This window comes from Microcoleus sp. K5-D4 (genome assembly GCF_036704575.1).
Lineage (GTDB): Bacteria > Cyanobacteriota > Cyanobacteriia > Cyanobacteriales > Microcoleaceae > Microcoleus.
In genome coordinates, this window is record NZ_JAUBSD010000002.1 from 104,125 (window position 1) to 161,795 (window position 57,671).

A 57,671-nucleotide genomic window follows, 5' to 3' on the forward strand; every position below is an offset into this window, starting at 1 on the left:
CAGGTGCAGGCGTCGGCGTCGGTACAGGTGCAGGCGTCGGCGTCGGTGCAGGTGCAGGGGTCGGTGCAGGTGCAGGCGTCGGCGTCGGTACAGGTGGCGGTGGTGGCGGCGTCGGCGTCGGCGGCGGCGTCGGCGTCGGCGTCGGCGCTGGGAAGTTGCCGAAGTTGATGCCGGTGACAATAGCGCCTGAAGTTAGGGCGATGTCGGCGGGTTGGGGTGTGCTTTGGGTGAACCCAGGTTGGTTGACTTCCCTGATGCGGTAGGTTCCCGGCGTTAGGTTCGCGAACAGGTAGTTGCCACTGTTGTCTGTGGTAGTAGTAACAGGATCAGGAGCAGTTCCAGCTACGACATTGGTTAACTGAATTTGGAAATTGGGTAAACCCGCTTCTCCAGCATCCTGAGTGCCATTGTTGTTAGTGTCTTGGAACTTCAGACCTTGGATCGCCCCGGGTTGCGGCAGGAAGTTGCCGAAGTCAATGCCTGTGACGTTATCAGAGGGATTAACCGTAACGGGGGCGGGGTTGGGGGTCGTCTGCGTCCAGCCATTTTGCTGGACTTCCCTTACCTGGTAAGTACCTGCGGGTATATCTCGGAGAGTGTAGTTGCCCGCTGAATCAGTGATGGTAGTCGGTTCGCCCTGCTGAAACAATCCATCCGGAGTGATACTATCGAGGAATATTTGCCAGTTACCTAGCCCCAATTCTCCGGCATCCTTAACGCCGTTGTTGTTGAGGTCATTGAATTTTTGACCGCTAATAGTGCTCGACTGGAAGTTGCCGAAGTTGATATTAGCGATGTCTTGACCGCTGGTGACAGTGATGTCATCCGGGTCGGGGGTAGTTTGCGTCCAAGTAGGCTGCAAGACTTCCCGCACCTTGTAGGTTCCTGCTGACAAATCAAGGAATTGGTAGTTACCGGCGGCATCGGTGAGGGTGTTCGGTTCCCCGGTGTCGAGAGTGCCGTTATCGTTGGTATCGAGGAAGAATTGCCAGTTGGCAAGCCCTAGTTCCCCGGTATCTTGTACCCGGTTGTTGTTGAGGTCATTGAACTTCAGACCACTAATCGAGTTGGGCTTGAAGTTGCCGAAATTGTTGTTTTGGGAGTCGGTGCCACTGGTGACGGCGATCGTAAACGCGCCGGAAAGAGTAGGCGTGGCTGCATTGACGGGGGGCACAGTTTGCGTCCACCCTGTTTGTGGCACTTCCCGCACTGTATAAGTGCCGGCTGGCAAGTTGGTGAACTGGTACTTACCGGCGACATCGGTGACGGCGGCGTTGGTGCCTGTTTCGGCTGGTACTGCGTCTTGCACGCCGTTGTTGTTGGCATCCAAGTAAATTGTCCAGCCTCCTAGAGGTTGTTCTGCTGGCAAATCTTGAGTGCCATTTTTGTTGAGGTCATTAAATTTGATCCCGCCGATTTTGCCTAGTTGGAGGTTGCCGAAGTCTTGAGCCGTAATGGGGGTGCCACTGACCGGGTTAATTGTATAAAAAGCCGGGCCGGCGGTTTGTGAGAATCCCGTCGGCACGTCCTCTCTCACAAAGTGCCGACCCGAGCCGACGTTGGCAAAGCTATACGTCCCAGGAGCCGCTGGCGCTGTTCCGGTACCTTGAAAGGCGATTTCCGCGTCACCGCTATCTAAAGTGCTGTTATCGTTAGTGTCTTTAAACAAGCGAACGATAGTGCCGTTGAGGGGGGTGTCGTCAGCAGAGAAGCCGTTGCCTGTGAGGTCGGTGAATTTGGTGCCACTAACGGTGATGTTTTGGAAAATGCCGAAGTTTTGACCGGTGACGGGAGTACCGCTTTGGGCACTAACTAGAATTGGGGTAGCGGGGAAAGAGATGCTGGAGTTGGCTGGAGCAGTGGCTTGTATCAGGTAATTGCCGGGGCCGATATCCGAGAATGTGTAATCTCCGGCTCCTGCAGTCGTTACCGGCGCGCCCACAACCGTATCTGTGCCGACTTCTAGCGTGTTGTTGTTGTTGGCGTCTTTGTATAAAGTGACCGTGACGCCGTTGAATGTGGTGTCGGTGGCAATGTCTAGGACTTTGTTGCCGGCGACATCGGTGTAGGTTTTGCCCGCGATCGATGTTTTCTGGAAATTACCGAAGTTAGCACCGGTAACATCAGCAGTACCAGTCGTCACCGTTGGTGCCAAAGTCTGCACCCAATCGGTTTGTAACGTTTCTGCGATCGCTGTATTGGCCTTAGTATCCGTGAGAGTGTATTGGCCCAGAGTGGCAGCAACGGCAGATGTTACATTAGTCTTCGTACCTGCGGTAATAGTCCAGCCGCCTAGACCTGGTTCAGTTGCCGCGGCACCTTGCAGGCTATCCCCGTTAAGGTCGTTGAATTTCTGACCCACGACCACGGGCCCGTACTCGTAAGCACCGATGTCAATATTCGGTTTGCTGACAAGAGTATTGTCAATTTTTCGAGGAAAGCCAGTACCGCGTTGGTCAAAAGCTGTCGCGCCCACTGCCGTTATTGTCGGGTCGCCCCCACCAATTGCAGGGTTGCTGCTAGTAGTAACGGGGCTGTTGTCAACTAGGGCAATGGTGAACGGGCCGGTAGTTGCACCGTTGAGTCCGGCAGAGGCGGCTGGAGCTAATACATTTGCCAAAGGAACCGCTAATGCCTGACCTGCGAAACCAGTGCTAGTGCCGAGAACCCCAACCAGGTTGTTATTTCCTGTGAATGTCCCTGTAACATCAGTGTCGGTAGTAGCAACGTTGCCAGCAACGATCGTGTTTTTGACTGTAACTGTACCGCCGTTGTTGTAAATTCCTCCGGCATTAGCAATCAGACTAGCCGGTGTGCCAACTGTGGCGGCTGTTGCAGAGTTATAAGCGATCGTGTTGTTAGTGAGGGTAGCTGTAGCACCTAAGTTGACGAAAATTGCACCACCTGCGGCTGTACCCGCACCTGCTGCAACATCACCAGCATTGCCACCCGTAACAGTGTTGCTATATAAGGTGCTGTTGGTCATGGTCAAAGTGCCACCGCCAACAAAAATCGCGCCGCCTAAACCTGCACCGCCGCCACCAAAGCCAATAGCACCTGCACCGCCAAAATTGCCCCCTGCGCTTGCACCATTGCCACTACCGCCACCGCCGCCGAAGCCGCCAATGCCGCCAGCGCCGATAGCACCAGGCGCCGCACCTGTACCAAAAGTACCGCCAGCACCACCGCCACCACCAAAGGTGCCAGCACCGCCAGCACCGCCATTGCCACCATTACCTTGAGTACCAGTACCAGCAGGACCGCCAACGCCACCGGCACCACCACCACCGCCGCCACTACCGACAACGCTACCAGCACCACCAGCACCACCAATACCACCAGCACCACCGTTTGTGCCGCCAACACCAGTACCGCCAGTGCCGCCAATACCGCCAGTACCGCCAGCATTACCAGTACCGCCAGCCTCGCCATCTTCGCCAACCCCACCGGCAGCGCCATTACTTGCTAGACCATTTCTACCATTTCTACCATTTGTCCCTGCTGTGCCTCCAAAGACAGTAGCCAGATCCGCGCTACCACCCTTGCCACCATTCCCAGCCACACCTGCACCGCCAACGGCAGAGTTATTAGAAAAAGTAACTCTGTCAACTGTGACTGTACCGTTGTTGATAAAAAGTGCGCCACCTAAGCCTGCAGCGCCACCACCACCGGTGGTTCCTGCGTTGCCTACTGCTTTTGCGGAATCAATGGTGAGGTTTGAGATGTTAAATGTTGTGTTATCAACTACGAAGGCACGGTTGTTATTGCCGCTGATCTTGAAACCACCGCCAACAATAGTGGTGGTGTCGGTAATTCTCGGCAATTGCCCTGCGAGGGTAATATCGGCAGTGAGAGTGATCGTGTCAATGCCACTGTTGATGTTGGCAACATTTATGGCATTTACCAGTCCGTTAAAGTCGCCAGTCGTTTGGTTCAAGTCAGCCAGTACGCCACTGTAAGCTTCCCTCGCCTCCGCAGAAAATGCCAAAGGTGTTTCAATATTTCCCGTAGTTACTTCGAGTTCCCAGTCTCCACCCAACGCAGCATTCCCTGTCAAGTTGTCGGAAGCGGCAATATTTGCTCCCGTGAGCTGGCTCAGCCTTTCCACGAAAGCCACACCTGCTTCTGTGGCGGCGACGTTGCAACCGTAAAGCAGAATTTCGGGTTTAGCTGTAATTGGAGAGTTAGAGTTTGCCTCGGCTGCTGGCAAAGCAAACCATGTTTCTAAATAATTGCGGTAGCTTTCAATGTTGCTGAGATTTAGTTCTGTTGCTCCCAGTTGCAAGCTGGCTGCTGCGCCGTGAGACAAAATGTGGACGGCTGCAATGTTTTGCCGCTGTTTAAGTGTTTCGGCGATTTGCTCGATGCCGTCGCGATCGCCTTTCAGAATAACAATTTCTGTATCGGGAGTGACCGTTTCTGTTAAACTTTCGCAATCTTTAACTTGTGAATCTGCAAAAACTATCTGGTGTTTCGGTTCTTTATAGAGTTCCACGTTTAAATTCTCCTGGTACACGCACACATCAAATTCATAGCACAAAGCAACCGCAGCAGCGATCGAGCTTTTTCCGGTGAGTGCGGATGAGAGTCGATCGCCCCTAATTTCACCTAACCTAACTTTGACCTAAATTTAATATTGACAAAAACCTTTTTTTATGCTCCCCTGCCCTAACTGAGTTAGTTTGATTGTTTAGAAGTTTTAAAGGGGGATATTGTTCCGGCTGTTACAACAATGTTGGAGAAGACTTGCGCGCTGTTTATTGATATGCCAGAGATGGAGAAAATACCAGATTTTATAAAAATTGTCAATCGAATAATGAACCGAGGGCGATCAATATTTGTTAGTCAAGAGTCATCAGTCACAGTTATTAGCTGTAAGCTGCTGTTATTTGGTAGTTGTTAGCTGCTGAATTATCGGTATGTGCGATCAAACCACCCCAATCAAATTGCTTGGTAGGGAGGAATGCAAGTCCTCTGAGTTTTATGAAGGCTTGCATTCCTCACTAGAAGCTTGATAACGGTTATTTTACCGGAATAGATATGCTGGCTCATGACTAACATTCCTGGAGACTATTAGACTCAATAAACCGGCTCGAAGAAAGAAAATTTGGCGTCGCAGTCCAGAATATTAAGTCCTCTTCCACTAGGGTGCGTGCAAGACTCACTAATTACCAAGTTTCTTCATCGGGATTATTGGAATTGCTCCAGATTTCCACATCTAAATCATTGAGATAAAGCAGAGCGCTTTCAATCTGTTTACTTGTACCATTAAGTTCCAAATCAAACCAGCCATCATCTAAAGTTTTGACACCTAACAAAGCTGCATTAAAATTCACCGTCAAACCGTATTCAGAAATCAAGTTAGATATCACAGGTTCCTGATGGTACTCTTTAGGAACACGAATGCGAATGCGGGTTTGAGTTGGTCTGCTGTCACCACTATCAGATTTGGGAATATCTGATTCTTGGGTTCTGTGAAAATTGCCGATCGCCTCAAATTCAGATTCGCTAGTGTTGTGAGCTAACATTTGGGCCTCCTAATGTTTGTTTGAGTTTACATTTTGCACCAATATCTTGTAGAGTGCGGATCAGCGAAATTTTCGATGTTCCAAGCAGATTGTCGATAGCCACGCACACTACTAATGACTAACAACTGCGTCTAGCCTACAGCCTAATGACTGATGATTATTCTTCAACCTCCTTAATGCTAGTTTTTCGTTCCAAAATCTCCTTAAGCACGAGGGTAATAACTCCTAAAAAACCTAGAACTACCGCCGCTGAAAATGCGGCTTGCGTCGCGTACTGCTTGTAAGCATCCTCTACAAACAAAGGCAAAGTTTGCGTTTTTTTAGCAATATTTCCCGATACCACAGAGACGGCTCCAAATTCTCCCATTGCTCTAGCATTGGTCAAAATTACTCCGTAAAGCAATCCCCAGCGAATACTGGGAAGCGTGACATTCCAGAAAATTTGCCAGTCATTTGCTCCCAAAGTTTTAGCTGCCTCTTCTTGATCTGTACCGACTTCTTCCAAAACAGGAATTACTTCGCGGGCCACAAAAGGCAAGGTAACAAAAGCAGTAGCCAGCACCATTCCAGGGAAGGCAAAAATAACCTTGATATTGGCCCCCTCCAGCCACGGCCCGAACCATCCCACGCGACCGTAAAGCAGTACAATCATTAAACCTGCAACTACGGGTGATATGGCAAACGGCACGTCTAAAATGCTGATTAATAGCGTGCGCCCGGGAAATTTATTGCGACCAATTACCCAGGCTGCACACAAACCGAAAACTGTATTTACAGGCACAACTATCAGAGAAATTATCAGGGTAAGTTGGGCTGCATGCAGAAAATCGGGCGAGGTTAAGTTAGAAAGAAATGGCTCAAATCCTTTTCGGAAAGCTTGGTAAAAAACGTTGAGCATGGGGATGAATAAGACGAGAGCAAGATAGGCGCTCGCAATTCCGATTAAAGTTGGTTTTACCCAGGCTTTCTCCTGACTCCGACTAGAACCCGCAGGCGGAAATTTGTAATCAGCAGGTGAATTGATATTAGCCGTCATAGCGTCTTCTCCATGCTTGTAATAGATTAATTGCGAACAGCATTGCTAGGGAAATACCTAACAGGATAGTGCCGATAACTGTTGCTCCTGCATAGTCGTACTGTTCTAATCTTTGAAAAATTAATACTGGAGCGATTAAATCTTTGAAGGGTATGTTAGAAGCTACAATTACAGTAGAGCCATACTCGCCAACCGCTCGCGAAAACCCGAGTGCAACTCCGGTTAAAATAGACGGAAATAGCGGTGGCAAAACTACTCGCCAGAAAGTTTGAAATTGAGAAGCACCCAAGCACCAAGCTGCTTCTTCGATGTCTTTTTCCATCTCGTTTAAAACTGGCTGTACAGTCCGCACGATAAAGGGCAAGGAAATAAAGATCATCGCTATTCCTACGCCCAAGCGAGTAAATGATATCTTGATTCCCAAGGGTGCAAACAGCCCGCCGATCCAGCCGTTATCGCTGTAAACTGTGGCGAGAGTTAAACCCGCGACGGAGGTGGGCAGTGCAAAAGGTAAATCGACTGCTGCATCGACAACCCGTTTTAAGGGAAAGTCGTAGCGGACTAATACCCAGGCAATTAATGTGCCGAATACTCCGTTAATTAATGCCGCCATTAAGGCCGTAAAGAAGGTGACATCGTAGGCGGAAAGAGCGATCGGACTGGTGGCAATTGCCCAAAATTCGGCGGGGTTTGCTGTGCTGGCTTTCAGCAGCATTGCTGCAACTGGGAGCAATAGCATTAAGCTGAGGTAGCCTAGGGTGATTCCCCAAGGTAATGTTATTTTGCCGATCGCCTTTTTGATATTGTCGATCGGAGACTCATGGTTGCTGGTTGGAGATGATACAGCCATAGGTGAATAGTTTTGAGTTGCCAAGAATAGTGAATCTTTTAGCTCCCCGACAACTTCGAGGAAGTCGGGGAGCTGAGCCTTCTGTTTTTTTACTGTTTAATTGAACCTTGGATTTTGTCAAAAACAGCTCCGTCATCGAAGAATTTCTGCTGAATATCTCCCCAACCTCCTAAGTCTTGAGCTGTAAATAGGGTTTTGATGGGGGCATATTTTTTGACAAATTCTGGTTCCGCCGCTACTGTCGCATCTACTGGGCGGAAGCCTACTTTGGCAAATTCTCGCTGAGCTTCTGGGGTGTAGAGAAACTTGACAAATGCTTCGGCGACTTCGCGAGTACCGTGTTTATCAACGTTTTTATCGACGATGGCGATCGGATTGTCGATCGAAACATTGACTTCGGGAATAGTATAAGTCGGTTTTTCGCCTTTCTCACCTGCCAGAAGAATCTCGTTTTCGTAGTTAATTAAGGCGTCGCCTTGCCCTTGTTTGAAAAATACATCAGTGGCTTCGCGGGCATCTTTAGTCAGAATCGGGACGTTTTTGTAGACTTTAGTAGTCAAGTCTAATGCTTTGGTTTCGTCTCCTCCGGTTTTAACAACCGAGCCCCAAAGTGCGAGGAAATTCCAACGGGCAACGCCTGATGTTTTGGGATCGGCAGTAATCACTTTTACTCCGTCTTTGCTTAAATCTTCCCAGGTTGTGATGCCTTTGGGATTGCCTTCGCGGGTAACTATTGCTCCTACCGATTTGCTGACTATGCCTTCGTTGGGAACTTCTTTTTCCCACCCAGGTTGAATTAGTCCGGCTTTTTCGATTTTTGCGGTGTCGAGGGCGAGGGCTAGGTGTACGATGTCTGCTTCTAAACCATCAATTACGGCCCGAGTTTGCGAACCGGAACCGCCGTAGCTTTGGTTGAAGGTGACGGTTTGACCTTTTTCTTTTTGCCACTGTTCTACAAATTTGGGAATTATCGCTTCGTGGGCGGCTTTGGTGACGGCGAAGGATACTAGGGTTAATTCTACGTTGCCTTTGTTGGCTGCTGGGCTAGCACCGCCTGCAGTAGTACCTCCTGGAGTGGCGGCGGGGTTGTTGGTGGTTCCCTGGCCGCAGGATGCAACGGCCAGACTTAATGTTATTCCGACTAAAAATAGGGACACAAATCTTTTCAGGGCAGTAAATGATTGATTTGTGCTGGCTGATGACTGTTGTCGCCAGCGAAGGTGTTGATTTAGGCGTTGCCACGGACTCATTATATTTGTTCCTCTAGAGAAAGTACGGTTATTGGGTCGGAATACCGTAATTATGGTTGTGAAGTACGATTATAGACAAGAGCGAGTCAAAAGGCAACAAAAAAAAAGAATTGGAGGAACTCAGGGTCGATCGCATATTCTGATGTCTTTTCCCTCGGTGCTTTCGATCCAGATTTGGGGTAAAATGTAAAGCGTATAAATACTATTATTGAGTTAAGGTGCTCAACTTGCGCGGCTGCACGATACACCCTACGATTACCATCGGCCGATCGCCCAAATGTAATAGCCCTGCCAAGAGTCGCCGCCCCAGCGAGATATGCCTGACTCGCGCGATCGCCCTTAACTAAGAAAAAGTTTTAACTGGTATGTCCTTACCCCGCCCAGTCTCAGACACCCTAATTGAACTGTTGAAGCCTGTAGCCTCTGAATTGGGAGAAAGATTGGGAGCAAGCGCTGTCAACGAACGGTATGCAGAAATTGAGCCGTCTGGTTCTTCAGCTTTGAACCAGCAAATCAAAAAAGACCCGCGCTGGATTAAAGCCCAAGTGCGATATTTGCAGCGGCAGCAGGCCAGAGAACAAGAATTAATCGCCCTCGCCGGCGCAGAAGAAAGGGTAAAGGAAGAACGGGCTAATCGAATTAAGGCACAAGAAGTAAGAGATAAGCGGGCAATTAGCCGGCTTTGCCGCGACTTAATGCGGGAGTTTCAATCAGAAGCAATTCGAGTTAAGCTGAGCGAAATTCAAACTATTTGGGACAGGGACAACTGGTTTTCTAATTTGAGCAGACAGGAAACTGAACAGATTTTGCAGCAGCAGCAGCACCGATTGCTGCTGTTAGTTGCTCCCGCAAAAATTAGCCAAGATTGCCCTGATTCGTTCCGCCACAATCTGAATATCGAGCTGCCGGCTAAGTTAAGAGCTTTTTTGAACCAACACTACCCCCCCCATGGAGAGTTGTGCCCGGTTCAGTTTTACGGAGACTATTTCAAAAAAGCGATTTCTGATATTGATGTGGAGCGGTTGCAGACAGTGTTGTCTCCCGTACCTACAGCTATACTTTACAGTGATATCAGCGATTATGAAGTTAATTTTCATGTGGGTTTTTGGGGAGTCATCAATCAGAGCGTTTCTCTAGTGGCGATGCAGCCTTGGAATTGGGAAGAAGTTTATCACCAATTGGAGGCGGAGGGGAAAGACAAAAAGCTGAGTCTGCGGATTATTAGACAAATAATTGTGACTATTCACAAGTTATTGGCGGCTTTTTTAGCTGATTTGTATTATTTAAATATCGATTTTACTCACGAACCTCAGTTATTTAAATTAGAGGCGGAATTTGCTCAGGAATGGTTTTCTAAAGATTGGGCCCAACCGTATATTGAAACTCTTAAAGAAATTCAGGAGCAGCAGCGAATAGTCTATAAGGGAGAGATGCGGCGGCTGGCGCTTCGAGAGGCGAAAGCTAAGGCGGAACGCCAGCGTTTGGAGGAAGCTGAACTCAAACGCAGACAGGAAGTGGAGGCGGCATCTAAACGGGCAAAGGAATTAGCTCACAAATTAACACATCAGAAATGGCGGTGTGTGTGTACGCTGCCGGGACATTCATCGTTTGTGAATTCTCTGGCTATTAGTCCTGATGGCAAAATTCTGGCTAGCGGTAGTTGGGATAAAACTATTAAGATTTGGAATTTAGAAACAGCGGAATTAATTGGCACTCTGACGGGACATTCCGATCGCGTAAATTCCGTTGCTATTAGCTATGACGGAAAAATGTTGGTCAGCGGCAGTTCAGACGAAACCATTAAGTTTTGGAATTTGCACACCGGTGATTTGCTGTGTACTTTTCCGGGACATTCTATGGAGGTGAATTCGGTGGCGATTAATCCGAAGCGCCTGGTAATTGCTAGCTGCGGCGGGGCTGATAATACGATTAAGCTTTGGAATTTGCGGAGTGGTGAGTTGCTGCGGACTTTGAGGGGTCATTCTGACAATGTGAATGCGGTGGTTTTTAGCCCGGACGGTCAAATATTGGCGAGTGGCAGTTCGGATGCAACGAGCAAGGTTTGGGATGTGGAAAGCGGCAAGTTGCTGCGGACTCTTTCGGGGTTGAATGTTGGGGTGAATTCGGTGGCGATCGCGCCAGACGGTCAGATTCTTGCTAGCGTGAGCAATGATTATACGATTAAGCTGCGGAATTTGCATACGGGCAGTTTGTTGCGGATTTTAAATACTAATTCTGGAAGGGGAAAGGGTGTAACGAATTTAGGAACGAATGAGGCGGTGCATATTTTGCAGAATTATGTGAGTCGGGGCGAGTCGGTTGCTATCAGTCGGGACGGTTTGACTTTGGCTAGCGGGTGCGATGATAATACGATTAATATTTGGAATTTGCAGACGGGGGAGTTGTTGACAAGTCTTAAGGGACATTCGGGTACGGTGTACTCGGTGGCGATCGCACCTTCGGGCAATTTGCTCGCCAGCGGCAGTGCGGATCAGACGATTAAGATTTGGCGCTGCGATTAGTTAATTGGCAGTGGGCAAACAATTTCGGTTTTGCCCTTACGGGGAGCGGTTTTGAGCGAATTAGAAAAAAAAATGGCTGGGGGGGTTGCGCTGATGACTATAAGTTTGCTATATTAAGTTTCACTGCTGGTGTAACTCAGTTGGTAGAGTAGCTGATTTGTAATCAGCCTGTCGCAGGTTCAAATCCTGTCACCAGCTTTATAGCAGTTTTAAATCGGATTAAATACAGTAGGGACATGGCACTGCCGTGTCCCTATCTGATATGTGCTATTTTGTACCTTTGGGGCGGGGTCGCGTGCCCACCCCACAAGAGTTTCCCGAAAAATAGGTGCACAATTTAAATGTGCGACAAATTACAAGGCTTAACCTAACGCAGCGCAGGCTTTTTTCAACCATTCATTTGCTGCTGCATCAAGTACGGGTTCCAGTTTCTCGACTACCGAAGCGTGATAGTTGTTCAGCCATGCGAGTTGAGCCTTTGACAGCCGATCGACATTTATCAATTTGCGCTCAAACGGAATATACGTCAGCGATTCAAATCCGTACCAAACCGAACCGTTTTTTGATGGCATTTCCCTGACAACATAAAGATTTTCGATGCGAATTCCGCCCCATCCCGGTTCGTAATATCCCGGTTCGATGCTAGTTACCATTCCGGCTTCTAGGGGATATTGTACCGATTTGCTGATGCCGTTTGGCCCTTCGTGACCGGCTAAAAACGCGCCGACTCCGTGCCCCGTGCCATGTCCGTAGTCTAGCTGTTCTTGCCATAATACCGCACGGGCGATCGCATCTAATTGCGCTCCCGTTGTTCCTTTGGGGAATTGCTGCATTGCACAGTTGATGTGCGCGATTAAAACTGTGGTGTAGTGTTCTATTTGTAGCGCCGTCGGTTCTCCGATACTTACTGTTCTCGTATCGTCAGTTGTACCTGCTAAATATTGCGCGCCTGAGTCAAGCAGCAGCAATTCTCCGGGTTTTAAGGTGACTTCTGGGCTGGGGGTTCCATAATGTACGATCGAGCTATTGGCTCCCGCACCTGCGATCGTTCTAAAAGTTAAAGTCTGAAAATCAGTTTCTTCCTGGTAAAATCTTTCGATGCTTTCTTTGACATCAAACTCTGTCAACACCTTACCATTTTCTAGCTGTTCATTCAACCACTTTAAAGTCAAAGTTTTCGCTCGACTTGCTTTGAAATTGGCTGATTTCATCTGCTCGATTTCTACGGGATTTTTGCGAGCTTTCATCCCTTCTACCGGATGCGCCTCAAAAACTATTTCGATGTTGTATAACTGCGCTTCTTCCTGGTTTAAGATTAACTGGTACGTGCCTGCTGTGCTGTGTTTGGGATCTAAAAGGACCCGAACTTTATTTGGCAAATTTACGCAAGTTGTTAAGGTATGCGGATAGTCTGCGTAGGGAAGCAAAGTTACATCCGCCCGCAATTCTTGCTTGATTTCTAGTGAAATTCGTTCGGTATTTGTAAACAAAAACGCTGAATCTGTGGTGACAATGGCATAGGATATGAAAATGGGAATGTGGGGAATATCTGAGCCTCGCAGATTGAATAGCCACGCTATTTGATTCAGGTTGGTAATCGGAAGCACATCGATGTTGGCTTTTTGCATCGCTTCCCTGACTCTGGCTAATTTTTCGGCGGCGGTTTCTCCTGTCAGGGATACAGGTAAGCTAAATATGGGCTCTGCATCAATCGCGGGTAAAGTCTCTGCTGTTTGCCAAGGAGTTTGCGATCGCACTTTGTCTGTCAAATTCTCCCGGATGGGTATGAGCTCAATCTCCGCATTCGCGAATTTTTTCACCCAATTTTGATATTGCTCTGTCGCTACTGTAAACGGGTCAAAACCCAGGCGAATTTTAGTTGATTTTTCTGCCGATTCTACCGCCAGTTTTTCTAAAGTTTCAATTAAGGTTAAATTTCCTTCTAAGCCTAGTTTCGATATTTGAATAATTCCAGTATCGACTTGCAATTCGGCTTGTTCGTAGTAGCGGGAATCCACAAACAACCAAGCGGAATTTTTGCCAACCAACAAATCACCAGCAGAACCAGTAAAACCGCACATCCAAGCTCGCCGCTGCTTGGCTGCTGGAACTGATAAATTTAAGTGTTCGTCAACCGCTGGGATGTAATAGCAATCTAAGTCATAATCTGCCATCAAATCGCGCAAGTCTGCCAGTCTTGCAGCGGAGGTATCTTGGATATTTGTATTTGCTTTTAAGTTAGTGGCAACCATGTTAAATTTTCCTATTTTACTTGTTTAAAATTGTCTTCAGACCTTTAACTAATCTCCTAATACCTGCGGTGGCGGTTGCTTTCTCCAAAGCACCGTAAGCAACCCGCAAATAGCAGCCGCTATCCATGCCGAAGGTTGTACCGGGAAGCACTGCTACGTGATATTCGCGAATTAATTTTTCTACTAATTCCATTGTATCGATTTCAGTATCAACTTTCAAGAAAAAGTAAAATGCTCCGCAGGCTGGGGAAATTGTACACAAATTTTGGATGGTATTGAGTTCGTCTAATACGAGTTGTCGCACAGATGCGATCGCCCTTACATAATTATCGCAGTAACCTCTACCAACTTGCAAGGCTCCCAAGGCTGCATACTGAGAAATTACTGGGGGACAAATTAAGATTGTATCTTGAATTTTTCTCACTGAAACGAGCAAATGTTCTGGGATTACCATATACCCGATCCGCCAACTCGCAAAACCGTAGGCTTTGGAAAGGCTAAACAGAGAAATTGTATGTTCGCTGCTATTGGGAAAAGCGGCGGGCGAACAGTGTTTGACGCCGTTATAAGTAAAATATTCATAAGCTTCATCGCTGATGTGATAGATGTTGTGCTGGCGACAAATTTCGTTGACTTCCCGGAGTGCTTCGGAAGGATAAACAACACCAGTGGGATTATTGGGGGAAATCGTAACTATGGCTCGCGTTTTGTCAGTAATGGCTTTTTTTATAGCATCGATATTAAGTTGATATTTGTCGTCTGTTTCTACTATCACGGGTCGGCAATTTGCCATAATTGCCGCCATTTCGTGGTTAAAGTAATAAGGTGATTGGATTATAACTTCGTCCCCCGCCAAAGTGATAGCGAGAAGGGCATTGGTAAATCCCATGTTGCTGCCGGCGGTAACGACAATGCAGTTTTTGCTATTAATATCTATGTCGTTATCTGTTTTGAGTTTAGCTGCGATGGCATCTTGTAATTGTGGAATTCCTTCCACGGCTTTGTATTTGTGATTGTCTGGATTTGAAAAGAATTCGGGAATTTTTTCAAATGATTCTTGTGGCGGATTGTAGTAAACTACGCCTTGTCCTAAAGATATTGTTCCCGGATTTTGGCGGATCAGTTCGCCAACTACTGGAATTATGGGCGACTGCACCGATTGCATTCGAGTGGGGTAATTTTTCATATAATATTTGTTTCTTGGGAGGGTTTGACTAAATTATAGATTGAAAATAGCGATCGTGCTAAAATGAAATATCAGCTCATAACAGGAGAAAGTTCCTATGTCAACGATGACTGTCAAAGATGTTGAGCAAGTTCAAACCGCTTTTTCCGAAGCGGGTTTAGATTACCAAATTGAACTAGAAGACGGGAGACTTTCAATTATGGGCCCATCTGACATCGTATCCAGTGAAATCAGCAGCCGTCTCATTGCCTTTCTTTTCGCTTGGGTAAATCCCCGCCGTCTCGGACGAGTTTTTGACTCCGCAGGCGGCTTTATTATGCCAGATACTAACGTCAAAGCGCCCGATGTTTCCTTTGTGCGCGCCGCACGATTGCGCCAAAGTCCGCGTTATTTTGGACAGTTGGTTCCCGATTTGGTGGTAGAGATTAAGTCTCAAAGCGATCGCACGCAGCCTATCGAAGCCAAGGTTTTGAAGTTTGTTGAGCTCGGAGCGATTGTCGGAATTGCGATCGATCCTGATGCAGAAACAGTGAAGATTTATCGAGCGGCTGGCGAACCACAAATTTTACAAAATGGCGATATCTTAACATTACCAGAACTTTTCCCCGGTTGGGAATTGCCCGTTGCAGAATTGTGGCCTCCTATCTTTACAGAAGAAGAAACACAATTCTAGAAAAACTACAATATATCGCAAAAAGTAGAGACTTAAACTCTTTCAACTTCTATTCTAGAACCTTGCGGAGATTTGGAAACTTTAACTTGTGCGGGCAATCTTTCGCCCAATTCTCGAACGTGGGTAATCACTCCAATCAGCCTGTCTCGCTGCCGCAAAGATTCTAAAATTTGAGTAACGCTTTCGAGAGTTTCGGTATCTAAAGTACCAAATCCTTCATCTAGAAATAAGCTGCCCAAGTGAGTTCCTTGAGACAGCTTTTCTGACAAAGCTAAAGCCATTGATAAGGAAGTGGCAAAGGTTTCGCCACCGGAAAGAGTACGCACTCGTCTAGCTTCGCCGCCGTTCCAATTATCTGCTACCCAGTATTCGCCGTCTTGGTTTATTAGTTTGTAGCGATTTTCGGTTAATTCTTGCAAAATCAAGGTGGCGCTGCCGACTAATTCTGCTTCTAAATGTTCTAAAATGTATGATTGAAATTCGTTGGATTTGAGGTTCTGCGCTAAGGTGTGATAAGTTTGCTCTTGTTCTGTGAAATTTGTGATTTGCTGTGACATTCTGTCGGCTTGTTCGAGATTTTGGGCTGCTACTTGAATCCAAGCTAAAAGTTCGGCGCGGTTGTTGTTGGCTTGTTTGAGGTTTTCTTGGGCGGTATGTTTTGCCGATCGCACTTGTGCTAAAGTATTCTCATCGGTAGTTCTGCCTGCGATCGCCTCGCTCAAATCTTTCGCCCGCGTCTCTAACTGAATTTTTGATTCGCGGTGAGAGCGAATAGCATTTTCCCATTCTGATTGTTCCTTAACTGTGGCAACCGCTGCTAAAAATGTCTCCTCTGTGAAATCAGCCGCTGTTAATTTGGCTGACCAATCTAGGTTTAAATGCTGTTTATGAGCCTGGGCTTTTCCAAAAGCTTCTCCAGCTTGTTGCTCTCTCTCTGCGGCTTGAATAACCTTATTTTGAGCAGTTTGATATGATTTTTCGGCAACTTTCAGCAGATTTGCCAAGTCTTGCTTGTCTTGTTCTAAGACTTTTGCTAAGTTAGCATAAGGTTGATATTCGGTAATTTGATAAAGCACATTTACACAACTTTGCAACTGCTGCTGCCGACGGTCTGATTCGGCGATCGCATCTTGATATTCCTGCTGTTTAGCTGCTTGAGTCGCCACCGCCAAATTAAATCTTTCCTGAAAATTATCATATTCCAATGATGCCAGTTGGAACTGCTGTTCGGTTTGGCGGTATTGGCGATCGCTCTCTTTAAGGATTGCCAACTCCTGCTGCAACCCCAAGCTTTCCCAATGAGGATTTTCCAGCACTTGAGTAATTTGCTGCTGCAATTGAGCAACTTTATTCGCAGTTAATTCCAACATTTGAGCAATTTCAGACTCTTTTTGCCTGCAGGATGAAACTGCACTTTTTCCCTCAGCAGCCAACCTTTGAGCATCTTGAAAAACCTGATTTGCATCCGCCAATTTCCGCCGCAAACCAGCGACATCGACAATATTAGAATCGGGCAAAGGAGGGAGCCGATCGCTCTCAGGATGCACCCCCCCACACACCGGGCAAGTATCGCCAGAATTCAGCGACATTCTGACAGCAGCAACACTCTCTAAACGTGCCGCTTCCGCATTAGCAGTTAGGGCCGCTTCTAACTCGCGATCGCACTCTTTTAGTCGGATTTCGGCTGCTTCTAAATTAGTTGCAACCTCCACATAATTTTGTTGAGCGCTTTCCTTCTCTGCAATAGATTTCTCCAACTGTTCTTGCTGAGTCTTTTGCTGCTTGGTAATTAGCTGCAATTCCATCAATAAGGGTGCAATTTGCTGCAATTGCTCTAAACGCTTTCCTCCCGGCGCATACTGTTCGAGCTGTGCCGCTGCTTGAGTAACTCGAAAACCCGCGCCTTGAATTTTAGTGTTAGCAGCTTGCAGGTCTTTATCTGCTGCCAGAAAAAAGCGGAGTTTTTCCTGTTGAATTTTTTGGGCAAGCGCCACTTCTTTTTCTAATTGAGCGCGCTGTTCTTCATATACTTTAGCAGCAGCTAAAGCATCTTCGCGAGCCTTAATTTGTGGCGCTAGCACCTCTTCTTTCGCTTTTGCCGCGTCAAGTTGCTGCTGCTCTACTGCTAGCTCAGAGCGAGCTTTAATTAACTGCTTTCGCGCTGCCACCGAGGCACTTTCGGCAGTTTCATACTGACTCCGAGCCGATCGCACTAAAGCCCAATCTCCCTGTAAATGATTGGCAGCTTGCGCTCTGTCTAAACGCTGTGCTAAAATTGCAACCTCGGCAGAATTAGCATTTAATTGGGTCAGTTGTTGTTGTAGCTCTTGCCAGCGAGCGATTTGCGAAAATAGCTGTTCCTCTTCATCTAGAGCCTTCTGAGCTTTCATCACAGCGCGATCGAACTGGGGTAACTGCTGCTCTAAAATCACAAGTTGCGATCGTCTTTGAGCCACCTCATCCGCCGTCGGCGCACTCAAATCCGCTAGCTGCCTTTCCACCATTTCCCGTTCCTGTTTCAGCAACTTTGCGAGTTCATTTGTTTCCTTCCGCATCTGCTCAAAAATCTCAAATCCCGCTAGCTGCCGCAAAATTTCCCGGCGTTTTGAAGTATCCCCTTTAATAAACTCATCAAACTTGCCTTGAGGCAGAACAATTGCTCGCGTAAAAGTATCAAAATCCATTCCTAAAATCTGTTCAATCGTATTTTGAACAGCAACGATACTCGTCCCCAAAGTTTCCCATTGACCATTTTGCCAGTTGTCCAAAATCACCTTATTTTCCGGAGATTTCGGACGAAAACGCCACCTTCGCGTCACCCGATACTGTGCCGATCCCACAGCAAAACGCAACTGCACTTTTAAATTTTCGCTACCTTGACTTGCCAAATCACTTACTTGTTTGCCGCTGCGAGTTGTCGTGCCAAAAAGAGCGTAAGTCATGGCATCTAACAGTGAAGATTTGCCGGCACCTGTAGCACCAGTAATTGCAAACAAATCGAGTTGAGAAAAATCTAAACGCTGTTCGCGGTGGAAGCTGGTAAATCCTTCGAGAATAAGTTCGAGTGGACGCATACTGATTTTAGATTTGAGATTTGGGGTTTTAGATTGTTATATTCAGGTCTACTGTCTTCCTTCTACAGTCTTCCCGATCCCCCCTAACCCCCCTTAACAAGGGGGGGACAAGAGTATTATCAAAGTCCCCCGGGAGGGAGATTTAGGGGGATCTAGACTCGACTACAAGCGACATTGAGCGTGGGTTTCAGTCTTAAAACTATTTGAAATTTGAGATTTTGGATTGTGGATTGTATCTTTTTACGCATTTAATTGTTAACTGTTTCCTGAAACTTCTTGTACAAATTTTTAAATTCCTCCAATACTGGCGGTTTTGGTGTCGTTCCCAAGCGGTTTTGATAATAGTTGCAAAACTCTGCTGCCGGATCGAAATTATTGGGATCGATATTAGTTATTTCTGTTGGTTCTAGCGCTGCATCTGGATAGCGCGGTTCAATTAACAGCGCTTGAGAACAAATTTGGCGCACTCGATCGGCAAGTCCGATTTGCGGACTGTCCAGTTCGACAATTACTTTCAAGAAACCCGGATGATACTGATGAGCTTGTAAAGTTTCATCGAGATTGTCGTTATGACATTTAAGCACTTTTAAGGGCTTGTGGCAAGCCACAGGCTTAAATTCCACCTTTGCCTGACTTCCCGGCTCAACTTCTATCAAGCAAAATCCTTTTTCCTGTTCCGCTTCTCCAAAATCTAACTGAATCAAAGAACCGGAATAATAAGCGGGAGAAGTGTCAGAAATCCGCTGGTGAATGTGGATGTGTCCGAGGGCAACATACTGAGCTTCCGGCGGCAGAGTTTGCGATGAAAGCAGGTACTTTTCTCGCGTGTAATAAGCGACTTCTGATTTTGCCAATCGAGCGCCGTCAATGCTCATGTGTCCCATGAGAAAATTGACAGTATTGTCTCTAAAATCGCTGGTTAAATCTTCGAGTAAATATGCTACTATTTCGCGGTAATTTTTTCGGCGATCGGCATCGCCCGACTGCCAGAGAGAATTAGCATCTAACAGTCTTTGTTCGGAAGCAAAAGGCATCGCTCCCACGCAAAGTTTACCGCTTTTTGTATTAAGAGTAATTGTGCCGCCGTCTGCAGAAAGCCTGGGTTTGCCTAAAGCGCGCACACCGGCGAGGGAAAGCAATTGCGCGATGCTGTCGATGCGGGAGGCTGAATCGTGATTACCCGCGATCGCAATTGCGGGAATTCCTGCCGCTTGGAGTTCGCAGAAAAAGTTATAAGCAATGCGTTCGGCGTAAGCGGGCGGGTTGGGCACGTCGAAAATGTCACCGGCAACGAGTACAGCATCGACATCCAAGGCTTTTGCTTGCTTCAAAATCTGTTCGAGGGCGATCGCAATTTCAAAAGTGCGATCGATCCCTCGAAAACGTCGCCCTAAATGCCAGTCAGCAGTATGAATTATTCGCATAGTACGAGGAGTATTTTGTTTATTTTAATACTTTGTGCGATAGCTGCTATACGAATTGATTCCTTCTGCGGCTGTTATACTCGCTCCGACGGCCGATTAACTCGAATCAGTAGACTTCTCAGTGTTTCTAGATTAGAAATAGCTTCATTAATGCGTACAGCCAGCCGTTCCCAGTTTTGGTCGTTTGTGCAGACAATTATGCCCGTATGGTCAGAGTTAAACCTATGCAGTCGAATAAAATCAGGTCTGTTTAATGTCAATACGGCACGATTATTGCTAATAGCAAAATCTAGAACTTCTTCATCCGGAATTTTTTGGTTAGCCTTCCCCGCTTCTTGAACTGTCAGGACATCATGGCCCAAATTACGCAGTAATTTTACAACAGGAAACGGGTATTGTTCATCTGCATAAAGACGCGCCACAGTTTATGCCTCTTCCTGTTCTCGAATTGCTCTTTCAATCTCATCAGGATATGCCTCAGCATAACTAAAAGCATTCACCAAATCTGCGGCACTCAGATCGGGATGACCTTCTAAAATATGAGCATCGGTGGCACTTTGACGGCGATAACTTACCAACAGCCAAACAGGAATCCGAGTTTTTCGGATACAGGCTTCTCCGCCCATGACACCGGGAGTCTTTTGAATTCCCGGCCAAAAGTTGCTTAAACTTTGGGCGAGTAATTGTATAGCTTGAGCCTTTTCTTCGGGAGTTAAAGCCAAGAGTTGCGGTTGCAATTCTTTGAGTGTCATCTTCGTAGTAACTGAAGTCATAAATATCAACTTTTGTCGTCCTAGAGGTATTCTAGCACTATTATACTCACAACTTTTCTTCCACAGGCTTCACATCGTGAAACCGAGTATAATCAACCACCCGCCCTCCCGTCGCCGATTTCAAAAGAATATCTACAAATCGCATATCCCACATAATTTCCGAGGCTACAAAAGAATGTCGCGCGTGAATAGTTTGCGAAACTGTTTCGTCAATTCCTGTTAACGTAATTACAATTTCCGCTTGCTGTTCCATCAAGTCTTGGGCAGTAAGTTGGTACAAAGGACTGCTCTCCTCAATTGCGTGCATAACCGTCCAAGTTAAGGCAAAAACCGGAGAGTGACTTCGCACTAATTGCAAATCGTAAAAACGCCGCATAAATTCTCCTTCCGCTGTTACCTCGTTGCGGATCAAAGTAGCTCGCTGCTGCGCTTCTAAAATTTGGTTAAAACGCTGATTTGCACTGCGGTACATCAGAGTCGGAACACCGTTGAAAGGAGCGATCACAGCTACCCGGCTGAAGATAACTCTAGCTGTTGGTCGAGAAAATCTCGAAAAAGCCAGTCCCGTCACCATCGCCACTCCCCACAAACCAAAAAGCGCTTGAATCGCGACTATAGTATTAGCGTAATCCGTGCGCGGATACATAGAGCCGTAGCCGATCGTCGCCATTGTTTGCACGCTGAAATAAAAGGCATCTGGGAAAGAACCCGGCCGCGCGTTAGCAATGCAATCTCCTCCCGCCAAGTAAGCTAAGGCAAATAAAGAATTTGTGACTGTATAGGAGAGACAAATCAGCAGGAAAAATCGCGGCCAAGAAAGAGTTAGCAGCCTGTGGTAGAGGTCGGCAAAATGCAGGCGCGGTACTCCCAACTTGACAATATTTAAGGGGAATTGTCCTTGGCGGCTGACTAAACGAGCCTGTTGCTGCTGGTTGCGGTTGCTTTTCATTGCGATTTGTAACTGCGGCTGTTTCAATTTGTAACTATTGCTTTGACCGGGAAAACTTATCCTTTAGACTGATGTCTGATTCCAAATATTCGGATAAAAGCGGAGTTTAGAAATGGTTGAGCTTAACTGGCATGACTATCTCGTTATGGTTTCTTTGGTGGCATCTATTGCGGGTCTAGTCCTGCTGGGTGATAATCGCAACTCGCAGCCAACAGACGATCGCACTTTGAGCGAAGAAATCCTAATCAAGATGAGCTTTACTTACTGGATAGTGTACTGCATCTCTTTTTTCGGGCTGAAACTTCACCTACCAGAGGATAGCTGGTTATTGCTCAGTTTGAAGCTGACTACTGTTCTTTCTTACTTGTTGACTGCTTCTAGCATACTCAGCCTGCCGCTGCAACGCATGGCTGTCCGACGAGTTGAAGATTAAAAAAAGTGTTTGTAGTGAGGACTTCAGTTCTTTTGATCGCGGTGAAGAAAAACTAAAGTCCTGACTGCAAAGCTATTTGAGTAATATTACCGGGCCATAAGCTCACAGCTAGCTGTGAGCTTGTTTAATGGTTTATTATCTGAGGGATGCAGACTAACGCGCCCAAAATAAAATGGCTAGGGTCGATCGCACTGGCACTTGAAATTGCCATTCTCTTCCTGCTTTCCCTTGGCTGTGGCAATCTCATCGAGTATCCCTCGGCAAAGCCGGCGCGTTAGCCCATAGCATGAGGTGGAGTTGGCGAGTAGCCTACACTGTATGCGATACCATAGCGTGTAGGAATATGCCACGAACTTAGTTGCTTAGGATTTAAAGCCTTTAGAGCTTTTCTTTTTCTCCTGCGTTTTAGACTTTGACTTATTAACTTCGCCTAAAGCTTCCTGAAATAAGTTGTGCAGGTGCACGGGAACGCTGGCAATTTCCGGGAGTTCGGGTTCTAAAGGTTTTTTAAACTCTTGCAGCAAGGCATCTAAATCGCGATCGATCTGAAAATTAGTCCGCTGCAATACAGTTTGCAAAATTTGTTCTAATTTCGCTGGATTAACTTTAGCTAACCGCTGCCAAATCCAGGCATTAATTGCAGGATCTTCGAGATAGTTACGCACCAGCTTTTCGTAACCGGGAACGGTTGAAAAGTCTTCGGCAGATAGCAGTGCAGTAAATTGAGCGTAAGTAGACAAAAAGGTTTGTCCCCAGCGAGGATGAGAAAGTGCTGTCACCTGTTCGGCTTTCTTGAAGCGATCGGGCAATTCGACTTTCGGCATTACCATTTTTGAACTAGCATTGCTGTCGAGCATTACCTCAACTGCGTTAGCATCGGCACCTGCAGCCGCGATTGCTGCTGCTTTGACTTCTTCTCGATCGACTCCGGCATCCTCAACGATATCCGCCAGAGATTTACTTCCATCAACGCCGATATCCGCTAGGCGTTTTTTAGTGATAAATTCCTGAAATTCAGCCAACTGTTTATTCAGGTGATACCCCGATAGCGTCAATTCATCACTACCAAAAAATTCGGTAAAATCTTCATGGTACTTTTCTACTGACTGCCAAGCTTGCTCTAACAATTCCGGGGCATCGCTGTACAGGTTCTTGTTGTGATTTTGCTTGAAATTGCCGATCGCCACCGCCAACTTCGGCTTACCCAATTTCCCTTTCAAAATGGGAGAGCTCGAAAGTATCCACCAGTCATCGGTAAGGGGAGAAATCCGAGCCAGCAAGATTTCTCCTAACTTAAAGCGAGACATTTCTGCAAGAAAATTAGGACTGTTGGGCTTGACAACGTAGTGCTTAGCCGTCAGCCAGTTCATCAGTTCAAACCTGTCGGGGGAAAGTTGAGTGATTTCAAATAAGCCCGTGAAGCTTCTGTGCTCCCAACTTTCGAGTAAGCTACGCTCGCTCTGGGTTAAATCCGGCTGACTTTCGACAAATAGGTCGATCGGCGTTTTCTCTCCGACTTTACCTTCGATGGTAAAACTGTCAATCACTTGATTTTGCTGAGCAATATCGTAGCGCTCGCCGGTCGATCGAGCTGCAGCATAAGCTTCCAAAGCTACCGCCAACTCTCCCTCAGCATCCAGCACAAAGTCAATTAAATTTTGCTTGAGTGTCCAAGCTCTTTCCAACATTTCATCCACAAGTAATACCAATTTTGAATGAGAGGATTTAGATTAACAATTATCGGACTTGAAGCCACCGACACTTTACGAGCCGGCTGCGATTGAAGAAAGCGCATCGCGAAAAATGACAGAAATATGCGATCGATGCCTCAGTCGTGAATAAGTTTAATTTTAAGGCTAATAGTCAAAAAAAAATGTTAATCTCAAACGGAAGCATCCCGATTTTGTAAAAAGCATTTTTTAGGAGTGCGATCGTCCCGCACAACCAAGCCTCTACGTCTCTAGCGAGTTATCACAGCGAACAGTCCTGTGAAATAAAAATCGTGCTGAAAAATGCGATTTCAAGGGATCATAAAAATACCCTCTCCGATGTAGAGAGGGGCTGAAAATCCCCAAAAACTTCGCTAAACTCGCGTTAAAAACTGTGCCATCTATCAACAACAGTCCAGAACGCAGCAGCCGGGTTTTTTTTGATCAAACACTTCTCTCCATTCCGGTACCCGGCTAAAAATAACCGGAACGCTTGAGTTTGTGTGTCTCCAAGACTGAGAAATACTTGGCGTAAGCCCTTAGCGGCCGTCTTTGTCAATGTCACCAGGAACAGCGCGTTCCACCCGATCCCAAGCGTCCCGCGTGGCGTGCTTAGCTTTTTCCCAAGTCACATTAGACTTACCGCGATTTGTTTCGTAGTCGCGCTGCAAATCCGGTTCAATCTCGTGGTATTTCTTACCAGTAGCGCCATAGCGGCTGTATCCCTCATAACCGGTGCGGTATGCAGGCTGATAGTCTTCATAAGTCGCGCTCGTGTCCACGTAAGGACGAGAACTGTAGTTGCTTTGCCAGTAAGCATCTTCTACCGTGGGGTCGATCGCCTCGGCCACACCTTTGCCCACCAAACCGCCGCTAAACGAACCCACAACAGCGCCGACAACTGCTCCTACAGGCCCGCCGATGGCACCGCCGATCGCAGCACCCGCAGCACCCGCACTCGCCGCACCAATACCGGTTCCTACTGGATGAGCCCCTTTTTCGCCGGAAATCGGGTCTAGGTTAGCATCAGGTTCATGTACCGTTTTTTTGTCATCGCTCATGATATTTTTTTCCTTTTATCTAAATGTAACTATTATTAAATTTACCTTTTAAGTTCATATCTATTCATCTGCCTTAAGGCTGAAGCTGCTAGCTTCAAAAGGAGGGAAAGGATAAAATACTTCTCGACTCACAAACGAGTTTTACACGCTACTTTCAAGCGATAAGGTGCGCCTCGGCGCACCCTAGATAATTATCTTCAACTAAATTCTGACAGCGGCTTCATTGTCTACTCACTGAAGCTGTGTATTTACCAGCAACTTGAGTTAGATATAAATCTCTTGATTTATTAGTTGCCCGTGACTTTTTCGATCAAATCTTCAGCTTTTTGAACTATGCCTTCTTGCGGGTGTTCTCCCTTGTACTCCTTTAAGCTTTCGTCGTAAGCTTTCTCGACCTTTGCAGGATTTTGAGAGGTTTTGACTATTTCTTCGTAAGCTGCTTGGGGATTGAGATCCTCGAAACTTTCTGCGGGGTCAGTAATTCTAGCTTCTGGCTGCGCCTGACTCCTGTCTTGACCTGCGTAAGCAGCCTGACTGGGTACTATCGCTAGACTTAGCAAACCAATGAACGCCAGGGTACAGACCAGCAAAATGCTTTGGCTCAATGTTTGTCCTAGAGCTTTTAAAACCCGCTTCATATCAACTTCTCCTCGTATTTTTCCGCAAAAATTATGGTGTTTGTCGCCCCTTCACTGCGATCGCACATTGACTACCTTGGTTCAAGCGCAATCTTTGTCGCAGCTACCGCATCTAAAGCGAGCCAAAAGGGATGTTTCCCGTGATGTCCCATATCTTAAGCGCCTGCTTGTTACTATTACTTCTACCAAAAGATAGATTAGTTAGACAAGCGGAACTCATCTCGTATGAGAGGGGATCGCAATTCCTGCGAGGAACCCTATCTAAGGGTTTTCCCATCAATTACGAAGCCCCTGACTCTTCTCTTTCGGCGCGTGTTTCGCGTCTTAGCAGTTCGGGCAAAAATCCCATTTCCCAACATTTTAAAGTGCTATCAATAACCTAAGTAACTACAAAACTACCTGCTCTATGTCTAGTTTTCTGTTCTGCATAGCGCGTTCAAATAGCTCAGTAGAAAGAGCTTGTTCGACAGACCAAATGCCAGGTTTTTCCAGTTTACCTTCTAACATTAATTGAGCTATGCTGCCAGTACCGATGCCAGTAGCGGTGGCAGCATTTGGGTGTATCGCTGTCGAGCAAACTTTAGCGGGTTGACCGTTTTTGAGACCGGTCACTTGCGATCGCACTGCCACACCAACCCCACTAAAACTATTAGTAACACTGGTCATCCCATAACTGACGTAGGAGAGAAATTCAATCACGGAGTTATTTTTGAGCCAGCTAGCAGGCCAATACTTGGCAACAAACCAGGTAAGGTGATTGTAAAGGTCGGGAGACGTACCGAATTTAGTCACAACTGATTTGACGGGGAATGTTTCGGGCAAAGTGATTGCTTCCGGCATATCAAACCAGTAAACCCCTGTTTTGCCGTAGGGCGCGGGAAATTCAATTGTTTCGCGATCGCTGTAGGGTTTTACTTGGTGCCACTTGCGCTCTTCCCAAACCTCAAAAGGAGTTTGCAAGCCTAAAAAAGTGGTTCTCATGACGGTAACGCCAGCGCCACCCGAACCTCCGACAACATAACTCAAATGGATGTGCTCTGCTTCATCTAATTGTTCCACATCTCGCCGTACCATGCTATTAGACACACCGGGGAAAATGCCCGTATTAATAATAGCAGTAACCCCAGCATTTTTAGCAGTTTCGCGCAATTCTAAAGCTCTGCGAGTAAAACTGCGGCTGTCGCTGACATCAGTATAATTAACACCTGCTTCTATGCAAGTTTTTAATACACTAGCGTCTCGGTAGTGAAAAGGCCCGGCACAGTGAACGACGAGGTTAGAGGATGAAACCGCTTGGTGCAGGGCTGCACTGTCTGCTAAATCTAAAGCTTGATACTGCACCCTATCCGGTGGCAATTCCGGCGTAATAGAGCCTTCAGGGTTGCGTCCGGTAATAGTAATTTCTGCATCGGTATGGGTAACAAGGTCTTGGGCAACGCTGCTGCCAATTCGTCCCCGCCCACCGACAATCAAAACTCGGTTTGCCATCGCTAAAAAAAGGGTAACGCCACTTCTCAGTTTCTCAACTTGGGGCCAGCGTTTTCATCCGCATAAAGTATGAATTAAGGAGAATGCGAGATGCTGGGGGATCGGCGGCGATCGCCCTGATTCGGAGATGGGGAGCGACTTCTACCAGCGACTCGCCTGTTTTGCTAAATTAGAGGTTTGGCTGCAATACTAAGTTCAAAAATGCTTGCAGTGTTAACTTGTTCTTCTAATATTGAGAATTTTATCGATGGAATATGCTCTATGATCACAAAATATTTTAACAGATTTGATGAAACGCCAACCGTCGCCACCAAGCGCGAAAGATGCACAGGATTTACAAAGGGTATTGAGGGCGATCGCAAATCGTTTGCCCTTCACAGGGCATCAACCAGAAAAAATTATCGCACTCCCCCACTGATCTCAATAAAAAAAAACGCAGATGTGATTCATCTGCGTTTATTTGCGTTCATCTGCGGTTCCTAAAAATCTTACTTCTCATTACTCCGAAATACCGACTTACCCTTCGCTTTCAGAGTATTAGCCGCATCTGCGAAAGTCTGGGCGAAAGGCTGCTGCGAGTGCATGAAAACGCGAGCGGTATTGCGTCCCGGCATACCCGAAATCGAGCCGCCCGGATGCGTTCCCGCCCCCGTCAGAAACAACCCGTCGATCGGCGTTTTGTAATTAGCCAACTCCGGCAGAGGACGGAAAAAGATCATCTGATCCAGGGTCATATCAACGTGATAATAATTCCCCTTCAAAGCCCCCAAACGTTCTCCCAATTCCGCCGGACTTTCCACGCGGCGGCCGATAATTGACTTCTTGATATTCGGTGCATATTCTGCCAATTTGTCAATACAGCGATCGGCAACTTTGTTTTTCAGCTCATCCGTCCACCCCGTACCGTGCTGGCCGGTTCCTTCAGCATTTTCGATCATGTAAGGAGCAAAAAATTCAATCCAAGCTGTATGATGTCCGGGGGGAGCCATTGACGGGTCTCGTACCGTCGGAAACACTACATACATCGATGGGTCAGAGTCGGGGATTCTGCCGATTGAAGGGTCGCTGTGAGAAATTTCAACGTGTCTCACCGAGTCTGCAATTAAAACCGAACCCATTAAATACTCGTCCCGATGATTCCAGCGATCGAACTTGGGCATTTCATTGAGAGCTAAGTCTATTTTGAGAATAGTCTCGTTGTTGTTAACAATTTTGCGCTCCAATCTTTCCCGCAAATCCGGGTCGGCACTGTCAACATCGCTGGAATCCATTAAGTGCAGAAATAAGCGCTTAGCATCAATATTAGAAATGACACCTTTTGTAGCGCGGTATTCCGTGCCGCCGGCAACTCGAACTCCCACAGCGCGACCGTCATCAACTAATATTTTCTCGACGTGCTGGTCGGTAAGTACCACACCTGAATAACTTTTGACTAAATTGAGCAGCGCTTGCACTAATGCACCCGTCCCTCCGCGCGGTCTTGCCATGCCGGGATTGTGCCTCATTGCTAGCATAATTGCGCCTACAGCCAGGGTTTTTTGCGAAGGAGGCGCGCCGAGTTCTGCGGCTAATCTTGCTAGGGGTGCTTTGATAAATTCCTCGTCAAACCACTCGTTGAGAAGGTCTTCAGCGCTGGTGAGCATCGTGCGAATAAAGTCCAGCGTTTTGTCGGGGGAACCGATGACTGACAATAAATCTTTGATCTTTGCAATATCGTAGTTGCCCAGAATATCTATGATGGATTTTGGTGGCGCATTAAACATCGGAACCATTGCACCTAAAGCCCGCTGCCAAAAGTCTGTATATTCGGCATATTTTTTAGCATCGCGCTCGTTGTAGCGGGCAATTTCAGCACAAGTTTTTTCTACGGATTTGTGCGCTAAGAAATATTTGCCATCGGGATGCGGACAAAAGGCCACTGGATCGCAGAAAAGATATTCTAAACCGTATTTTTCCAGTTCTAATTCTTCTACAACTGGTCCTAAATGGATAAACTCGTGGTCGATCGCGCACAAATTGAATTTAAAATCCGGTAATTCGGGAATCGCAGCTTCGGTAGTGGCCGCACCGCCGGGAACCGAACGTTTTTCTAACAATAGGACAGTATATCCAGCTTTGAGGAGATAAGAGGCGCAGACCAGTCCGTTGTGACCCGCGCCTATGATAATGACATCATACGTTTGCATAGATGAAGCTCTAGGGATAGGATATTTTGCTTATTTTACAAATGTTAACAAGTTTGCCGTCTCTACCAATGGAAATAGATTAATTGTCAGTAAGCCATTTTAACATCTTACAAAAGATGGAGCTTTGACAAAATGCTGTTGTGCGATCGCCTTTATTTCTTTTTAAACTTACAGAGCAAGCGCCTTTCTAAAATCGCGCCAATATTGTACTCTATTTAGCCACATTTATCTGCATACAATTAAAAAATCAAGCAAACAAGTAACAAGGAAGAAGAAAGAGGAAAGGGTATAGGGAATAGGTAATAGAAACAGTTTTGAGATGGCTTTTTTCCTGGCAACACTGCGAGTGGAAGGAGTTAAACCCTAGGAAAATCAATTACTCCAAACTCAAAACTGCTACTCAATTACCTATTAGTACATTGAGACATATTACTTTAGTTGCTGGAGCGCCGCCTCAGCTTTTTGTACACCATCATTATTGCCTTGCTGGCGGTAAGTGTCGAGGGCTTGTTTAAAAGCTTCAATTGCTTCGGATTTGCGATCGCGTGCTTTGAGTGCCGTACCCATATTGTAATAAGCTTCCGCCCGGTTTGGGTCAAGCTTAATCACTCGCCGAAAAGTGGTAATAGCTCCTGAAAAATCTTGTTTTTCCAGTTGAATTTTCCCAATTCCTGCGTGTGCTTCCACTAAATTGGGTCGCACCGCAATAGCCCGCTGATAAGCTATAAGCGCTCCGTCAAAATCGTTTTGTGTCTGGAGAAGTTCGCCAATTTCTAGCTGCACTTCTGGATTCCGGGGCTCCAATTTGGCAGCTTCTTCAAAAGCAGCTAGCCCTTCGGAAGTATAGCCGGCACGCAGCAAAGCAGTTCCTAATTTTAACTGGACACCGGCTTGTTTGGGAGCGAGTTCGGCTGCTTGTTGGAGCACGGTGACAGCACTGGCAAAATTTCCCTGCTGGATCAATACTAAACCCATTGAAGAATAAGCTTGCCAATTTTTCGGATCGAGGGCGATCGCCTCTTGATATGCTTTAAAAGAACCGCTGTAATCTTTTTGCTGAAAGAGTACCACTCCGAGACCGATTCGGGCATTGACATTTTTGCGATCGAGCACAGCGGCGCGGCGATAAGCTGTGGCTGCAGCGGGATAGTTTTGTAAATTCGCCATAGCATATCCTAATGCGTATTGGAAGTCCGCATTGTTCGGTTCGAGACCGATCGCTTGTTGGTAAAATTCTACTGAGGCTTGATAGTTGCCCTGACGCGCTTCTAAATAGCCAATACCAGAAAAAATGCGCGGGTTTTCTGTATCTAAACGCGCCGCTTCCTGATAAATGGCGATCGCTTTACTGTAGTCTCCTAAATCTACAAACTCCCGCCCTTGTCGCAGCAGAGCATCTAAATTTGAATCATTTTGAGGGTTGACTTGAACGAATGTTTCTGCTGAGAGCGCTATCTGCGGCGCTGCGACAGCGAATCCTGCTACTAGCAACGTACTGAATACCAAGAGACTTTGTTTGTACACGGCCATTTGTTTCAAAGAGTGTGTGGAATGAAAGAGCGAGGGGCTGTCACCTTGTTAAGCTGACAGCTTAGGGTTTACCAGGAATTTTTGAGCGGCGAGATGTAGTAAATCTACAGAACAAGACCCACTCAAAATTTTCGCGACTGAGGCCAACTGATGATTGTAACAACAACTGATATCATCCAAGGAGCAGAAATTCAATCTTACCTGGGAATAGTAACTGCTGAGGTTGTCTACGGCACCAACGCCCTGCGAGATTTCTTCGCGGGAATTCGCGACATCATCGGCGGGCGCACCGGCAGTTACGAGGAAGTGTTTCTCAAAGGACAGCGAGATGCCCTCGCGGAACTGGAAAAACGAGCGCAGCGCCTGGGCGCCAATGCCGTAATCGGGGTGGAAGTGGACACCGGCACGATTAATGTAGACTCCAGCGGGGCTTTGCTGCTGATTACTGCCGTTGGAACGGCTGTAAGATTGCGTTAAGCTGTATTTTCTGTATACGTCCGCATTTCCTGTATACATCCGGGAACTTTTCTAACGGGATAAAATAGTCATAAGTCATAAGTCATCAGTCATTAGCTAATAGCGGGTGGCTGGCGGCGGATGACTTTTTCGTTTCTTTCTTCAGACATAGATACTGGTTATTTCCCCAGGCAGATATAGTTTTTATCAATCTCAGCCACAATCAATGCTTAGGTGAAAGATTGTTAAAAATTAAAGCAACTCTAAGAGGAAAGAAAAACCTATGTCATACGTAAATAGACCTGTAGATAACGTTGGTACTGAACCCGTGGTAGTAAATTCAGTGATGGAATACCACGATCGAGTACGTTGGGGTCCGATTTTTTCGGGTTTGGTAATTGCGATCGGCACACAACTGGTGTTAAGTGCATTGGGCGCTGCGATCGGGTTGAGCAGCATTGCTGGTTCAGGAGCTCCGCGCAGTATTTCAGGCGACGTGGGTACCGGCGTCGGAATTTGGTCAATTATTAGTTTGTTAATTAGCTTGGCTGTTGGCGGTTGGGTAACTGCTCGCGCTTGCGGCCCGATGAACCGCAACACAGCACTTTTAAACGGAGCAATTTTGTGGGCAACTACCTTAACAATTGGCTCTTGGCTGTTAGCAAATGGCGTGGCCGGTACTTTTGGCGTCATAGCTGCGAATGCGGGAGAAGCAATTAATCAAGCGCAGCAGGGCGGGGTCGATTTGCCGAACCGAGCACCTAACGTATCTGCTCAGGATGCTCGCAATATTGCTGGTAATGCCGCGAAAGCTGGTTGGTCGTTTTTGTTCGGCTCACTATTGGGTTTAGTTGCTTCTATGGTAGGAGCATCTGCCGGTGCGCGCACTCCCCGAAATTACTCATAAAAGTTTCGTCAGATACGGAAATTTCATATTCATGAAAGCACTTTTTTTAAGGTGCTTTTTTGTTGGTTTTTCGTTCCCAGGTTCTACCGGGGAACGCATTTCTTGAGGCTCTGCCTCCAGGTTTTTAAAGTTAGTCAGTTCTAAGTAGGTGTGCAGAATTAATTACACAATATTGATACTGAAACCCTTGCCTAGCAAGGAGTCTTTATGTAATTAATTTTGTGTGGTTACTTAACTGTTTAGCGAGCACGGCGGGCGGGTGTGAGTTTGGACTCTTTGTCATGGTAGCGCTAGGTTAAGACGATTGATTAAGAAAATATTAAAAAATTGAAGACTCTAATTTGATGACTTTATACTCCTCAGAGTAACTACGAAAGCTTGATAGAAATACCGTAGTTAAAGAAAAAGTATCGGTGAATCAACAACAAGTTTGGCAAAATTCAGTGACTTCGATCGTTCAGTCTCTAAAATTTGCGATCGCAGCCAGTTCCCAATTGGTGCGATTCTCAGGGAAATTTCTCAAAAAAGCCCAGCATCTAGGACGCTCAGTCCAAGCGTACATCGTCTTGTTTTTACTAGGTATAATTCTAACTGCGTCAATTGCTGCTTGCTCTGCCGCGAGTGGGGCCAATCAAAGCGAGGTCAAGCTCAACCTAGTTTCCTTCTCAGTGACGAAAGCGGCCCATGACCAAATCGTCCCTAAATTTATTGAAAAGTGGAAGAAAGAGCACAACCAAAACGTCATTTTTGAACGCAGTTATGGCGGGTCTTTAGCGCAAACCGACGATATCATTGCTGGCAAACAAGAAGCCGATGTGGTGCATCTTGCCCTCCCATTGGATGTGGTTCGCATCGAAGAAGCTGGTTTGATTAATTTTGGCTGGGAGGACAGAGTTCCTAGACGGGGAGTAGTTAGTCATTCTGTGGCGGCAATTGTCACCCGAGAAGGCAACCCCAAAGATATTCAAACTTGGGCAGATTTAGCCAAAGAAGATGTAAACGTGATTGCAGCAAATCCTCAAACATCGGGTATTGGCGTTTGGCAATTTTTAGGTCTGTGGGGGTCAGTAACCCAAGAAGGAGGCGAACCTCAACAAGCCCTTGATTTTGTCGGCAAAATCTATAAAAAGATTCCCACCCTAACCAAAGATGCCCGCGAAGCCAGCGACTTATTCTTCCAACAAGGTCAGGGAGATGCCTTAATCACCTATGAAAATGAAGTGATTTTAGCTGGAACGAACGGACCAAAAACCAGTTACTTTGTTCCTCCCCTCAATATCTCTATCGATAATCCCGTGGCAATAGTTGATAAAAACGTTGATAAGCATGGAACGAGAGAAGTGGCAGCAGCCTTTGTAGATTTTCTCTATTCAGACGAAGCTCAGCAAGAATTCGCCAAATTAGGCTACCGTTCGGTCAATCCCTTTATCGCTCAAGGCGGACAGGTGCAATTTCCCCCAATTAAAACTTTGTTCAATGCTCAAGATTTAGGAGGGTGGCCTTTGATCAAAGAGAAGTTTTTTGCAAACGGTGCCATCTTTGACCAAATTAAGGGAAAGTTCTGAACCTAAACGCCTAATTCACTTTCATTTTTCCAAACTTACACTCAAATGCTATGAAATTTTCTCGTTGGTTTTACCTAATCCCTCTCATCGTCACGGGCCACCTGATGACGAGTTGTGGCAATTCAGGAGAGAAGGAACAGCAAATCAGTATCGATGGTGGTGCTGTGGGCTTTAGCGTTTCCCTCGCCGTCGCCGAAGAATACCAAAAACTTTATCCCGATGCCCAAGTCAGCGTCGCTGCCAGTGGCACAGGGGGAGGGTTTAGCAAGTTTTGTGCTGGAAACCTTGAGATTGCGGGGGCTTCTCGCACCATCAGAGAGGAAGAAATCAAAAAATGTGCCGACAAAGGAATCGAATTTATTGAACTGCCGATGGCTCTTGATGGTCTTGCGGTAGTGGTTAATAAGGAAAATAACTTTGCCAAATGTCTAACGATTAAAGAATTAGACATAATGTGGAATGCCAAATCCGAAGGCAAGATTACCAGTTGGAAGCAAATCAATCCCGACTTTCCCGACGAAAAACTGTTGCTGTTTGCCCCTCCTTCCGATACGGGAACCTTTGATTATTTCACCCAAGCCGTAACTGGTAAAAGGAAAAATAGCCGTACCGACTTTACCCCCAGTCGCAACCAAAATACTCTCGTTCAAGGGGTGGTTGGCAATAAATCGGGAGTGGCCTATCTGGGAATTGCCTTCTTGCTCCAAAACCAAGACAAATTGAACGGGGTGGCGATTGAAAATGCGGATGGAAAATGTGTTAAACCAGTTCCCCTTGATAACGTTCTGAGGAATATCTATAGCCCCCTCTCTCGCCCCCTCTTTATCTACGTCAATAAAAAGGCCCTGACAACCAATCCTTCCCTGGAAAGATTCGTGAAATTCTATCTAGAAAATTCTTGGAAATGGGTAGATGGTGTGGGCTATGTGCCGTTACCCGATGAAGCTTATGTGAAAACTAAGCAAAAATTTGAGCGGCGTGAAACCGGAACGAAATTCAAAAAAGCCAAACCCGGTGAACCCATTACTAACTTTATTTAAGGAGGAAATCTCAAGCCCATGACCCTAACTCCTAGTTCCTTTGATGACTCCCTTTTCGCTGCGGATGACCTCTTGCTTAAGAAGGCTTCGGAAGATGTCCCAGAAAAGATTATTGGTACGGTTTTATTTGCCTGTGCCTTCGTGTCCGTTGCCACAACCTTTGGTATTGTCTGGATCATTTTCCAAGAGACTTTGGGTTTTTTCCAAGAAGTTTCTTTAGCCCAGTTTTTTCTGGATACCCGATGGACTCCGCTGTTTGCCGAGGCCCATTTTGGCATCTGGCCGCTGCTGAACGGAACGTTCTTAACCTCTGCGATCGCTATGGCTGTGGCGGTTCCTTTGGGTTTGTCTTCAGCCATTTACCTGAGTGAATATGCCCAACCGAAAGTGGCAGCCGTGTTACGCCCTGCTGTGGAGTTATTGGGGGGAATTCCCACAGTAGTTTATGGTTACTTTGCTTTGCTCTTTGTCACTCCGGTTCTGCGCCATCTTTTCCCCTTAGAGATTTTTAATGCCCTCAGCGCTGGGTTAATGATGGGCATTATGATCACCCCCACCGTCGGTTCCATCAGCTTAGATGCCATTCAATCGGTTCCCCGTTCTCTGCGGGAAGGTTCCTATGCCTTGGGCATTACCAAACTAGAAACCATTTTTAAAGTGGTTCTTCCGGCAGCCTTGTCTGGGATTATGGCTTCGATTATTTTAGGCGTTTCCCGCGCAGTGGGAGAAACCATGACCGTTCTGATTGCGGCTGGATCGCAGCCTCGCCTCACTGTCAATTTCATGGAATCCGTCGCCACCCTCACCGCTTTTATGGCGGAGATTTCGGGAGGAGATAGTCCCAGGGGTAGCCTCAGTTTTAAGACTTTGTATGCGGTGGGAGCAGTTCTTTTCGTGATTACATTGTCTCTCAATATGGCCAGCTTCTGGATTTCTAGTCGCTTTAAGGAAAAATACGATTGATTGCTATGGTTAAATCAACTTCAACAAACAATTCCGTCAAAACTGCCGAATTTACCGATAACCTAGAACGCCGAGAAGCGATCGGTAAAGTCTTTGAGTATCTCTTCTTAATTGGGTTACTCATCGGTTTATTTGTCCTCGCGTTACTGGTTCTTAATATCCTTCATGATGGACTTGGCAGATTGCTAACACCGGGGTTTATCACGGAAACGCCTTCCCGTTTTGCCGAACGCGGAGGTATCCGTCCAGCCATTATTGGGAGTTTCTTTCTGGGACTGATCGTCCTTTTGGTTGCGGTTCCCATTGGGGTAGGGGCTGCTTTGTACCTAGAGGAATATGCCCCTAAAAAGTGGTGGACTGCCGTGATTGAGATAAATATCGGGAATTTAGCGGGGATTCCTTCTATTGTCTATGGCTTACTGGGTTTAGGGGTCTTTAACTATTTACTAGGGTTTGGGCCTACCTTGATTTCGGGGGCATTAACTCTTGCCCTATTGTCTTTACCTGTCATTATCGTCACGGCGAGGGAGGCGATCCGCGCGGTTCCCGATTCCCTGAGAAATGCTTCCTATGGACTGGGAACTACCAAATGGCAAACCATTCAACACCATGTCTTACCCTATGCCATTCCGGGAATTCTTACGGGGGTGATTATTTCTGTCTCCCGCGCCATGGGGGATGCTGCTTCTTTGGTGGTCGTGGGTGCTGTCAGTTTCCTCACGTTTAATCCGGGTTTATTCCAACGATTTATGGCGTTACCCATTCAAATTTTCAGCTATATCACTCGTCCTGAACCGGGGTTTGCCAATGCAGCCGCAGCGACGATTATTGTGCTGATTATCTTGATTTTGGCGCTTAATGGCGTCGCTATCTATCTGCGCCAACGCTATTCCAGCCATTAATTAACTTGAGTTGTCAAGATTAAGGAGACTATTTCAGATGACTGACAGTAATACCAACCTCAAAACGGACGATAGTGCGTTTGATGCAGAAGGCATAAAGGTTTATTACAGTGGCTTTTTAGCCCTGGTCGATGTTTATATCAAAATTCCCCGTCAAAAAATTGTGGCCTTTATCGGCCCTTCAGGCTGTGGCAAAAGTACCTTATTGCGTTGCTTCAATCGCATGAATGATTTAATCCCTGGTGCCAAGGTGGAAGGGAAACTCATTTACCGCAACCGTAATATTTACGATCCGCAAGTGAATCCCGTCAAATTGCGGCGACAGGTGGGAATGGTGTTTCAAAGGCCGAATCCGTTTCCCAAGAGCATTTATGAAAATATTGCCTATGCCCCCCGAACCAACGGATATCAAGGAAATCTGGATGAATTAGTGGAATCTTCCCTTACACAAGCAGCTATCTGGAAAGAGGTTAAGGATAAACTGCAAGAGAAAGGAACGGCGTTATCCGGAGGACAACAACAAAGGCTTTGTATTGCCCGCGCGATCGCTATGAAGCCCGATGTTTTATTGATGGATGAACCTTGCTCTGCTCTCGACCCTATTTCTACGCGACAGGTCGAAGAACTGTGCTTAGAACTTAAGGAACGATACACAATTATTACGGTGACTCACAATATGCAACAAGCGTCAAGAATCGCGGATTGGACGGCTTTTTTCAATACAGAAACGGACGATCAAGGCAAACGACGCGGCAAATTGGTGGAGTTTGGTCCCACTGAACAAATTTTCGGTTCTCCCCAAACCAAAGAAGCCGAAGAGTACATTAGTGGACGCTTTGGTTAAACGGAAGTGTCAGATTTAGGCGTTACGCACTCTCAGCAATGGCATTACCTTCTGGGCCAAGACTCCGGACAGTTTTTGCAACGATACTACAAGGTTTACTGCTGTAAGTGGAGCCAGAGCCTCCGGAGCTGCGTTACCAGGAAGAGCCTGGTAACGAGTATAATTCACCGAGGAATCTGCGCGCTGCGTACCCTAGAAATTAAGCGGTGAAGTATTTGGCTGCTGGGTGATAGGTGATAATTGCGGTTGTTGATTGTTCGGGATAAAGTTGTTCGCTTTCATCCATGTAGAGGTTGATACGATCGCACTTTAACAATTCCAGTTGCTTGTACTGATCCGCCATGTTCGGACAAGCAGGATAGCCGAAACTGTACCGCGAACCGCGATATCTTTGGGCTAGCATATCGCGAATGTTGTCCGGTTCCTCGCTACCAAAGCCCAATTCGCGGCGAATTCGCGCGTGAGTCCATTCTGCTATTGCTTCCGCTGTCTGAACCGCTAATCCGTGAAAGTAGAGATAGTCGGTATATTGATTGTTAGCAAATAACTTTTGCGCGTACTCTGTAGCCATTTCTCCCACTGTGGCTACTTGCATCGGAAATACATCGATTTTACCCGATTCTTTGGGGGCGAAGAAGTCGGCAATGCACAGCCGTCGCGCCGATTTTTGCCGGGGAAATGTGAATGTTGCAGCGGGTGTCGATACCTCTTGCCCGCCATTCATGATTTCGGGCTGATACACATACAAAGAATTGCCTTCAGCTTGACAGGGAAAATACCCGTAAATTGCTTGGGGATGCAACAGCTTCTCAGTAATTATTTTGTGTTTCCATTCCTCCAATTTCGGATAAACTGTCTCAGCTAAGAAAGCATCGTATTCTTCCCGCGATTGGTCTTTTGGCTTGCGGAACTGCCACTGACCGGCAACTAAGGCTTGCAAATCTAAGTGCCAGAAAATCTCCTCAAAGGGGATGTCTTCTCCCTGCAACAGTTTCGTTCCCCAGAAAGGAGGAGTCGGGCGATCGATATCTGCAGCAACTGCTTCTGACCGCCTGGTATCTATCACCACAGGAGTGTCTGCTTTCTTGGCATCTTCTACAGAAGTTTCTGGCGCAGCTTTAGCTTCTTTAACCGCCGCATTATCATCCTCTATTTCATCTAAAAATCCTTGCAAGTCTTCCCATTTACCAGCAGCTTTTGCTGGCATGAGTTTGTCCATAAAGTGCAAGTCGGAAAACGCATCTTTGCCGTAAACGACTTTGCCTTTGTAGGTATTTTGGCAGTCTTCATGTACAAACTTGGGAGTCAAAGCCGCGCCCCCCAAAATTACCGGGACGGTGATTCCTTTCTGGTTGAACACTTCCAGATTCTCTTTCATGAACGCGGTGGATTTTACCAGCAAGCCACTCATGGCAATACAGTCTGCTTTGTGCTTTTCGTAGGCTTCGATGATATTGTCAACCGACTGTTTAATACCCAAGTTAATCACTCGGTAGCCGTTGTTTGATAGGATAATATCAACCAAGTTTTTGCCGATGTCGTGAACGTCGCCTTTGACAGTAGCGATGATGAATGTGCCTTTGGCGTTGTCCCCGGATTCGGACTTTTCCATGTGCGGTTCTAAATAGGCAACTGCCGCTTTCATGGTTTCTGCTGACTGCAAAACAAAGGGCAGTTGCATTTGTCCAGAACCGAACAATTCTCCGACTACTTTCATGCCGTCTAGCAAGAAGGTATTGATAATGTGGAGGGGCGGATAGGTTTCTAATGCTTTGGCGAGTTGGATGTCGAGCCCAATGCGTTCGCCGTCGATGATGTGCTGCTTGAGACGTTCTTCTACGGGAAGGTTTGCGTCTTCTGTCCGATCGCGCTTGGTAGTTTTGCCCGCAAACACCGTTGTCAGGTCGCCCAAGGGGTCGTAAACGCAAATATCGCCGTCAAACTCCCGTTCGTCGTAAATGAGTTTACGGCAGATTTCTTGGTGTTTGGGGTCGATTTTGGCGAGGGGCAAAATCTTATTGGCGCTGACAATGGCCGAGTCCATCCCGGCTTGCATTGCTTCGTGCAAAAACATGGAATTCAAAACTTGCCGCGCCGCCGGATTCAAGCCGAAGGAAATGTTAGAAATCCCTAAAATTACGTGACATCCTGGCAATTCTTGGCGGATGCGGCGGATGGATTCGATGGTAGCTTTGCCGTTTTTTCTGTCTTCTTCAATCCCGGTCGAAATTGGCAATGCTAGGGTGTCAAAAAAGATTTCCTCGGCGGGAATTCCGTAGGCGACGGCGGCGTTATAGGCGCGCTGGGCGATCGCAAATTTTTGGTCAGCAGTTCTGGCCATCCCGTCTTCGTCAATTGTCCCGATAACTATGCCCGCGCCGTATTTTTTCGCCAACTCCAAAACTTGATAAAAACGCGGTTCTCCGTCTTCGTAGTTAGTGGAATTCAGCAAGCATTTGCCGCCCGCAACTTTTAAGCCTGCTTCCATCTTTTCCCATTCGGTGGAATCCAGCATTAAAGGGAGAGTTGCATTAGTCACAACGCGGGAAACTAATTCTTTCATGTCTCGCACGCCGTCGCGGCCGACATAATCAACGTTGACATCAAGAATGTGCGCGCCTTCTCGCACTTGTTCCCTAGCCATTGCTACTAAACCGTCCCAGTCTTCAGCATTTAGCAAATCGCGGCATTTTTTGGAACCGCTGGCGTTGAGTCTTTCGCCGACAATTAAGAAGGAATTTTCTTGTTCGTAGGGTTGGGCGCTATAAATTGAAGCGGCGGAAGGTTCCCAAGTAAATTCGCGGATTTTGGGTTTAAGAGTTTTGCCAATTTCTGATAGTTCGCGGATGTGATCGTAGCGGGTGCCGCAGCAGCCGCCGATGACTTGCACGCCTAAGTCTTCGACAAAGCGCATCAAGGCCATTTTTAATTCTATGGGCGTGAGTTTGTAGTGCGCGTGGCCGCCGATGTTTTCGGGTAAACCGGCGTTGGGAACGCAGGAAACGACGAAGGGTGAATGTTCGGAAAGGTATTTGACGTGTTCGGCCATGCGATCGGGCCCGGTGGCGCAGTTGAGGCCTAAAATGTCGATCGGGTACGGCTGCAAAATAGCTAGGGCGGCGCTGATGTCGGAACCGACTAACATTGTGCCGGTGGCTTCCATTGTGACTGATACCATTAACGGAATTCGCGCGCCTTTTTTCTTAAATACTTCTTCAATGGCATTTAATGCTGATTTAATTTGCAGCACATCTTGACAAGTTTCGACAATAAATAAGTCAACGCCGCCGTCATAAAGTCCTTCTGCTTGTTCGGTAAAAGCGGCGGTGAGTGTGTCGAAATCGATGTGTCCTAATGTGGGCAATTTGGTGCCTGGTCCGATCGATCCTGCGACAAATCGAGGCTTTTCTGGCGTGGAAAATTCGGCGGCGATACCCTTGGCGAGTTCCGCCGCAGTTTTGTTGAGATAATATGCTTTGTCTGCCAAATCGTACTCGGCAAGTACGATGGAAGCGCCGCCAAAGGTGTCTGTTTCGATGACATCTGCCCCTGCTTCGAGGAATCCCCGGTGCACGTTGGCGACGGCTTCCGGTTTGGTGTGGACGAGATATTCGTTGCAGCCTTCGTATTCTTTGCCGCCAAAGTCTTCTGCGGTGAGGTTTTGGACTTGCAGGTTGGTTCCCATCGCGCCGTCGAAGACGATGACGGGGCGTGAGGGGTGGTGGAGTCGATCGAGGAATCTGCTATTCATAAGCGGTCAAAAAAAACGCTGGTGCTATATATTTACAATTTTATCTATTGTGCAATATTGTCAACAATTATGTGACTGTTGGCAAATGACTAATTACTGAAGGATTTAATGCTGCTGACAGTAGTTCGATCGTACCTGTAATTTTACCGATCGCCCTGGATAATTGTCAAAATTCTGTTGTGGGCGAGGCTGCGGGGGGAAAACAGGCGAGTTGCGAGGGATTTTTTCGCTTAACTGCTGACGAATTTTGTCAAAATGCGATCGCCACAAATAAACGAGTTATATAGAAATCCTTGCAGGACTCGTAAAATTTTACCCCACCCCAACCCTCCCCGAACCCGCTGGAAGTCCGTAATAAATTCACAAATGATGCGAGTATTGCTATATAACTAAAGCATTAAGATTTCTTTCTCATTTTTCTGTTGGAAGGTCTTTTAGGCAGTCGCTTAATTTCACTTTCGCCTCCTTGAACTTCTACTTGTTTGAGATTTTCTTCTACTTCTTCTATAATTTCTAAATTAACCATTTTAACATCGCCCCCGCTAATTTCTTCCTCTTCCTCAATCTCCTCCGAATTCTGTTTATTTGCGATTAACTGCACGGCTAACCCAGAAGCTTGAACCAACAATTCTTCGATTTTCTCATGAATTTCAGCTTTTTCATGAATTTCACCTTCTCCCATCCCCTGCTCAATTTCCGCCGCCGGTAAATCTTCCTCGGTAGCAGGAAAGTTATCAATTTCTTGACTAATTTCAGTTTCTCTGATTTCCTTTTCTACTAGCTGCATTGATAACTGCTGCTTTTCCCTTGACAATTCCTCAACCTTACTTCCAAGCATTCTAATCTGTTCGTTGAGAACGCGAATTTCTCGGTTTTGCTGCTGAATCATTTCTTCGGCATCAGCAAGAGTTCGATTTCTCTCTAATATCACCTCATTTTTAGTTTCTAATTCCAAAGCGCTCATAGCCGCTTTAATTACATTATAAAAATGCGGCTTAGATACATCAACTTGTTTAGCATTATGGCGACTTTTTCCCAAAAGTCCAATCTTTTCACCTTGCTTAACAGCCAAGACAAAACCTTGATGATTTTTAATTTTTAATTCTTTGACAAAATCAACTTGAACTAAACTGCAAATATATCTGTGACAGTCAAAATAAAATTCTGCTTTCATCAAAAAGCACCCCTTTCTGCTACAGTCCCGCAGAATTATAGCACGAACATAGTTTTTGCGGGAAATAAAAAGAAATAAATAATCGATAGCCCATTTTGATCAAAACTAAATTTCATCCTCAACAACATCTTCCGGCAACTCTACCACACCCGCAATCAACTTCCAACAAGGGTCATCTCCCTGCCAATCATCGGGGCGCCAAGGCATACTCAAACTCACTGTTACCAAACAAGCTTTTTGCGGTCGATACCCCCATTCTAAGTTTTTAATAAACGCCGGATCGGTAATTGTTGCAGTCAATCTTTGACCATGCTGCGTGACAATAGATCCTTTCCATTTATTACCACCTTCCTTTCTTTTAATTGGCTCGTTTACCGTAAATCTTACTGCTTTGACTAATTGCAAAGTTAGGCGATCGCACATTGGCAAAGACTGCATATATTCCACCGTAACATATGGCAAATGGTTGTGCAAAATATATTCTTGACTGTTGCAATATTTCAGCAAATATGCTGGCGGAACTTTCCCTACTTGCCGCCATTCTCCCGGTAAAACAGAAAGATTTTCACACGCAAAGCCAAAGTCCGGTCCCGTCTGTGCCAGAGGAATTTCTAGAACATCTAACAACGCGGGTTCAAATCTGTTTATCTGCAGCATTTCTTTAGGAATTTTGCCATCTGGTAAGTCGGAAACAGGACGCACCCACTGACCTTGAAGTTCATTAATTCCGGCGATGCACCTGTCGCCGTGTTTCCAGGAATTAGCGAGACAAATTATCCGAGTCATTCGATTTTAGATTTTCGATTTTAGATTCATCTCACAATGATCTAATTTTTTCAATAAATCAAAGATGATTAATTGTGACATTTTTCCACTTCTCGCTGAGATATTCAGCAACTAAGCGGCGGTGACAATTATGAGGTTTTGCTTCGCTACAAAGCAGACACCCGCCGTCTAAAATATCCGATGAAACCTTGTGTTCAATTTGTCTCTCGCCCATCAACCCCAAAAACTTCTGTTCATAAACATCCCAATCTCCCTTTTTCTTTTTATAATCATCCAAAATATCTTGAGTCGGCGCTAAATCCAGAATGTGAACGTACTCAATATTGCCAATTGTTCGCAAAAAATACTCTAAATCTTTCCGCTTAGCAAAACCCGCCAACTGCGACACATTATTCAGCCGCGTATCTATCACCCTGCGGACTCCCGCTTTCATCAAAGTATCAAAAAACTGCTCGGCGCTTTTTTGAGTAAAACCAATTGTAAATAAATTAATTGCTTTCTTTTGTGACATAAGCGATTTCCAATCCGTGACGATAATAAGCTGTTTCTAAATCAACTATTTCCTGTTTAAGTTGAGGCTCTACTTCAAACAAGCTTAGCTGAATTGGCTCATTATTTTTTTTGCCTTTGTTAAACTTGCTCAAAAGTCTTTCTTCTAAATGCGGGTGCGATTCTAAATTGCCATCTGACAGAATGTGATTAATTTGTAAATTAAATTCTTTAACTTTGTGGCAGACTAAAATAGTCCGATGACACGTAATCGGGTCTTTTTCCGCACACATTAAACTGATTTTATAATTGGCTGCGTTTTTGAGCAAGCGCTGAATTCCTTGGGAGAATAGAGGAGTTGCTGCTATGCGATCGTATAAAGCTTTACCGCTAGTATCGTAACAGCTTAAATCTTCTGGTCTCGCGCCCAACTCTTTGCCTAAAAAAACATATTGAATGCCGACACTTGACAAAGAAGCTTTAATTTCGGATTTATTAAAATGAGGTAAATAGCGGCTAAAAGGATGCGATCGCACGTCCGCAACCGCCGTAATTCCGTGTTGTTCCAGCAGCACAACAAACGCTTCAATACTTAGATTGGAGTGTCCGATCGTAAATAATTCCATTGCTTCGATCTTACTATGCAGTCTTTGCCTTGCGGATGAAAGTTTGTGTAGCCCAGTTCTTGCAATTGGTAGACTTCAAGCTGTAGGTTTCTTTAGCAACTTTTGAATTAAAAGTTGCACAGCCAGCAGCATCAAACCCAAAGATGCAAAAGCAAAAACACCCGCACCCAAAGCCACAATCCCCATTACTAAAGTTCGCACAGCCGCGCCAATATTAATCGCAGTCACATTGTCAGAATGAATAGGCGAATTTGCAAAAGTTTGGACGATCGACAAAGTTAGCGCGTACAAAGCAGCCGCAAAGCCACCCGCGATCAGCGAACCCATCACGCACCGCAAAATCGTCGGCGGCGTGGAAGATGCAGAGGTTGCATCTCCAGCCGAACTCAGAGGTTTAGAAGTAGAATTTGGATTAGTTAAATCAGTCATGGCGATTTTAGATTTTAGATTTTAGATTTTAGATTTCTGGTTAATTCACCAAAACTAAAATCGGTCTTGCATGACATATTATCAGTTCTTCGATCTCAATAGACTCTACGAAAAGTTAGATTAATCTTGACCCTCGCCTGTTAGACCGGTTTAACGGGCGATGGCGATCGCACTCTATTCGAGTTAAACCCTCGAAATCGGCGGTTTCGTCTCGTTTCCCTCCGAAAAAATCTGAATTCCAGTATTGCTAAACTGTGCTACCCAAAAATCCAAATCGGGAGAAGCGATCGCACTTTTAACCCGTTCTAAAACTTGCTGAGCCTGCTCTGAAGACTCCGCCAGCGCAAACACCGTCGGCCCGGAACCCGACATCATCGTTCCCAAAGCCCCCGCCGACTCAAAAGCCTGCCGCAACTGCAACACCTGCGGGTACATGGGCAAAGCAACTTTTTCTAAATCGTTGTGCAGCAATTGACCAATTTTCGATCGATCTTTTTGGGCGATCGCCCCAACCATCGGGCCTGAATGCAACCGTTGCCGGCGGCACTCCAAATCTTCCGCTGCACAATAGGAACTACTGAACTGCTGGCGATAAGTTTGATACGCCCATGCGGTAGAAATACTGAGGTTACGGTACTTGGCCAACACCACATAAAAGCCCCCCAAATCAGGCAGCGGCGACAGTTTATCTCCGCGACCAGTTGCCAAAGCCGTACCTCCAGCAATGCAAAAAGGCACATCCGAACCCAAAGTTCCCCCCAACTCTTGCAACTCCGACTGAGTAAGTCCCAATTGCCACAGCAAATCCATCCCGACTAAAACCGCAGCCGCATTTGCCGAACCGCCGGCAAGCCCCGCCGCCACTGGAATCTGCTTGTGAATAGCAATCTCGACTCCGCCATATTTCGCCAAGGCATCGGGGAATTGCTTTGCCAACAAATCCGCCGCCCGGTAGGCCAGGTTATTCTTATCAGGAGGGACTTGCGGGTGATCGCAGCGCACGCGAATCGTGTCCGTACCGATCGGGCGCAAGTCAATTCGATCGGCTAAATCTATGCTTTGAAGTACCATCGCCAGTTCGTGATATCCGTTGGGGCGATCGCCTATGATTTCCAAATACAGATTGATTTTTGCTGAAGCTAACAGAGAATATGAACGCATAGGTGATTAAGCCGCAGGTGAAATAAACCCCTGGTTGAAATTAATTGACACCAGTCCCCGTCCATTTTCTCACAACTCAAAGGAAATATTATGCTGGAAATGTGGAAAACTTTTTTTACTTCCGGGCCATTTATTCCTCACGGCCACTGCTATCTCTGGCATACCCCGTTAGTCTGGCTTCACCTTGCCTCAGATTCTATCATTGCACTCGCGTATTTTTCCATCCCGATTACATTGGTTTATTTTATTTCCAAACGCGAAGATTTGCCCTTTGATTGGATCTTTGCCCTGTTTGGAGCCTTTATCGTCGCCTGTGGCATCACTCACATATTTGAACTCTGGACACTTTGGTATCCTACCTATTGGCTTTCAGGAACAATGAAAGCAATTACTGCCGTTATTTCATTTGCTACAGCCATACTTTTGGTAGACTTAATGCCTCAAGCCCTAGCACTTCCCAGCCCCGCACAGTTAGAATCCGCCAACCGACTCCTAGAAGCTGAAATTATCGAGCGCCAATTAGCAGAAGTTGCACTACAAAAAGCTAAAGAAGAATTAGAAATTCGAGTTGAGGAACGCACCGCAGAGTTACAGTCTCAAACTCAACATTTAGAATTTGCCAACAGACTCCTAGCAGCGGAAATTGTCGAGCGCCAATTAGCAGAAGCTGCACTACAAAGAGCTAAAGAAGAATTAGAAATTCGAGTTGAAGAACGCACCGCAGAGTTAAAGTCTCAAACTCAACAGCTCGAACAAGCCTTGTCTGAAGTGAAGCAGGCTCAATCCAACCTAATTCACAGCGAAAAAATGTCGTCTTTGGGGCAATTGGTCGCTGGGGTTGCTCATGAAATCAACAATCCGATTAACTTTATTTACGGCAATATTACTCACACCGGCCAGTATGCCAATAGTTTGCTAGAACTGGTGAATCTCTATCAAGAGCAGTATCCCAATCCCATACCCATAGTTCAAGAAAAAATCGAGTCTATAGATTTAGACTTTATCATCTCTGACCTGCCAAAAATATTAATTTCTATGATAAACGGCGCTGAGCGGATTTTTGGTATTGTCAAGTCGCTGCGAATTTTTTCTCGCCATGACGAAGCAGAAATGAAAGTAGCCGACATTCATGAAGGAATTGACAGTACACTGATGATTTTGCAAAGCAGATTGAATGCTAAGCCCGGTTTGGCGAATATTCAAGTTATCAAAGAATATGGCAATTTACCCCGAATAGAGTGCTACCCCGGACAGCTAAATCAAGTGTTTATGAATATCTTGGCTAATGCTATTGATGCTTTAGAAGATGACAGCCACAGTGAGTCGATTGCAGTCAATGAAGCTAATTGCCACCTCATCAAAATTTCTACTAAACTTTTAGACAGTGAAGTGGTAGAAATCCGAATTAGCAACAACGGGCCAGAAATAAGCGAATCGGTGAGGAACCAGTTATTTAATCCATTTTTTACCACTAAACCAGTAGGTAAAGGCACGGGATTGGGTTTATCAATTGGCTATCAAATTATCACAGTAAGACATAAAGGCGAATTGCAGTGTATTTCTGCACCGGGCAAAGGTGCGGAATTTATTATTAAAATTCCGATTAGCCTGCAATAAACCTTTAATAATCCCCATAAAACCTAAATTCAACTGTTAGTAGTCACTGCGAAAAGTCCTGATTTAAAAAAATACCCAGGTATCCGAATTATTTAAGAATTCTGGTATCTAACACAATCCTGAACCTCAAACATCGCCCATAATATTATTACTCAAACTGACCCATTGAGCCACGCTTAAATCTTCAGCGCGAGATTGAGGATTTATTTGTAACTCTTCTAGCACTTGAACAAGTTTATCTAAGTCCACAGCCCCTTTCAAATTATTTCGCAGCATCTTGCGCTTGCTACCAAATCCCAACTTAACTAAATTCTCCAAATAGCGCGGATTAACCGCCACAGTTTCTATCTGTCTGGGAAGCAGCCGCACCACGGCAGAATCGACTTTGGGTGGCGGAAAAAAGTCTTTAGAGGGCACATCGCAAATTAACTCGCATTCTGCTAAATACTGCACCCGCACCGACAAAGCGCCAAAGGCTGTCGAACCAGGTTTAGCGTAAAGCCTTTGGGCCACTTCTTTCTGCACTAAGAGGACGATCGCATCGAAGGGTTTAGCCGCAGGAACAGATATCGTTCCCAGCAGTTTTTGCAGAATCGGGCCGGTGATATTATAAGGAATATTGGCAACAACTTTATTGGGATTTTGGAATTTGGGAAAAGCCCTTAATTCAGCCTCTAAGTCCATTTCCAAGATGTCGCCTTGCAGCAGTAAAAAATTGTCGGTTTTGCCGAGTTGTTTGGCTAGCTTGAGACACAAATCTCGATCGATCTCCACAGCAACAACAGACTCAGCCGCAGGCAGCAAACGCCGAGTCAAAATCCCCGTGCCCGGCCCAATTTCCAGGACGCGATCGCGATCCAAAGAAGCCGCTTTCACAATCTTATCTAAGGCTTTCTCGCTTTTGAGCCAATGTTGAGCAAACTGTTTCCGGGGTCTGGTCGATCGCATTTTTTGAATTTTTGGAGAAATCTTAGCCTGTCATTTTATCACAGCTCTATATTTTTTCCTAACCTAGGGTCATGTTTATTTTTGTTAACAGGGGTTGAATTAACCACAAAACTTGGGCACTATAATAAGGACAAACGATAAAAAATAAATTTATTTCTTCCCAATTCCCAACAGCACAACACGGAAGGCACGGATACACGGATAGCTGTTTTTCCAAATAACCAATAACAAATAACCAAGAACCAATTACCAATTTCCCCAACAATGAAATTCCAACGAGTATTTGGTACATTACCCAAAACCACAGCCAGCGCCCCCGGCCGCGTAAACATGCTGGGCGAACACACAGACTACAACGATGGATTTGTACTTCCAACTGCGATTCCCCAGCGCACCACAGTACAAATCGGCTTCAGCAGTGACGATCGACACCATTTTTATTCAGCAGAATATGACGAACTCATAAATTATTCAGACGACGATACCATACCGCAAAAATTCGTCAGTTATATCTGTGGCTGCCTGAGACTTTTAGAAAAAGAAGGATACAAAATACCGCCAATAAATCTCTACATTACCTCGACTGTACCGATCGGAGCAGGTTTGTCCAGCAGCGCCGCTTTAGAAATAGCAACCCTCAGAGGACTGCGCGCGCTGCTGAACCTCCCCATAGACGACGTGCGGCTAGCTCAAATCGGACAGCAAGTCGAAATCCGGTATGCCGGCTTGAACTGTGGCATCATGGATCAAATGGCGTCGAGTTTAGCAGACACCAACACCATGCTATTGATCGACACCCGCAGCCTCGAATGCCGCCCGATACCTTTTCCCACAAACACAGAAATTTTAATAATTGACAGTGGCGAAAGCCATGAACTGGCAGCAGGAAGCGGCTACAACCAGCGACGCGCCGAGTGCGAGGAATCCGCGCGGATATTGGGAGTTAAAGCTCTGAGGGATATCGCCGATCCCCAAGCTGTCGAAGTATTGCCGGAACCCCTTAGAAGACGAGCGCGGCACGTGGTTACTGAAAACAACCGCGTACTCGAAGCGGTAAAATCTTTGCCAGCAAAACGTTTTGGGGAGTTAATGAATGCTTCCCATGCCAGTCAGCGCGACGACTACGAAGTTTCGGTGCCGGCAGTAGACACGCTGGCGGCAATCTTGCAGTCAATCCCCGGAGTCTTCGGCGCAAGGCTGACGGGCGGCGGTTTTGGCGGTGCTTGCGTAGCCTTGGTGGAGAGTGGGAAAGCGGGTGCGATCGCATCAGAGGCGATCGATCGCTACCAGCGCGCGGGTTATAGCGGCCGCGTTTTGGTTCCCGAAATTAAAGTTACTTCTTAACTCCAGAACTATCTCCCGACAGGGAAGGCCAGCGCACAGTCACGATCACCGAATCCTCCTCGGCAGACCAATAATGAGGCACTCCCGGCAGCCAGAGAGCATAATCTCCTTGGCGAGAAAGCAATATTTCTTGCTCTGGAAATTGCAGGCGAAACCGCCCTTTTACCAGGATAGAAAGCGTCGTGGCTGTCGCATTTACCGCCCACTGAGTCCTACAATCTCCGGCGGGGTGAGTGCCCCATTTTACCTCTAAAACAGAAGTCGATCGCGGATCATCTTCAGGCGTCATAAAGTGACCCGCAAACCAACCGCCCCGACTTGCACCTTCAGCGCCCGCATTTCCGAAAATCACTTGAGATGACATCAGCTAATCAGGTAAACAACAAATAGCTTGAGATCACAAACTCTACGTTTTGTACTCAAGGACATCCCGCTTGATCGCGCGTGCCGTAGGGACACTCCAACAGTCCATAGGTGTCAACTTAACGTACAACCGATAGTCCGACAGGGGTTGAAACCCCTGCCTCAAAGCTAAAGTCGTCTGAAGACGACTAATGAGGTTTTCAGTCCTCTTTGAGAGGACTTTTGCTATGAGACAGGGAATTCATTCCCTGGCGGACTAACGGGTGGGCGGGAGGACTGGTGGACAAAAAGCTTAAGTTGAACACCTATGGGCTTGTCCTAAATCCCTACACTCGCCGTGTTCCTACAAGGGCTTACAACCAAAAGTGCGATACTTACTTGCGGCCCGAAGGTTGACCTTCCGTAGTAGCTATTTCCCCAGCTTCCATCAACTGCTTAAAGCGACGTAAATCATTTGCAATTTGCTGTTCGGGAGCTTCGCCAAATAGTTTAGCAGCGCCAGCACCAATTGCACCGCCCGGAGGGTTGTATTCGATGACAACTTTTACCTCTGTACCCCGTCCCGCTGATGCCGGTTGAAAGCGCACAAAACCAGAATTGTCAACATCAGCTCCTTCAACAGACGCCCAAGCAATTAAGCGATTTTCTTCTTCGCGGACAATCTCTGCATCCCATTCCACACTATTGCCGATCGGCGCGCTGGCAATCCAGTGAGAACGTTTTTCATCGATGACAGTAACGTGTTTGAGATGCTTCATAAACCGAGGCAAATTTTCAAAATTGCGCCATAAACGGTACAATTCATCAGCCGGTTTGTCGATCGTCACCGTCTTTTCAACTTTAATGCTTTGATTCGGATCGGCAGCAGACTGCAAACCCTCCACAACCCCCAGCCCGCGAGCCGCTAAACCACCGCCCGCTACTGCCAGCAAAGCACCTCGCAAAGAACGCTGCGACAAACCAAAAAGCACCAGCGCGCCGCCGCCAATTAAAGATGCCCAGCGTTCGGTATCGGCGCTGCTACTTTGGTTTTGTTTGTCGGAATTTGTCATTGAAGTAGATTCCATTGGTTTAAACCTGGTAAATTAATAGCGAAAAATAGCAGCTAAAGGCGCCTCGTTTGGCACTTTTTCCGGCGGCATCGCGTAAACCGTTCCGCCGTTGAGAATAGTTTGAATTGCTGCGACATTCAACAAATCTTCGTCACCCAATTCTGCATCGGGATGGATTTGCACCGAGTTCGTCTCGGGATTAAAGCTACCCCACTGCTGAACGCCAAGAGCAACAAACAGTCGATCGACCCGTCCAAAATAAGCAGCCGAAACAGCTTCTTTCAAATCAGCAGAAATTTTATCGCTGGTTCTGCTCGGACTGGCTCTAGCAATCCCACCGCTTCTTTCTTATCAAATCCGTACTCTACTATTTTGTCTTCAGCCTCTCTGATTAAATTTTTGAACCGAATCGGATTTTGTTGAGTTTCTGTTCCTTGAGCGACTGCCATATGAATAGAGACGCACAATCCAGCAGATTGTTGTACCAGCGCTTTGATTCCTTCTACAGATATTAAGTTCACCGCTGAAACTCCTTTTATAAAGGGTTTTGTAATAAAAACAACAGATTGTTTAAAATGTATCTTTGCTGGCGCTGCTCTTGCGTCTGCCTAAAGTAATGATCGCCTGCTGTATATCCTTTCATCCCCGGACTAAAACGGGGTTTCCAGCCGCTGTTCCAATCGAACTGCTTATGACCTAAGATAGACGGCGCTAACTCGGCCGCTAGTTTACCATAATTTAGTTTAGTCGGCTTCCACTACTGGTTATATCTGATGAAAACAAAAATGTTTCTGGGGTTGCTATGGGCAACATTTATTGCCTAGATCTTGCTGCTAGCTCCTCTCGATCAGCCCGGAACGCTAACAGTTCTTGAAAAAATGCTCAAGTTGCAGCTAGAAGGAATTAACCCCTACCTTGTCACCATATTCGCTCTCATGGGAGTGTGGCCGATGGTATACGCTTGCCTCCTATTCATTGATGAGAAAACCCAAAATATATCCGCTTGGCCTGCTTTCATCGCTTCCAACGGCGCCGGTATCATCGGCTTAATTCCCTACTTACTCCTCCGCCAGCCCCAGCCACAATTTTCCGGCCGCAAAGATATGTTGATCAAAATATCAGACTCTCGCTGGACAGGCATTGTACTTTTACTAACTACTATCTGGCTGTTAGCTTGGGCTTGGTTAAATGGAGATTGGGGAGATTATGTCAGGCAGTGGCAATCAATTCCTTTTGTGCATTTAATAACTTGGGATTGTTGCTTGATGGCTGTAATATTTCCCTCACTTTTGGGAGACGACATGGCACGTCGCGGACTCGCGGACGATCGCATTTTTTGGGCAGTCTCTCTAGTTCCGCTGTTAGGGCCGCTAGTTTATCTTTGTCTGCGCCCCCCTCTGCCAGAATCTGCAACAGAAATCGCCACTTTCCCACTGACAGCCAGAAATTGAAACATTGAAAAATTTGGTAGTGTTCAAGATGTAATGAATATTCAAGCCGCAACGGGATTAACAAACGCTCAAAAAGCGACATGGAAAGCGTTAGGGGCGATCGCGTAGTCTGGGTGTACCGTGGAGAAAGATTTTAATTGTCCTGAAAATCTCGATCGCCACTTATGAGGTGACTCTATGGAGCCAAATGATACATCGGCCCGCTACGACCGAATTGCCCAATGGTGGCAAACTGAGCATCAAGATTCAACCTACGGGATTGCCCAATTAGAACGGGCGATCAAATTTACTTCTAAGCAGCACGCAGCACTTGATGTCGGGTGTGGAAGCAGCGGACGCTTTATTAACAGCTTATCCAAGCATGGATTTCAGCCTGAAGGGCTTGATATTTCTAGGGAAATGATCGATTTAGCCGAGCGGCTACATCCAGAAATCACGTTTTACCGCGAAGACATTTGTGATTGGCTGCCGCCGAAACTTTACAGCCTGATTGCAGCGTGGGATAGCACGTTTCATCTGCCAATCAACAAGCAAGCGCCTGTGATACAAAAGCTATGCGATGCGCTTGAACCCAATGGAGTCATCCTGTTCACTTGTGGCGGCGGACATACAAGCAGCGAGGTTTCGGGAGCATTTCAAGGTCAAGACTTTGATTACAGCACTTTGGGTGTAGATACTTTCGTGCAAATTCTGGTTGAGCATCATTGCACCTGCCGCCATCTCGAATATGACCAGTATCCTGAAAATCATGTTTATATCATTGCCCAAAAGACCTAATTTATCATTCGCACGATTAAGCTGTGGGATGTCGCAACTGGGCGCTGTGTGAGGACGTTGATGGGCGATCGGCGGTATGAAGGCATGAATATTCAAGGGGCAACTGGATTAACGATCGCTCAAAAATCGACGACATTGAAAGCGTTAGGGGCGTTGGTGTAACGTGTGTCGAGATTAGGGCGATCGCGTTAACTCAGCGCTTAACTTGCGGATCTTGAGTGGTGAAATTTGGTAAGATTTTGCAAACTGAGTTCATGCCGCAACAGGTTACGCCATAAGCCATTTAGAGGAAATAGACGTTTCGCTTTTAATAAAAAAGCACATTTAATTGGTACAACTCAAGGATTTCTGATTCTTGACTCCATTCGGCAATTCCTCATTCACCCATAACCCAAATAGGAGAAATACCTGATGCCTACATTCAAATACAACCGTTTAGACAAGAATAATGCTGCGGTTCTGCTGGTCGATCATCAAACTGGACTGTTCTCACTTGTGCGTGATATTGGTGCCGCCGACTTCAAAAATAATGTGCTGGCGCTAGCAAGTGCAGCCAAATTTTTCAACCTGCCTACAATTTTGACAACTAGCTTTGAGCAAGGCCCCAATGGAGTCCTCATCCCTGAACTGAAGGAGAAGTTTCCAGATGCTCCGTTTATTCCGCGTCCCGGACAAATCAACGCTTGGGACAACGAGGACTTTGTTAAAGCAGTAGAAGCAACAGGTAAAAAGCAATTGATTATTGCCGGAATTGTTACTGATGTATGTGTTACTTTTTGTGCGCTTTCGGCATTAGAGGCAGGTTATGAAGTTTTTGTTGTTACCGATGCCTCTGGAACCTTCGATGAAGCCTGTCGCTATGCAGCTTGGGATCGAATGTCTCGTGCGGGAGTTCAGTTGGTCAATTGGTTTAGCGTTGTGTGTGAATTGCACCGTGACTGGCGCAACGATATTGAAGGATTGGGTAGTCTCTTAGCAGAGTTTATTCCTGACTACAAAAACCTGATGACCAGCTATGCAGCAACGGCAAATGCTGGAGCTCCCAATAAGTAGTGAGAAAGCGCCTAGTTTATTTAGCTGGTTTGTAACTGAGTTAATATTGTCATCGCTAGGTTATTAATTTTACGTGAAGCGTAGCGGTGACAAATACTTGGTTGTAAGTCACGTATAGGGTATTTTTAATAGCTCTTGCGTCAAAAATTGTAACTATTTTTCTAGTCATTTCATCTCATGCCTAACCTGCGCGAGCGCATTCGTTAATCTCCCTTCTGTTTCACGAATAGCTGGCAAAAATTGCCGAGCAATTTGTTGTCTCTAGGGTAGTTGTTCAGAATAAAAATTTTCTCTTCGTTAATTCTTTAAATTCTATGTTGGAAGAACCGTTGGCGAGCAATACAAGTGAAGACAACTATCTAGTCACCACTGTGATCTCTCATGTCGTGAAACCGGGGCGCGAGGAAGGTTACGAAGCATGGTTTCATGGCATCGCCGCAGATGCACGAAAATTCAAGGGACATCTGGGTGTCAGCACTATTCGACCCCAGCATCACGCCCATCCTGAGTACGTGGTCATTCTCAAGTTCGATTGCTACGACAATCTCAAGGCCTGGCTAGAATCTGATGTTCGGCGAGAGTGGATTGAGCGATTGCAGCCTTTGATTGAAAAGCCAGAAGAGATTCAAACCCTGACCGGATTGGAAACCTGGTTTACGCTGCCCCATAAATCGATGAAGGCTCCACCCCCTCGCTACAAAATGGCGTTAGTTACATGGTTGGGAGTGTTTTGTACCATTTCTATTCTCAATCGTTTGCTTGTACCGCTACTATCTGGGCTTCCTGCCTTGCTCACATCTCTGATGATCACAGGTCTCACTGTTATATTGCTCACCTATTTGGTCATGCCACGCTTAACACAATTATTTCGCAAATGGTTGTATCCCATTCCCTAAAGTAAACAAACAAAACCCGCTAGATGCGGGCTTCATTTTAAGAATTGCAATTTAACTCACTACTAGGACTTAGGCCTAAACCGGGTTTTTTAGCACAATAGTGCATTTGAGACTTTAATACTGGTGAAAAACCCGGTTTCTTTGGTATTTCTGAGTAACTCCTAACTACATCACAACTGCACTAATTAAAGTTTGCACATTTTGTACAAGAGCAGTAGTAAAGTTATGAGTCACAGGCAAACTGTCAACCACTATTCCGGCGCACAAGAGCATCAGGTACAGAATAGAGTATTTGAAGAGCGATCGCGCAACAATCTTATCCTCTGGAGTCTGCAACAGCAACCAAGCTTTTTGGGCAAAAATAGCACCGAGGAAAATAGCTGTTCCCGCATACACCGCACCCGCTAAATGCAGGGGATAAACTAGCAGCAAAGTTGCAGGAATCATCAATAGCGTGTAAATCCAAATTTGGCGGGCTGTCTCTTCGTCGCCCTCAATTACAGGTAACATCGGGACGCCTACTTCCTTGTATTCATCGCGAATCATCATTGCTAATGCCCAAAAATGCGGCGGTGTCCACAGGAATATAATCCCAAACAGCAGCCACGCACCCCAACTCAAATCTCCCGTAACCGCAGCCCACCCAACTAGCGGGGGAATCGCCCCTGCTGCACCGCCGATGACGATGTTTTGCACGCTGTGACGCTTCAGCCAATGGGTGTAAATTAGGACGTAGAAAACGATGCCTGACATTGCTAGCAATGCGGCTAATAAGTTGGCAACAACTGTGAGCAATGTAAAGGATATTGTAGCTAGGGCGATCGCAAATATCAAAGCATCCCGTTTCTTGACACGCCCTGAAGGAATCGGCCGCCAGCGGGTGCGCTCCATAATATAATCGATGTCACTGTCGTAGACACAATTAATCGTATTCGCCGACGCAGAAGCTAAAGCACCTCCAGTAATAGTTGATACCAGTAATAGCGGATCTACTTCTCCTTTGGCGGCCATCCACATTCCTGCTGAGGTAGTGATTAGTAGCAGTAAAATAATTCTGGGTTTTGTTAGTTGATAGTAACTTTTCACAACTTGCGAAAAGTTTTCGTGGAGGCGGGGCCTGTCGTTGGTAAGGATTTCTTGCATCGGTTGTAAGCTGTTAGTAATTATTTGTGAATTCGTCATTAGTCATTAGGTTGTAGGGGCGGGTTTTACGAGAAATATTTGGTGTAGCTACAAGGATTAATAAACCCGCCGCTTCTTACTCTCAAGCTGATAAAACTCGATCGCGCCAAGCTAAAACACTAAAAGCTATCAGGGTTCCCAGCAAAGCAGCACCGACTGCTTGGTGGGCGACTGTCAGCGGTTCTACCTGAAGGTGCAGCCGGAAAGTTGCTAATCCTAAAACTAATTGAGCAATTAGGCAAACACTCGCCCAATGAGCCAGTTTTCGCAAGTTTGGACTCAGTGCAGGCTGCCGCCAAGCCATGACTGCTACGGCTAAAGTCGCTGCGGTAGCGGGTACGATACCGGCGATGTGGCTGTTCATTACCGAGCACAATTCTGAGGAATCCAAACATTGGTGCAGTGCCCATCTAGAGCCTACTAATGCTCCTAGCAAACTTTGCAGGTAAACTAACAATGCTGCGATCGAACTTACCCAAGCTAATTTGCCGACATTTCCTGTAGCTTCGTAGGGAGTCAGCATGAAACCGATGACTAGCAGGGCGGCAAAAAATAGTAAAGCTGTTCCCAAGTGAGCGGTAACGATGTCAAATCTCAGCAGTTGTGTTACTGTCAAGCCGCCCAATACGCCTTGAAAAACGATTAAAAATAGTGCTCCGGCGCTCGCCCAAGGCAGCCATTTTGGCAGGCGGCTGCGGTAAAACAAAGATAGTCCTAAAAGTGCGATCGCGCTTAAGCCAATTGCCGCAGCGTCCAATCGGTGAAACCATTCCAGAAATACTTGCAAATTCATTTGCGCTGCGGGTATTAATTGACCGTAGCACAGTGGCCAGTCGGGGCAAGCGAGCCCCGCATTCATGACTCGCGTGGCGCTGCCTACAGCCATTAACAGCCAGGTTGCGATCGCAATTTTCCACACTAGGCCGCGGATAATATCTTTTGGCTGCCACTGCACTCCTGCTGCTGCGTTTGGCTGATTTAAAACTGAGTTTGCCATGGAATTTACCTTAGCCTTTGTTATCGATCGAACTTAATTAAATATCGAGGTTTTGCTTTGACTGAGCTTAGCCTAGCTTAACACTCTTTTTCTCTGACCAACCGTCATTTTTACTACCTTAGCGACACTTTTATCCAATTAGTTTGTCTTTATATTTTTTTCAACTTTCTTCTTTATATTACAAAAGATGTCCTTTATTTTGTCAAACTTAAAAAAACTTTAATCTTTCCCCGCCCCTGGATAATTAAAAACTCCCCCGCTGTCGAGACTCTCCGGGAAAATAAAGATATAATTAAGAAAAAGAATTTAGGTGATGATTGTGATAAGAGGGACTCA

General features: G+C 46.3%; 49 protein-coding genes and 1 tRNA gene. 18 read left to right on the forward strand and 32 right to left on the reverse strand.

The window, feature by feature from the left end; genetic code table 11:
* The 5 genes from QUA77_RS01360 to QUA77_RS01380 all read right to left on the reverse strand — a co-directional run.
* Positions 1-4,495: DUF4347 domain-containing protein (locus QUA77_RS01360; RefSeq protein WP_333449010.1), on the reverse strand; the 4,495-nt coding region annotated here is incomplete at its 3' end.
* Between the two features lie 673 nt (positions 4,496-5,168).
* Complete coding sequence (locus QUA77_RS01365; protein WP_333039208.1) at positions 5,169-5,528, reverse strand: NIL domain-containing protein; 360 nt, start codon at positions 5,526-5,528, stop codon at positions 5,169-5,171.
* Between the two features lie 157 nt (positions 5,529-5,685).
* Positions 5,686-6,564, reverse strand: a complete 879-nt coding sequence (gene cysW / locus QUA77_RS01370) for a sulfate ABC transporter permease subunit CysW (RefSeq protein ID WP_333449011.1) — start codon at positions 6,562-6,564, stop codon at positions 5,686-5,688.
* Positions 6,554-7,414 carry a sulfate ABC transporter permease subunit CysT gene (cysT, locus tag QUA77_RS01375; protein WP_333039210.1) on the reverse strand — a complete coding sequence of 287 codons (861 nt, stop codon included), beginning with the start codon at positions 7,412-7,414 and terminating at the stop codon, positions 6,554-6,556. Before cysT ends, cysW begins: the two co-directional genes overlap by 11 nt.
* An 89-nt stretch (positions 7,415-7,503) precedes the next feature.
* Positions 7,504-8,664 (reverse strand): sulfate ABC transporter substrate-binding protein, encoded by a 1,161-nt coding sequence (locus QUA77_RS01380; RefSeq protein WP_333039213.1) that lies wholly within the window; start codon positions 8,662-8,664, stop codon positions 7,504-7,506.
* Positions 8,665-9,029: 365 nt separating this feature from the next.
* On the opposite strand from QUA77_RS01380, the gene QUA77_RS01385 reads away from it, so the two are divergent.
* Together QUA77_RS01385 and QUA77_RS01390 are read left to right on the forward strand one after the other, a co-directional pair.
* Complete coding sequence (locus QUA77_RS01385) at positions 9,030-11,186, forward strand: WD40 domain-containing protein (protein ID WP_333449012.1); 2,157 nt, start codon at positions 9,030-9,032, stop codon at positions 11,184-11,186.
* A 125-nt stretch (positions 11,187-11,311) separates the two neighbouring features.
* Positions 11,312-11,384 (forward strand) — tRNA-Thr (locus tag QUA77_RS01390).
* Positions 11,385-11,548: 164 nt separating this feature from the next.
* On the opposite strand, the gene QUA77_RS01395 is transcribed toward QUA77_RS01390, so the two are convergent.
* Positions 11,549-13,438: an aminopeptidase P family protein gene (locus tag QUA77_RS01395; RefSeq protein ID WP_333449013.1), complete on the reverse strand. Its 1,890-nt coding sequence runs from the start codon at positions 13,436-13,438 to the stop codon at positions 11,549-11,551.
* Positions 13,439-13,454: 16 nt separating this feature from the next.
* A complete protein-coding gene (locus QUA77_RS01400; RefSeq protein ID WP_333449014.1) occupies positions 13,455-14,624 on the reverse strand; it encodes a pyridoxal phosphate-dependent aminotransferase in 1,170 nt (389 codons plus the stop codon).
* A gap of 97 nt (positions 14,625-14,721) precedes the next feature.
* Here QUA77_RS01400 and QUA77_RS01405 point away from each other — a divergent pair, with 97 nt between their 5' ends.
* Positions 14,722-15,297, forward strand: coding sequence for a Uma2 family endonuclease (locus tag QUA77_RS01405; RefSeq protein WP_333449015.1), 576 nt, complete (start codon positions 14,722-14,724; stop codon positions 15,295-15,297).
* A 32-nt stretch (positions 15,298-15,329) separates the two neighbouring features.
* Here the strand turns inward: QUA77_RS01405 and QUA77_RS01410 are convergent, their stop codons facing one another.
* The 5 genes from QUA77_RS01410 to QUA77_RS01430 all read right to left on the reverse strand — a co-directional run bounded on the left by QUA77_RS01410 (position 15,330) and on the right by QUA77_RS01430 (position 21,517).
* Positions 15,330-18,371, reverse strand: a complete 3,042-nt coding sequence (locus QUA77_RS01410) for an SMC family ATPase (protein WP_333449016.1) — start codon at positions 18,369-18,371, stop codon at positions 15,330-15,332.
* Between the two features lie 248 nt (positions 18,372-18,619).
* Complete coding sequence (locus tag QUA77_RS01415; protein ID WP_333449017.1) at positions 18,620-19,795, reverse strand: exonuclease SbcCD subunit D; 1,176 nt, start codon at positions 19,793-19,795, stop codon at positions 18,620-18,622.
* A gap of 74 nt (positions 19,796-19,869) precedes the next feature.
* Positions 19,870-20,217, reverse strand: a complete 348-nt coding sequence (locus QUA77_RS01420; RefSeq protein WP_333449018.1) for a DUF5615 family PIN-like protein — start codon at positions 20,215-20,217, stop codon at positions 19,870-19,872.
* A 3-nt stretch (positions 20,218-20,220) separates the two neighbouring features.
* Positions 20,221-20,547 carry a DUF433 domain-containing protein gene (locus tag QUA77_RS01425; protein WP_333449049.1) on the reverse strand — a complete coding sequence of 109 codons (327 nt, stop codon included), beginning with the start codon at positions 20,545-20,547 and terminating at the stop codon, positions 20,221-20,223.
* Positions 20,548-20,614: 67 nt separating this feature from the next.
* Entirely contained in the window at positions 20,615-21,517 is a 903-nt protein-coding gene (locus tag QUA77_RS01430) for an ion channel (RefSeq protein ID WP_333449019.1), read from the reverse strand.
* Positions 21,518-21,629: 112 nt separating this feature from the next.
* Between QUA77_RS01430 and QUA77_RS01435 the strand changes: the two genes are divergently transcribed.
* Positions 21,630-21,950, forward strand: coding sequence for a hypothetical protein (locus QUA77_RS01435; protein ID WP_333449020.1), 321 nt, complete (start codon positions 21,630-21,632; stop codon positions 21,948-21,950).
* A 362-nt stretch (positions 21,951-22,312) separates the two neighbouring features.
* On the opposite strand, the gene QUA77_RS01440 is transcribed toward QUA77_RS01435, so the two are convergent.
* The 4 genes from QUA77_RS01440 to QUA77_RS01455 form a co-directional block, all read right to left on the reverse strand.
* Positions 22,313-23,647: a hypothetical protein gene (locus QUA77_RS01440; protein ID WP_333449050.1), complete on the reverse strand. Its 1,335-nt coding sequence runs from the start codon at positions 23,645-23,647 to the stop codon at positions 22,313-22,315.
* Positions 23,648-24,198: 551 nt separating this feature from the next.
* Positions 24,199-24,720 (reverse strand): hypothetical protein, encoded by a 522-nt coding sequence (locus QUA77_RS01445; protein WP_333039233.1) that lies wholly within the window; start codon positions 24,718-24,720, stop codon positions 24,199-24,201.
* A 287-nt stretch (positions 24,721-25,007) separates the two neighbouring features.
* Positions 25,008-25,358 carry a hypothetical protein gene (locus QUA77_RS01450; protein WP_333039234.1) on the reverse strand — a complete coding sequence of 117 codons (351 nt, stop codon included), beginning with the start codon at positions 25,356-25,358 and terminating at the stop codon, positions 25,008-25,010.
* A 387-nt stretch (positions 25,359-25,745) separates the two neighbouring features.
* Positions 25,746-26,846: a saccharopine dehydrogenase NADP-binding domain-containing protein gene (locus QUA77_RS01455; protein WP_333449021.1), complete on the reverse strand. Its 1,101-nt coding sequence runs from the start codon at positions 26,844-26,846 to the stop codon at positions 25,746-25,748.
* Positions 26,847-27,135: 289 nt separating this feature from the next.
* Between QUA77_RS01455 and QUA77_RS01460 the strand changes: the two genes are divergently transcribed.
* The gene (locus QUA77_RS01460; protein ID WP_333039238.1) at positions 27,136-27,264 is read left to right on the forward strand and encodes a hypothetical protein; all 129 of its coding nucleotides are present in this window, start codon (positions 27,136-27,138) and stop codon (positions 27,262-27,264) included.
* A 70-nt stretch (positions 27,265-27,334) separates the two neighbouring features.
* Here the strand turns inward: QUA77_RS01460 and crtO are convergent, their stop codons facing one another.
* Together crtO and QUA77_RS01470 are read right to left on the reverse strand one after the other, a co-directional pair.
* Entirely contained in the window at positions 27,335-29,032 is a 1,698-nt protein-coding gene (crtO, locus tag QUA77_RS01465) for a beta-carotene ketolase CrtO (RefSeq protein ID WP_333039240.1), read from the reverse strand.
* Between the two features lie 429 nt (positions 29,033-29,461).
* Complete coding sequence (locus QUA77_RS01470) at positions 29,462-30,562, reverse strand: tetratricopeptide repeat protein (RefSeq protein WP_333039243.1); 1,101 nt, start codon at positions 30,560-30,562, stop codon at positions 29,462-29,464.
* Between the two features lie 150 nt (positions 30,563-30,712).
* Here QUA77_RS01470 and QUA77_RS01475 point away from each other — a divergent pair, with 150 nt between their 5' ends.
* The 7 genes from QUA77_RS01475 to pstB all read left to right on the forward strand — a co-directional run bounded on the left by QUA77_RS01475 (position 30,713) and on the right by pstB (position 37,239).
* Complete coding sequence (locus QUA77_RS01475; protein WP_172184303.1) at positions 30,713-31,039, forward strand: YbjQ family protein; 327 nt, start codon at positions 30,713-30,715, stop codon at positions 31,037-31,039.
* Between the two features lie 262 nt (positions 31,040-31,301).
* On the forward strand, positions 31,302-31,925 hold the full coding sequence (locus tag QUA77_RS01480; RefSeq protein ID WP_333039244.1) for a hypothetical protein: 624 nt from the start codon (positions 31,302-31,304) through the stop codon (positions 31,923-31,925).
* A gap of 413 nt (positions 31,926-32,338) precedes the next feature.
* Positions 32,339-33,490, forward strand: a complete 1,152-nt coding sequence (locus tag QUA77_RS01485) for a sulfate ABC transporter substrate-binding protein (protein WP_333449022.1) — start codon at positions 32,339-32,341, stop codon at positions 33,488-33,490.
* Between the two features lie 50 nt (positions 33,491-33,540).
* Complete coding sequence (locus QUA77_RS01490; protein WP_333449023.1) at positions 33,541-34,530, forward strand: PstS family phosphate ABC transporter substrate-binding protein; 990 nt, start codon at positions 33,541-33,543, stop codon at positions 34,528-34,530.
* A gap of 18 nt (positions 34,531-34,548) precedes the next feature.
* Positions 34,549-35,493 (forward strand): phosphate ABC transporter permease subunit PstC, encoded by a 945-nt coding sequence (pstC, locus tag QUA77_RS01495; RefSeq protein WP_333449024.1) that lies wholly within the window; start codon positions 34,549-34,551, stop codon positions 35,491-35,493.
* A 5-nt stretch (positions 35,494-35,498) separates the two neighbouring features.
* The gene (gene pstA, locus QUA77_RS01500; RefSeq protein ID WP_333449051.1) at positions 35,499-36,395 is read left to right on the forward strand and encodes a phosphate ABC transporter permease PstA; all 897 of its coding nucleotides are present in this window, start codon (positions 35,499-35,501) and stop codon (positions 36,393-36,395) included.
* A gap of 37 nt (positions 36,396-36,432) precedes the next feature.
* Complete coding sequence (gene pstB, locus QUA77_RS01505) at positions 36,433-37,239, forward strand: phosphate ABC transporter ATP-binding protein PstB (RefSeq protein ID WP_333449025.1); 807 nt, start codon at positions 36,433-36,435, stop codon at positions 37,237-37,239.
* 199 nt (positions 37,240-37,438) lie between these two features.
* Here pstB and metH read toward each other — a convergent pair whose 3' ends face one another.
* The 7 genes from metH to ispE all read right to left on the reverse strand — a co-directional run bounded on the left by metH (position 37,439) and on the right by ispE (position 45,655).
* A complete protein-coding gene (gene metH, locus QUA77_RS01510) occupies positions 37,439-40,990 on the reverse strand; it encodes a methionine synthase (protein ID WP_333449026.1) in 3,552 nt (1,183 codons plus the stop codon).
* A gap of 397 nt (positions 40,991-41,387) precedes the next feature.
* A complete protein-coding gene (locus QUA77_RS01515; RefSeq protein ID WP_333449027.1) occupies positions 41,388-42,164 on the reverse strand; it encodes a hypothetical protein in 777 nt (258 codons plus the stop codon).
* 105 nt (positions 42,165-42,269) lie between these two features.
* The gene (locus tag QUA77_RS01520) at positions 42,270-42,950 is read right to left on the reverse strand and encodes a dual OB domain-containing protein (RefSeq protein ID WP_333449028.1); all 681 of its coding nucleotides are present in this window, start codon (positions 42,948-42,950) and stop codon (positions 42,270-42,272) included.
* Positions 42,951-43,008: 58 nt separating this feature from the next.
* Positions 43,009-43,461, reverse strand: a complete 453-nt coding sequence (locus tag QUA77_RS01525; protein ID WP_333449029.1) for a DUF488 domain-containing protein — start codon at positions 43,459-43,461, stop codon at positions 43,009-43,011.
* A complete protein-coding gene (locus QUA77_RS01530; protein ID WP_333449030.1) occupies positions 43,439-44,065 on the reverse strand; it encodes a DUF488 domain-containing protein in 627 nt (208 codons plus the stop codon). The genes QUA77_RS01525 and QUA77_RS01530 overlap by 23 nt, the downstream gene beginning before the upstream one ends.
* Before the next feature lie 75 nt (positions 44,066-44,140).
* Positions 44,141-44,494: a DUF3082 domain-containing protein gene (locus tag QUA77_RS01535; RefSeq protein ID WP_333188503.1), complete on the reverse strand. Its 354-nt coding sequence runs from the start codon at positions 44,492-44,494 to the stop codon at positions 44,141-44,143.
* 183 nt (positions 44,495-44,677) lie between these two features.
* Entirely contained in the window at positions 44,678-45,655 is a 978-nt protein-coding gene (gene ispE, locus QUA77_RS01540; protein ID WP_333039268.1) for a 4-(cytidine 5'-diphospho)-2-C-methyl-D-erythritol kinase, read from the reverse strand.
* A gap of 90 nt (positions 45,656-45,745) precedes the next feature.
* Here ispE and QUA77_RS01545 point away from each other — a divergent pair, with 90 nt between their 5' ends.
* On the forward strand, positions 45,746-47,272 hold the full coding sequence (locus QUA77_RS01545) for an ATP-binding protein (protein WP_333449031.1): 1,527 nt from the start codon (positions 45,746-45,748) through the stop codon (positions 47,270-47,272).
* A gap of 126 nt (positions 47,273-47,398) precedes the next feature.
* On the opposite strand, the gene rsmA is transcribed toward QUA77_RS01545, so the two are convergent.
* Positions 47,399-48,220, reverse strand: a complete 822-nt coding sequence (gene rsmA, locus QUA77_RS01550; protein ID WP_333449032.1) for a 16S rRNA (adenine(1518)-N(6)/adenine(1519)-N(6))-dimethyltransferase RsmA — start codon at positions 48,218-48,220, stop codon at positions 47,399-47,401.
* 264 nt (positions 48,221-48,484) lie between these two features.
* On the opposite strand from rsmA, the gene galK reads away from it, so the two are divergent.
* A complete protein-coding gene (gene galK / locus QUA77_RS01555) occupies positions 48,485-49,564 on the forward strand; it encodes a galactokinase (RefSeq protein ID WP_333449033.1) in 1,080 nt (359 codons plus the stop codon).
* Here galK and QUA77_RS01560 read toward each other — a convergent pair.
* From QUA77_RS01560 to QUA77_RS01575, 4 genes are all read right to left on the reverse strand, one after another.
* Positions 49,554-49,928 carry a signal peptidase I gene (locus QUA77_RS01560; protein WP_333449034.1) on the reverse strand — a complete coding sequence of 125 codons (375 nt, stop codon included), beginning with the start codon at positions 49,926-49,928 and terminating at the stop codon, positions 49,554-49,556. The two genes, galK and QUA77_RS01560, sit on opposite strands and share 11 nt — an antisense overlap.
* Positions 49,929-50,301: 373 nt before the next feature.
* Complete coding sequence (locus tag QUA77_RS01565) at positions 50,302-50,994, reverse strand: SRPBCC family protein (protein WP_333449035.1); 693 nt, start codon at positions 50,992-50,994, stop codon at positions 50,302-50,304.
* A gap of 18 nt (positions 50,995-51,012) precedes the next feature.
* A complete protein-coding gene (locus QUA77_RS01570) occupies positions 51,013-51,264 on the reverse strand; it encodes a hypothetical protein (protein ID WP_333449036.1) in 252 nt (83 codons plus the stop codon).
* Positions 51,261-51,500, reverse strand: a complete 240-nt coding sequence (locus QUA77_RS01575; RefSeq protein ID WP_333449037.1) for a hypothetical protein — start codon at positions 51,498-51,500, stop codon at positions 51,261-51,263. Before QUA77_RS01575 ends, QUA77_RS01570 begins: the two co-directional genes overlap by 4 nt.
* Positions 51,501-51,857: 357 nt before the next feature.
* On the opposite strand from QUA77_RS01575, the gene QUA77_RS01580 reads away from it, so the two are divergent.
* The 4 genes from QUA77_RS01580 to QUA77_RS01595 all read left to right on the forward strand — a co-directional run bounded on the left by QUA77_RS01580 (position 51,858) and on the right by QUA77_RS01595 (position 55,156).
* Entirely contained in the window at positions 51,858-52,430 is a 573-nt protein-coding gene (locus QUA77_RS01580) for a DUF2834 domain-containing protein (protein WP_333449038.1), read from the forward strand.
* Between the two features lie 177 nt (positions 52,431-52,607).
* Positions 52,608-53,207, forward strand: coding sequence for a class I SAM-dependent methyltransferase (locus tag QUA77_RS01585; protein ID WP_333449039.1), 600 nt, complete (start codon positions 52,608-52,610; stop codon positions 53,205-53,207).
* A gap of 411 nt (positions 53,208-53,618) precedes the next feature.
* Complete coding sequence (gene ycaC, locus QUA77_RS01590) at positions 53,619-54,260, forward strand: isochorismate family cysteine hydrolase YcaC (protein WP_333449040.1); 642 nt, start codon at positions 53,619-53,621, stop codon at positions 54,258-54,260.
* Between the two features lie 314 nt (positions 54,261-54,574).
* On the forward strand, positions 54,575-55,156 hold the full coding sequence (locus tag QUA77_RS01595; RefSeq protein WP_333449041.1) for an antibiotic biosynthesis monooxygenase: 582 nt from the start codon (positions 54,575-54,577) through the stop codon (positions 55,154-55,156).
* Between the two features lie 165 nt (positions 55,157-55,321).
* Here the strand turns inward: QUA77_RS01595 and QUA77_RS01600 are convergent, their stop codons facing one another.
* Both QUA77_RS01600 and QUA77_RS01605 read right to left on the reverse strand, forming a co-directional pair.
* Complete coding sequence (locus QUA77_RS01600) at positions 55,322-56,299, reverse strand: heme o synthase (protein ID WP_333152056.1); 978 nt, start codon at positions 56,297-56,299, stop codon at positions 55,322-55,324.
* A 121-nt stretch (positions 56,300-56,420) separates the two neighbouring features.
* Entirely contained in the window at positions 56,421-57,335 is a 915-nt protein-coding gene (locus QUA77_RS01605) for a heme A synthase (protein WP_333449042.1), read from the reverse strand.
* Positions 57,336-57,671: the final 336 nt, after the last annotated feature.

What these genes read in the sequence shown, in the direction of transcription:
- QUA77_RS01365 (WP_333039208.1), bottom strand. Translation starts at nt 5,528, where the DNA reads ATGTTAGCTCACAACACTAGCGAATCTGAATTTGAGGCGATCGGCAAT.
- QUA77_RS01435 (WP_333449020.1), top strand. Translation starts at nt 21,630, where the DNA reads ATGGTTGAGCTTAACTGGCATGACTATCTCGTTATGGTTTCTTTGGTG.
- QUA77_RS01585 (WP_333449039.1), top strand. Translation starts at nt 52,608, where the DNA reads ATGGAGCCAAATGATACATCGGCCCGCTACGACCGAATTGCCCAATGG.
- QUA77_RS01395 (WP_333449013.1), bottom strand. Translation starts at nt 13,438, where the DNA reads ATGGTTGCCACTAACTTAAAAGCAAATACAAATATCCAAGATACCTCC.
- pstA (WP_333449051.1), top strand. Translation starts at nt 35,499, where the DNA reads ATGGTTAAATCAACTTCAACAAACAATTCCGTCAAAACTGCCGAATTT.
- QUA77_RS01535 (WP_333188503.1), bottom strand. Translation starts at nt 44,494, where the DNA reads ATGACTGATTTAACTAATCCAAATTCTACTTCTAAACCTCTGAGTTCG.
- QUA77_RS01470 (WP_333039243.1), bottom strand. Translation starts at nt 30,562, where the DNA reads ATGGCCGTGTACAAACAAAGTCTCTTGGTATTCAGTACGTTGCTAGTA.
- metH (WP_333449026.1), bottom strand. Translation starts at nt 40,990, where the DNA reads ATGAATAGCAGATTCCTCGATCGACTCCACCACCCCTCACGCCCCGTC.
- rsmA (WP_333449032.1), bottom strand. Translation starts at nt 48,220, where the DNA reads ATGCGATCGACCAGACCCCGGAAACAGTTTGCTCAACATTGGCTCAAA.
- QUA77_RS01520 (WP_333449028.1), bottom strand. Translation starts at nt 42,950, where the DNA reads ATGACTCGGATAATTTGTCTCGCTAATTCCTGGAAACACGGCGACAGG.
- QUA77_RS01380 (WP_333039213.1), bottom strand. Translation starts at nt 8,664, where the DNA reads ATGAGTCCGTGGCAACGCCTAAATCAACACCTTCGCTGGCGACAACAG.
- QUA77_RS01600 (WP_333152056.1), bottom strand. Translation starts at nt 56,299, where the DNA reads ATGCAAGAAATCCTTACCAACGACAGGCCCCGCCTCCACGAAAACTTT.
- QUA77_RS01595 (WP_333449041.1), top strand. Translation starts at nt 54,575, where the DNA reads ATGTTGGAAGAACCGTTGGCGAGCAATACAAGTGAAGACAACTATCTA.
- pstB (WP_333449025.1), top strand. Translation starts at nt 36,433, where the DNA reads ATGACTGACAGTAATACCAACCTCAAAACGGACGATAGTGCGTTTGAT.
- QUA77_RS01475 (WP_172184303.1), top strand. Translation starts at nt 30,713, where the DNA reads ATGATTGTAACAACAACTGATATCATCCAAGGAGCAGAAATTCAATCT.
- QUA77_RS01565 (WP_333449035.1), bottom strand. Translation starts at nt 50,994, where the DNA reads ATGGAATCTACTTCAATGACAAATTCCGACAAACAAAACCAAAGTAGC.
- ispE (WP_333039268.1), bottom strand. Translation starts at nt 45,655, where the DNA reads ATGCGTTCATATTCTCTGTTAGCTTCAGCAAAAATCAATCTGTATTTG.
- QUA77_RS01545 (WP_333449031.1), top strand. Translation starts at nt 45,746, where the DNA reads ATGCTGGAAATGTGGAAAACTTTTTTTACTTCCGGGCCATTTATTCCT.
- galK (WP_333449033.1), top strand. Translation starts at nt 48,485, where the DNA reads ATGAAATTCCAACGAGTATTTGGTACATTACCCAAAACCACAGCCAGC.
- QUA77_RS01525 (WP_333449029.1), bottom strand. Translation starts at nt 43,461, where the DNA reads ATGTCACAAAAGAAAGCAATTAATTTATTTACAATTGGTTTTACTCAA.
- QUA77_RS01490 (WP_333449023.1), top strand. Translation starts at nt 33,541, where the DNA reads ATGAAATTTTCTCGTTGGTTTTACCTAATCCCTCTCATCGTCACGGGC.
- QUA77_RS01445 (WP_333039233.1), bottom strand. Translation starts at nt 24,720, where the DNA reads ATGAGCGATGACAAAAAAACGGTACATGAACCTGATGCTAACCTAGAC.
- QUA77_RS01580 (WP_333449038.1), top strand. Translation starts at nt 51,858, where the DNA reads ATGCTCAAGTTGCAGCTAGAAGGAATTAACCCCTACCTTGTCACCATA.
- QUA77_RS01460 (WP_333039238.1), top strand. Translation starts at nt 27,136, where the DNA reads ATGAAACGCCAACCGTCGCCACCAAGCGCGAAAGATGCACAGGATTTA.
- cysT (WP_333039210.1), bottom strand. Translation starts at nt 7,414, where the DNA reads ATGGCTGTATCATCTCCAACCAGCAACCATGAGTCTCCGATCGACAAT.
- QUA77_RS01560 (WP_333449034.1), bottom strand. Translation starts at nt 49,928, where the DNA reads ATGTCATCTCAAGTGATTTTCGGAAATGCGGGCGCTGAAGGTGCAAGT.
- QUA77_RS01430 (WP_333449019.1), bottom strand. Translation starts at nt 21,517, where the DNA reads ATGAAAAGCAACCGCAACCAGCAGCAACAGGCTCGTTTAGTCAGCCGC.
- QUA77_RS01400 (WP_333449014.1), bottom strand. Translation starts at nt 14,624, where the DNA reads ATGAAAAATTACCCCACTCGAATGCAATCGGTGCAGTCGCCCATAATT.
- QUA77_RS01410 (WP_333449016.1), bottom strand. Translation starts at nt 18,371, where the DNA reads ATGCGTCCACTCGAACTTATTCTCGAAGGATTTACCAGCTTCCACCGC.
- QUA77_RS01385 (WP_333449012.1), top strand. Translation starts at nt 9,030, where the DNA reads ATGTCCTTACCCCGCCCAGTCTCAGACACCCTAATTGAACTGTTGAAG.
- QUA77_RS01530 (WP_333449030.1), bottom strand. Translation starts at nt 44,065, where the DNA reads ATGGAATTATTTACGATCGGACACTCCAATCTAAGTATTGAAGCGTTT.
- QUA77_RS01405 (WP_333449015.1), top strand. Translation starts at nt 14,722, where the DNA reads ATGTCAACGATGACTGTCAAAGATGTTGAGCAAGTTCAAACCGCTTTT.
- QUA77_RS01425 (WP_333449049.1), bottom strand. Translation starts at nt 20,547, where the DNA reads ATGACACTCAAAGAATTGCAACCGCAACTCTTGGCTTTAACTCCCGAA.
- cysW (WP_333449011.1), bottom strand. Translation starts at nt 6,564, where the DNA reads ATGACGGCTAATATCAATTCACCTGCTGATTACAAATTTCCGCCTGCG.
- QUA77_RS01480 (WP_333039244.1), top strand. Translation starts at nt 31,302, where the DNA reads ATGTCATACGTAAATAGACCTGTAGATAACGTTGGTACTGAACCCGTG.
- QUA77_RS01415 (WP_333449017.1), bottom strand. Translation starts at nt 19,795, where the DNA reads ATGCGAATAATTCATACTGCTGACTGGCATTTAGGGCGACGTTTTCGA.
- QUA77_RS01515 (WP_333449027.1), bottom strand. Translation starts at nt 42,164, where the DNA reads ATGAAAGCAGAATTTTATTTTGACTGTCACAGATATATTTGCAGTTTA.
- QUA77_RS01455 (WP_333449021.1), bottom strand. Translation starts at nt 26,846, where the DNA reads ATGGCAAACCGAGTTTTGATTGTCGGTGGGCGGGGACGAATTGGCAGC.
- pstC (WP_333449024.1), top strand. Translation starts at nt 34,549, where the DNA reads ATGACCCTAACTCCTAGTTCCTTTGATGACTCCCTTTTCGCTGCGGAT.
- crtO (WP_333039240.1), bottom strand. Translation starts at nt 29,032, where the DNA reads ATGCAAACGTATGATGTCATTATCATAGGCGCGGGTCACAACGGACTG.
- QUA77_RS01450 (WP_333039234.1), bottom strand. Translation starts at nt 25,358, where the DNA reads ATGAAGCGGGTTTTAAAAGCTCTAGGACAAACATTGAGCCAAAGCATT.
- QUA77_RS01605 (WP_333449042.1), bottom strand. Translation starts at nt 57,335, where the DNA reads ATGGCAAACTCAGTTTTAAATCAGCCAAACGCAGCAGCAGGAGTGCAG.
- ycaC (WP_333449040.1), top strand. Translation starts at nt 53,619, where the DNA reads ATGCCTACATTCAAATACAACCGTTTAGACAAGAATAATGCTGCGGTT.